This is a genomic window from Lentimonas sp. CC4 (genome assembly GCF_902728235.1).
Classification (GTDB): Bacteria; Verrucomicrobiota; Verrucomicrobiia; order Opitutales; family Coraliomargaritaceae; genus Lentimonas.
Window position 1 is genome coordinate 2,468,387 of record NZ_CACVBO010000001.1, and the last position, 56,914, is coordinate 2,525,300.

At 52.4% G+C, this 56,914-nt stretch carries 52 protein-coding genes (2 of these 52 cut by a window edge); 24 read left to right on the forward strand and 28 right to left on the reverse strand.

Annotated elements, in window-relative coordinates:
* The 3 genes from GZZ87_RS10565 to GZZ87_RS10575 form a co-directional block, all read right to left on the reverse strand.
* Positions 1–1,053, reverse strand: the 5' portion of a protein-coding gene (locus GZZ87_RS10565) for a hypothetical protein (RefSeq protein ID WP_162026697.1). It extends 1,086 nt beyond the left edge of the window; 1,053 of the gene's 2,139 nt are visible here — the first part of the coding sequence; the start codon lies at positions 1,051–1,053; the stop codon falls past the left edge of the window.
* 87 nt (positions 1,054–1,140) lie between these two features.
* Entirely contained in the window at positions 1,141–2,445 is a 1,305-nt protein-coding gene (locus GZZ87_RS10570; protein WP_162026698.1) for a type II toxin-antitoxin system HipA family toxin, read from the reverse strand.
* Positions 2,442–2,798 (reverse strand): helix-turn-helix transcriptional regulator, encoded by a 357-nt coding sequence (locus GZZ87_RS10575; RefSeq protein ID WP_162026699.1) that lies wholly within the window; start codon positions 2,796–2,798, stop codon positions 2,442–2,444. The genes GZZ87_RS10570 and GZZ87_RS10575 overlap by 4 nt, the downstream gene beginning before the upstream one ends.
* A 226-nt stretch (positions 2,799–3,024) precedes the next feature.
* On the opposite strand from GZZ87_RS10575, the gene GZZ87_RS10580 reads away from it, so the two are divergent.
* Positions 3,025–3,957, forward strand: coding sequence for a metalloregulator ArsR/SmtB family transcription factor (locus GZZ87_RS10580; RefSeq protein WP_162026700.1), 933 nt, complete (start codon positions 3,025–3,027; stop codon positions 3,955–3,957).
* A 95-nt stretch (positions 3,958–4,052) separates the two neighbouring features.
* Positions 4,053–5,417, forward strand: a complete 1,365-nt coding sequence (gene hemN / locus GZZ87_RS10585; protein ID WP_162026701.1) for an oxygen-independent coproporphyrinogen III oxidase — start codon at positions 4,053–4,055, stop codon at positions 5,415–5,417.
* 249 nt (positions 5,418–5,666) lie between these two features.
* Here hemN and GZZ87_RS10590 read toward each other — a convergent pair whose 3' ends face one another.
* Entirely contained in the window at positions 5,667–6,338 is a 672-nt protein-coding gene (locus GZZ87_RS10590) for an exopolysaccharide biosynthesis protein (protein WP_162026702.1), read from the reverse strand.
* A 73-nt stretch (positions 6,339–6,411) separates the two neighbouring features.
* Between GZZ87_RS10590 and nadD the strand changes: the two genes are divergently transcribed.
* The 4 genes from nadD (at position 6,412) to GZZ87_RS10610 (ending at position 10,197) form a co-directional block, all read left to right on the forward strand.
* Positions 6,412–7,029 (forward strand): nicotinate-nucleotide adenylyltransferase, encoded by a 618-nt coding sequence (nadD, locus tag GZZ87_RS10595; protein ID WP_162026703.1) that lies wholly within the window; start codon positions 6,412–6,414, stop codon positions 7,027–7,029.
* Positions 7,030–7,036: 7 nt separating this feature from the next.
* On the forward strand, positions 7,037–7,402 hold the full coding sequence (rsfS, locus tag GZZ87_RS10600; protein ID WP_162026704.1) for a ribosome silencing factor: 366 nt from the start codon (positions 7,037–7,039) through the stop codon (positions 7,400–7,402).
* 94 nt (positions 7,403–7,496) lie between these two features.
* On the forward strand, positions 7,497–8,345 hold the full coding sequence (locus GZZ87_RS10605; protein WP_162026705.1) for a PAS domain-containing protein: 849 nt from the start codon (positions 7,497–7,499) through the stop codon (positions 8,343–8,345).
* The gene (locus GZZ87_RS10610; RefSeq protein ID WP_162026706.1) at positions 8,338–10,197 is read left to right on the forward strand and encodes an ATP-binding protein; all 1,860 of its coding nucleotides are present in this window, start codon (positions 8,338–8,340) and stop codon (positions 10,195–10,197) included. Before GZZ87_RS10605 ends, GZZ87_RS10610 begins: the two co-directional genes overlap by 8 nt.
* 7 nt (positions 10,198–10,204) lie before the next feature.
* On the opposite strand, the gene GZZ87_RS10615 is transcribed toward GZZ87_RS10610, so the two are convergent.
* Positions 10,205–10,894, reverse strand: a complete 690-nt coding sequence (locus GZZ87_RS10615) for a pseudouridine synthase (protein WP_162026707.1) — start codon at positions 10,892–10,894, stop codon at positions 10,205–10,207.
* A 228-nt stretch (positions 10,895–11,122) separates the two neighbouring features.
* Here GZZ87_RS10615 and GZZ87_RS10620 point away from each other — a divergent pair, with 228 nt between their 5' ends.
* From GZZ87_RS10620 to pheT, 3 genes are all read left to right on the forward strand, one after another.
* Positions 11,123–12,217 (forward strand): response regulator, encoded by a 1,095-nt coding sequence (locus tag GZZ87_RS10620; RefSeq protein WP_162026708.1) that lies wholly within the window; start codon positions 11,123–11,125, stop codon positions 12,215–12,217.
* Positions 12,218–12,299: 82 nt separating this feature from the next.
* Complete coding sequence (gene pheS / locus GZZ87_RS10625) at positions 12,300–13,340, forward strand: phenylalanine--tRNA ligase subunit alpha (protein WP_162026709.1); 1,041 nt, start codon at positions 12,300–12,302, stop codon at positions 13,338–13,340.
* 26 nt (positions 13,341–13,366) lie between these two features.
* The gene (gene pheT, locus GZZ87_RS10630) at positions 13,367–15,826 is read left to right on the forward strand and encodes a phenylalanine--tRNA ligase subunit beta (RefSeq protein ID WP_162026710.1); all 2,460 of its coding nucleotides are present in this window, start codon (positions 13,367–13,369) and stop codon (positions 15,824–15,826) included.
* Between the two features lie 143 nt (positions 15,827–15,969).
* Here pheT and GZZ87_RS19900 read toward each other — a convergent pair whose 3' ends face one another.
* A complete protein-coding gene (locus tag GZZ87_RS19900) occupies positions 15,970–16,101 on the reverse strand; it encodes a hypothetical protein (RefSeq protein WP_280178258.1) in 132 nt (43 codons plus the stop codon).
* Between the two features lie 434 nt (positions 16,102–16,535).
* Positions 16,536–17,051 (reverse strand): hypothetical protein, encoded by a 516-nt coding sequence (locus tag GZZ87_RS10635; RefSeq protein ID WP_162026711.1) that lies wholly within the window; start codon positions 17,049–17,051, stop codon positions 16,536–16,538.
* Positions 17,052–17,843: 792 nt separating this feature from the next.
* Here GZZ87_RS10635 and GZZ87_RS10640 point away from each other — a divergent pair.
* Positions 17,844–18,608: a class I SAM-dependent methyltransferase gene (locus tag GZZ87_RS10640; RefSeq protein WP_162026712.1), complete on the forward strand. Its 765-nt coding sequence runs from the start codon at positions 17,844–17,846 to the stop codon at positions 18,606–18,608.
* Between the two features lie 17 nt (positions 18,609–18,625).
* Here GZZ87_RS10640 and GZZ87_RS10645 read toward each other — a convergent pair whose 3' ends face one another.
* Complete coding sequence (locus GZZ87_RS10645) at positions 18,626–18,985, reverse strand: cytochrome c (protein WP_162026713.1); 360 nt, start codon at positions 18,983–18,985, stop codon at positions 18,626–18,628.
* Positions 18,986–19,239: 254 nt separating this feature from the next.
* Here GZZ87_RS10645 and GZZ87_RS10650 point away from each other — a divergent pair, with 254 nt between their 5' ends.
* From GZZ87_RS10650 to GZZ87_RS10665, 4 genes are all read left to right on the forward strand, one after another.
* Positions 19,240–19,998 carry an FKBP-type peptidyl-prolyl cis-trans isomerase gene (locus GZZ87_RS10650; protein ID WP_162026714.1) on the forward strand — a complete coding sequence of 253 codons (759 nt, stop codon included), beginning with the start codon at positions 19,240–19,242 and terminating at the stop codon, positions 19,996–19,998.
* Positions 19,999–20,523: 525 nt separating this feature from the next.
* The gene (locus GZZ87_RS10655; RefSeq protein ID WP_162026806.1) at positions 20,524–21,012 is read left to right on the forward strand and encodes a peptidylprolyl isomerase; all 489 of its coding nucleotides are present in this window, start codon (positions 20,524–20,526) and stop codon (positions 21,010–21,012) included.
* Between the two features lie 322 nt (positions 21,013–21,334).
* The gene (locus GZZ87_RS10660; protein WP_162026715.1) at positions 21,335–21,736 is read left to right on the forward strand and encodes a group III truncated hemoglobin; all 402 of its coding nucleotides are present in this window, start codon (positions 21,335–21,337) and stop codon (positions 21,734–21,736) included.
* A gap of 66 nt (positions 21,737–21,802) precedes the next feature.
* The gene (locus tag GZZ87_RS10665) at positions 21,803–22,384 is read left to right on the forward strand and encodes a DUF4202 domain-containing protein (RefSeq protein WP_162026716.1); all 582 of its coding nucleotides are present in this window, start codon (positions 21,803–21,805) and stop codon (positions 22,382–22,384) included.
* Positions 22,385–22,779: 395 nt separating this feature from the next.
* On the opposite strand, the gene GZZ87_RS10670 is transcribed toward GZZ87_RS10665, so the two are convergent.
* The 4 genes from GZZ87_RS10670 to GZZ87_RS10685 are packed head-to-tail and all read right to left on the reverse strand — an operon-like array spanning position 22,780 to position 26,976.
* On the reverse strand, positions 22,780–23,646 hold the full coding sequence (locus GZZ87_RS10670) for a transglutaminase family protein (protein WP_162026717.1): 867 nt from the start codon (positions 23,644–23,646) through the stop codon (positions 22,780–22,782).
* An 18-nt stretch (positions 23,647–23,664) separates the two neighbouring features.
* Complete coding sequence (locus tag GZZ87_RS10675) at positions 23,665–24,666, reverse strand: alpha-E domain-containing protein (protein ID WP_162026718.1); 1,002 nt, start codon at positions 24,664–24,666, stop codon at positions 23,665–23,667.
* A 29-nt stretch (positions 24,667–24,695) separates the two neighbouring features.
* A complete protein-coding gene (locus GZZ87_RS10680) occupies positions 24,696–26,132 on the reverse strand; it encodes a circularly permuted type 2 ATP-grasp protein (RefSeq protein ID WP_162026719.1) in 1,437 nt (478 codons plus the stop codon).
* 43 nt (positions 26,133–26,175) lie between these two features.
* Positions 26,176–26,976 (reverse strand): transglutaminase family protein, encoded by an 801-nt coding sequence (locus GZZ87_RS10685; RefSeq protein ID WP_162026720.1) that lies wholly within the window; start codon positions 26,974–26,976, stop codon positions 26,176–26,178.
* Between the two features lie 470 nt (positions 26,977–27,446).
* On the opposite strand from GZZ87_RS10685, the gene GZZ87_RS10690 reads away from it, so the two are divergent.
* From GZZ87_RS10690 to GZZ87_RS10710, 5 genes are all read left to right on the forward strand, one after another.
* The gene (locus GZZ87_RS10690; protein ID WP_162026721.1) at positions 27,447–29,978 is read left to right on the forward strand and encodes a circularly permuted type 2 ATP-grasp protein; all 2,532 of its coding nucleotides are present in this window, start codon (positions 27,447–27,449) and stop codon (positions 29,976–29,978) included.
* A 141-nt stretch (positions 29,979–30,119) separates the two neighbouring features.
* A complete protein-coding gene (locus GZZ87_RS10695) occupies positions 30,120–30,998 on the forward strand; it encodes a transglutaminase family protein (protein WP_162026722.1) in 879 nt (292 codons plus the stop codon).
* Entirely contained in the window at positions 30,995–31,888 is an 894-nt protein-coding gene (locus GZZ87_RS10700) for a transglutaminase family protein (protein ID WP_162026723.1), read from the forward strand. Before GZZ87_RS10695 ends, GZZ87_RS10700 begins: the two co-directional genes overlap by 4 nt.
* The gene (locus tag GZZ87_RS10705; RefSeq protein ID WP_162026724.1) at positions 31,878–33,992 is read left to right on the forward strand and encodes a transglutaminase family protein; all 2,115 of its coding nucleotides are present in this window, start codon (positions 31,878–31,880) and stop codon (positions 33,990–33,992) included. The genes GZZ87_RS10700 and GZZ87_RS10705 overlap by 11 nt, the downstream gene beginning before the upstream one ends.
* A 248-nt stretch (positions 33,993–34,240) precedes the next feature.
* Positions 34,241–34,444, forward strand: a complete 204-nt coding sequence (locus GZZ87_RS10710; RefSeq protein ID WP_162026725.1) for a hypothetical protein — start codon at positions 34,241–34,243, stop codon at positions 34,442–34,444.
* A 23-nt stretch (positions 34,445–34,467) separates the two neighbouring features.
* On the opposite strand, the gene GZZ87_RS10715 is transcribed toward GZZ87_RS10710, so the two are convergent.
* Positions 34,468–35,109 carry a site-2 protease family protein gene (locus GZZ87_RS10715; protein WP_162026726.1) on the reverse strand — a complete coding sequence of 214 codons (642 nt, stop codon included), beginning with the start codon at positions 35,107–35,109 and terminating at the stop codon, positions 34,468–34,470.
* Positions 35,110–35,159: 50 nt separating this feature from the next.
* The gene (locus tag GZZ87_RS10720; RefSeq protein ID WP_244654000.1) at positions 35,160–36,044 is read right to left on the reverse strand and encodes a S1-like domain-containing RNA-binding protein; all 885 of its coding nucleotides are present in this window, start codon (positions 36,042–36,044) and stop codon (positions 35,160–35,162) included.
* A gap of 15 nt (positions 36,045–36,059) precedes the next feature.
* On the opposite strand from GZZ87_RS10720, the gene GZZ87_RS10725 reads away from it, so the two are divergent.
* Positions 36,060–36,500, forward strand: coding sequence for a hypothetical protein (locus GZZ87_RS10725; protein WP_162026727.1), 441 nt, complete (start codon positions 36,060–36,062; stop codon positions 36,498–36,500).
* Positions 36,501–36,581: 81 nt separating this feature from the next.
* Here the strand turns inward: GZZ87_RS10725 and GZZ87_RS10730 are convergent, their stop codons facing one another.
* The 5 genes from GZZ87_RS10730 to GZZ87_RS10750 form a co-directional block, all read right to left on the reverse strand.
* A complete protein-coding gene (locus tag GZZ87_RS10730) occupies positions 36,582–36,932 on the reverse strand; it encodes a hypothetical protein (protein ID WP_162026728.1) in 351 nt (116 codons plus the stop codon).
* A 121-nt stretch (positions 36,933–37,053) separates the two neighbouring features.
* Complete coding sequence (gene typA, locus GZZ87_RS10735) at positions 37,054–38,889, reverse strand: translational GTPase TypA (protein WP_162026729.1); 1,836 nt, start codon at positions 38,887–38,889, stop codon at positions 37,054–37,056.
* 101 nt (positions 38,890–38,990) lie between these two features.
* The gene (locus GZZ87_RS10740) at positions 38,991–39,386 is read right to left on the reverse strand and encodes a hypothetical protein (RefSeq protein WP_162026730.1); all 396 of its coding nucleotides are present in this window, start codon (positions 39,384–39,386) and stop codon (positions 38,991–38,993) included.
* A 141-nt stretch (positions 39,387–39,527) separates the two neighbouring features.
* A complete protein-coding gene (locus GZZ87_RS10745; protein ID WP_162026731.1) occupies positions 39,528–40,886 on the reverse strand; it encodes an MBL fold metallo-hydrolase in 1,359 nt (452 codons plus the stop codon).
* A gap of 5 nt (positions 40,887–40,891) precedes the next feature.
* Complete coding sequence (locus tag GZZ87_RS10750; protein ID WP_162026732.1) at positions 40,892–41,311, reverse strand: ApaG domain-containing protein; 420 nt, start codon at positions 41,309–41,311, stop codon at positions 40,892–40,894.
* Between the two features lie 339 nt (positions 41,312–41,650).
* Here GZZ87_RS10750 and GZZ87_RS10755 point away from each other — a divergent pair, with 339 nt between their 5' ends.
* From GZZ87_RS10755 to GZZ87_RS10770, 4 genes are all read left to right on the forward strand, one after another.
* Positions 41,651–42,589, forward strand: a complete 939-nt coding sequence (locus GZZ87_RS10755) for a cation diffusion facilitator family transporter (protein WP_162051236.1) — start codon at positions 41,651–41,653, stop codon at positions 42,587–42,589.
* Between the two features lie 110 nt (positions 42,590–42,699).
* A complete protein-coding gene (locus tag GZZ87_RS10760; RefSeq protein ID WP_162026734.1) occupies positions 42,700–44,613 on the forward strand; it encodes an amidophosphoribosyltransferase in 1,914 nt (637 codons plus the stop codon).
* A 425-nt stretch (positions 44,614–45,038) separates the two neighbouring features.
* On the forward strand, positions 45,039–45,449 hold the full coding sequence (locus tag GZZ87_RS10765) for a transposase (RefSeq protein ID WP_162026735.1): 411 nt from the start codon (positions 45,039–45,041) through the stop codon (positions 45,447–45,449).
* 18 nt (positions 45,450–45,467) lie between these two features.
* Positions 45,468–46,508, forward strand: a complete 1,041-nt coding sequence (locus tag GZZ87_RS10770) for a transposase (protein ID WP_244652045.1) — start codon at positions 45,468–45,470, stop codon at positions 46,506–46,508.
* A 280-nt stretch (positions 46,509–46,788) separates the two neighbouring features.
* On the opposite strand, the gene GZZ87_RS10775 is transcribed toward GZZ87_RS10770, so the two are convergent.
* From GZZ87_RS10775 to GZZ87_RS10815, 9 genes are all read right to left on the reverse strand, one after another.
* Complete coding sequence (locus tag GZZ87_RS10775) at positions 46,789–47,499, reverse strand: discoidin domain-containing protein (protein WP_162026737.1); 711 nt, start codon at positions 47,497–47,499, stop codon at positions 46,789–46,791.
* Positions 47,500–47,591: 92 nt separating this feature from the next.
* Positions 47,592–48,971 carry a Gfo/Idh/MocA family oxidoreductase gene (locus GZZ87_RS10780; RefSeq protein WP_162026738.1) on the reverse strand — a complete coding sequence of 460 codons (1,380 nt, stop codon included), beginning with the start codon at positions 48,969–48,971 and terminating at the stop codon, positions 47,592–47,594.
* Between the two features lie 19 nt (positions 48,972–48,990).
* Positions 48,991–49,509, reverse strand: a complete 519-nt coding sequence (locus GZZ87_RS10785; protein ID WP_162026739.1) for a hypothetical protein — start codon at positions 49,507–49,509, stop codon at positions 48,991–48,993.
* Between the two features lie 269 nt (positions 49,510–49,778).
* A complete protein-coding gene (locus tag GZZ87_RS10790) occupies positions 49,779–50,654 on the reverse strand; it encodes a sugar phosphate isomerase/epimerase family protein (RefSeq protein WP_162026740.1) in 876 nt (291 codons plus the stop codon).
* Positions 50,655–50,755: 101 nt separating this feature from the next.
* Positions 50,756–51,802, reverse strand: a complete 1,047-nt coding sequence (locus tag GZZ87_RS10795) for a Gfo/Idh/MocA family oxidoreductase (RefSeq protein ID WP_162026741.1) — start codon at positions 51,800–51,802, stop codon at positions 50,756–50,758.
* Positions 51,803–51,806: 4 nt separating this feature from the next.
* Positions 51,807–53,432, reverse strand: a complete 1,626-nt coding sequence (locus GZZ87_RS10800) for a divalent metal cation transporter (protein WP_162026742.1) — start codon at positions 53,430–53,432, stop codon at positions 51,807–51,809.
* Between the two features lie 24 nt (positions 53,433–53,456).
* Complete coding sequence (locus tag GZZ87_RS10805; RefSeq protein ID WP_162026743.1) at positions 53,457–54,977, reverse strand: alkaline phosphatase D family protein; 1,521 nt, start codon at positions 54,975–54,977, stop codon at positions 53,457–53,459.
* A gap of 14 nt (positions 54,978–54,991) precedes the next feature.
* Positions 54,992–56,569, reverse strand: coding sequence for an arylsulfatase (locus tag GZZ87_RS10810; RefSeq protein ID WP_162026744.1), 1,578 nt, complete (start codon positions 56,567–56,569; stop codon positions 54,992–54,994).
* A 5-nt stretch (positions 56,570–56,574) separates the two neighbouring features.
* Positions 56,575–56,914, reverse strand: the 3' end of a protein-coding gene (locus GZZ87_RS10815; protein ID WP_162026745.1) for a DUF1080 domain-containing protein. 899 nt of this gene lie beyond the right edge of the window; 340 of the gene's 1,239 nt are visible here — the last part of the coding sequence; its start codon lies beyond the right edge, outside the window — the gene reads right to left on this strand; it ends in the stop codon at positions 56,575–56,577.

Genomic DNA, 56,914 nt, shown 5'->3' on the forward strand with positions numbered 1-56,914 from the left:
CTGTCGCCATTTGCGATAGGCTTTGAAGTGGCTTTTGATTTGTTGCCACTCTTCGATCTCGAGCGAGTCGCCTGTGCCAATGTTGAGTGGGCGCACGACTTGCTCGCAGAGCGTTTGCATGCGTTGCTTCCACTCGGGGTTGATGCCTTCGAATAGTGGCACAGTCGAAGTGCCTGATACTTTGGCAAGTGGGAGTCGCTCGATATCCTTACGGCTGCTCGAGAAGTCTTCTTCTGCGATGGCTTTATACAGCGATATATCGTGATTGAGTGGTGCTTCGGCACGTGCGTCGAAGGCCGCCAGCTGGCAACGAGCAAAGAAGTCGTCGATTTTCTTTTCAACGGCAAGTAAGTGAGTGAATGCTGTTGGAGTGTCGTCGCCCAGAGGGAAGATGACTTCGCCTTTCGCAGAGTCTAGTTCGCCTTGCGCCCACCACACTTCGTAGGCTTTTAGCTCTGCTAGGAAGGCATCGAGCTTCTTTTGTGTGATGCCAGGCTCACCGCTGCGGTCGGTGTTGGCTCCGAGGCAATCCATGATTTCGGCGATCAGCTGCTGTAGTTCGGGAACGTCGGTGGCGTCTTTTGCTATGACGCCATCACCATTGAGGCGCGACTGGCCGTAGATCTTTGAGGTGTTGGCGGCCTGCTCGACAGAGATGCTGGTGGCGTCGGATGCGCCCATGTTGGCGAGGATTTGCTTCGCGGAGGCGAGTAGCTTTTCGCCTTCGGGGTCTGAGGTGTTGATGGCGTCGAGTGGTAAGTCGCCTCCGCTAAAGAGCGAGTCTGGCTTGGCGAGGCGCTTCAATGTCCATGCCACCGCATTGCGCATCTCTTCGATTCGCACGCGACCGTCGGCATCGTAATCGATGAGTGAGAGGGTGCGGGGGTCAATCTCTAGATCATTGACGGGGCAACTCAGTGCGACCCATAGCTTCGGGTCGAGTGTGGCGAGTGCTTCCAGATCTTTGACGGTGTTTAACTGCACCTGAAAGATGCCGCCCATGTGTTTGATCGTCCAAGGGTAAGTTGACTTCAGGTTGTCTAGAATTTTCATATCTTAAAACTGCTAACGCGTGGCGGTAGAATTGTAACCACGAATGGACACGAATAGGAATTAATAAATACTTCATTCCTAATCTGATTAGTCTTTGGAGAATTGTAGGCGGTGCTGTGCTTGTATCTGTTGAACCCACGTGGCTTTTACTTTGGCTGCGTCTGCGTGTTCGGGCCACTGTTTGACGGCGTCGATGACTTCTTTGACGATTTCCTGGGCGCGGCCGCGTTTCATTTGGGCGCTCTTTGCGCAGGCCTTGAAATCAGCCATGGTGAAGCCGTCGCGTTTGCCGTTCATCGTCATTTGGTGCGTGGCTGTCCATGCGCCGTCGGGATTGTAGCTATACGTGATGTCGAACGCAGGCGAGAGCGACCAACGGCCATTCTTATCCATGAGGAAGGCGATATTCTTGACGTGATCGTCTTGGTTGCGTGCGACGATGTTAAACACCATGCGACGGAATTGCTGCTCGGTGGCATCCATATCAAGGTGCAGTTGGTTCATGACTAAGAACGCCTGTTCGTAGGCGTAGGCACCGGCTGCGTTAAAATCGTAATGAGCCATTGCGCAGAGCGATTGCATGTGGAGCTTCTCGCCACCAGGCAGGCGGTCGAAGCGGCGCGTCATGAAGTGGCGGCGGTCGTGCTCTTCGAGTAGGCGGCATTCGCTCATTTGAATACCAGCGGCTTGAGCCATTAAGTAGTAGGCATATTCGACCGCGCCGTAACCCTTCGGGTCGTCCATCTCTTTGTCTTTGTTGCCGTTGACGCCGTCAAATTTGAGTAGCCAATATTCGAAGCCAGTGTCGGCGGCAATTTGACCGGAGCGCACCTCGTGGGTCTGTCGATTCCATGCGATGACAGCCTTTGCGCGCGCGCCGCCCGCAGAAGTGCCCACTCGTAGAATGTCTTTGAGCGCCTTTGCGCGAGTGGAGTCTTTGAAGTTGCCTTGAAGTGTGTTGCGATGGGTGAGCACGTCGGACGCGAGGTCAATCAGGGCATCGATCTCGATTCGCGTTGCTTTGCGTGGGCGCGGGCCGATTACGGGCAGAAACTCTAGTGCGCCCATGCCGCGCCGGCCGGTGTAGCAGAGTCGCTCGACGGGAGTGAATTGCTCACTCTTGCGGCCTTGGCTCGCGAGCCAGGTGTTGATCAGGGCGTTGCCGAATTTATCGGGCAGGGCATCTGCGAGTAGCCCGGGGAGCCCCATAGACGTATTTCTAGGCAGTGCCGGGAAGCGATAGACGCGCTCGCTCAGCGGCATCATGAGCGGTGCGATTTCAAACCCGCTTTGCAGGAAGGCACGGTCATACTCAAACGCGGCGATGTCTTGGCTTGCGCTCCAGGTCACGGCACCGATGGTGCGCCCCCATAATTGTATTTCGGCGATCATGTGCCGTCCGCCCATGTCCATTTGCCGGGATCTTCGCCGACTGCCATGCTTTGGCCGCTGGCGCGCTGACGTAGTTTGCCGCGCATTTTGAGTTGCTGCATCGGGCTGGGGATGGGCTCAGGGACGAGTAGGTTGAAATGGTCGACGATGCCCAATGCGCGGCAGATCCGGATAAACATGGTGAGCTGTGGCGCAGCGGTGCCAGTTTCTAGGCGTTGGACAGTGCGCACGCCGACGCCAGCTTCGTGTGCCAATTGTGCTTGAGTGAGGTTTTTGTCAAGCCGCAGGCGAGCCAGCCGTTGTCCTAATTCGTGGACGATGATGTCGTCAGTCATGTGTTCTTGTATGTCCATTACTCGTCTAATGTGGCATTTATCTCTCATTTTTCAACTATAAACGTCTAATGTGACGTAAAGTAGTAATTTAATAATAAGCCTAATCTGACGGTTATTTGCTGATTTGTCCTATTATAGGTCAAATCTGGCGTTTAATGGAATTTTAAATAATTAAGTGTTTATACGCGTTGAAAAATATCAACTCGCAATCTCAGTGAACTCCCTAATTCTAACTCCTTTATATATGGCTGACTCTTGGGAAATTTTGAAACTATTAGCGGACTCGACACGGGTGCGGATTCTCTCGTTGCTGACGAAGGAGGAACTTTCGGTGGCAGAGCTTCAGGAAGTGCTAAATATGGGGCAGTCGCGCATTTCCTCGCATCTGGGCCTATTGAGGCAGGGCGAGTTGGTGCATGACCGTCGCGAGGGTAAGAAAACTTTTTATGCTTTGAATGGCGGCTTTGATGCTCAAGGCGCTGCGCTGATGCAGGCAGCGTGCGCGGCCGTAGAATCCACGACTCAGATCGGCGAGGACAATGCTAACTTGAAGCGAATTCTGGAGAAACGTAAGCAGCAGTCGGAGCAATATTTCAACTCCGTAGCGGGGCGTTTGGGGAAGAACTATTGCCCTGGTCGTAGTTGGGAAGCGATTGGGCATTTTCTGCTACACCTCACGCCGAAGATTAAGATCGCAGATCTCGGGGCGGGCGAAGGCCTGCTCTCTCAATTGCTAGCGCGTCGCGCGGAAATGGTGGTCTGTGTCGACAATTCGCCGAAGATGGTCGAGTTCGGCAGCGACCTTGCTAAGAAAAATGGCTTTACCAATCTCAGCTACAAACTGGGTGATATTGAGGATGTGCCGCTCAAGGCGAATGGCTTTGATCTCGCGCTACTGAGCCAGGCGCTACACCACGCGCAACGACCGCAAAAAGCGATCACGGAAGCTGCACGTATTTTAAAGCCCGGTGGGCAGTTGATCATCATCGATCTCTTGGAGCACCAATTTGAAAAGGCGCACGATCTCTACGCCGACGTGTGGCTCGGATTCTCGGAAAACAAGCTCTATCAGTTGTTGAAAGATGCGGGTTTTCGTCAAATTGAGGTCAACGTCGTCGCTCGCGAAGCGGAAGAGCCGAACTTTCAGACCGTCCTTGCGAGTGGCGTGAAGGGGTAGCGCTTAGGAAAGATGCTGCGCGGGTCCTCTTACGTCTTGGCAAAGGAGGGGGGGAGTGATTGTCTCTTTGTTCTTTAAAAATAGGACACCTACCGATGCGCATTTCAGCCGAAGATCTTCAACTTATTGATAAGTATAACCGCCCAGGGCCTCGCTATACGAGCTATCCGCCGGCGAATCATTTTCGTGAATACGAAGATTCTACACCTTTGCTAAAGTCTGTTCAAGAGGGCGATGCGCCGCTGTCGTTGTATTTTCACCTGCCGTTTTGTGAGACTTTATGCTGGTTCTGCGGTTGTCACACGATCACGACCTTGAACCATGATAAGGCCGATCACTATTTGGATCTGCTGGAGCAGGAATTGGAGATTTTCTGCAAACACTTGAGCCCGAACCGCAAGGCGGTGCAGTTGCACTTTGGTGGTGGCACACCGAACTTCTTTCGTCCTGAGCAGATTGATCGCTTGGCGGCGATGATTGATCGGCACTTCACTTTTACTGAGGATGCGGAGAAATCCGTCGAGCTGGATCCACGTCGCTTGACGCTCGAGCACATTCAAGCCTTTGCTCGCATGGGTGTGACGCGCGCGTCGTATGGCGTGCAAGATTGTGATCCCGATGTGCAAAAGGCGATCCACCGTGTTCAGCCGCACGAGATGAATGTGGAGACGATGCAAAACCTCCGCGACTGTGGCTTTGATTCGGTCAATATGGACTTGATCTATGGCCTACCGCTGCAAACTCCGGAAAGCTTCTCGCGCACGCTAGATTTGGTGCTCGAATTGAAGCCGGCCCGCTTTGCGATTTTCAATTACGCCCATGTGCCTTGGATGCGCCCTGCGCAAAAATTGCTGGAGCGTCACGGTTTGCCATCGGCTGAGACAAAGCTGGAGCTGTTGCAACTCTGTATCGAGCGACTGACTGAAGCCGGCTATGTCTATATTGGCATGGATCACTTTGCGTTGCCGACCGATGAACTAGTGACGGCGCAGCGCGAGCAATCGCTACAGCGCAACTTCCAGGGCTACAGCACACGTGCTGGGGTTGAGATCTGCGGGTTCGGTATCTCCAGTATTTCTCAGGGAGCTCACGGGTTCCGCCAGAACAACAAAGATATTCTTTCCTATGAGGCTTCGCTCAAGGCTGGCAAGTTGCCGATCACCAAGGGCTACGAGCAGACCGACGAGGACAAAATGCGCTCGGATATTATCATGCGCTTGATGTGTGACTTGTTTCTCGATTTCGGGGCGATGTCTGAAAAGTGGGACATCGATTTTCGCGCACATTTCGCCGACGCGATTGAGCAATTGGAAGAGCCGCTCAGTGACGGCTTGATCGTCTGGACGGATAAGGGCTTTGCAGTGACAGAGCGTGGGCGCTTGTTTGTGCGCAACTTAGCGATGTGCTTTGATGCGTATCTAGATCCGACCGCAACCGGGCGCTATTCGAAGACGGTGTAGCGCTAGGCGAATTGTGGCTTCCAGCCTAGTCGCCTGTAACATTCAAAACTTCCCAAATCCTATGGTTTGGCTACGAACATCGAACTTTTAACATCGAACGTCCAATGCGCATTGGAATGAAGCGCGAATTTCTATTCAAAATTGGACGTTTCACGTTCGACGTTCATGCCGACCAAACTCCAAAATACCTCAACTCTTCGAAGTCTTTCGAGAAACAGATAAATACGAAACAACGCGAGAGATCGGGCACTAGTGGCTTGTTGGCTCCATCCCGAGCTGCGCTTTGATCCATTCCTTCGCGCCGTCGGCTGCTTCGGGGCCTTGTGTGCAGAATAGATACAAGACGACTCCGGATATCGTTGCGGCTAGAATTGCGCATGCGATGGCACCGATGGCGATGAAGCCGTCTTCTTCTGACATGCTCACTCCAATGATGAAGATCGACATGGCTGGCATCGTATTGGTGCCAGGTATTGGGATCATCATGAATACGGCCATGATAAATATAATAACAGCTAAAGCGGAATGCCCTGCTTTGGAATGCATCCAGCGTAGTCTTGGTTTGATCAGTGTTTCGACGCGCCTGAGGAATCCTGCGCCGCTGCGGAGCATTTTAGAGGCTAGCTTCGGGTGCACGCGAAAGGCCATGATCCGCTTCGGGAGCCAGATAGTTTGTCGACCGATAAAGATTTGAGCGGCGATGATGGCCATGGCGATGCCAAATGGGATACTGTAGCCAGGTGCGGGTATGGGTAGAGCGCTCGGAAGTGCCAATAGCATGAGCAGCACCCCGAAGCCTTTGTCGCCGACAGCATCGGCAAGCTCACCGATGGAAGGGCCGCCATTGTCTGCCTCGATATGTATGTTTTCGAGTGTGTCGGCGAGTGAATTGTGAGTGTCGTCTGTAGGGGTGGTTTGCATATTGCGCTTCTTGGTTTATGCACAAAGGCTATCGAACAGTATCCCTTGAAGGTCAAAACAATCTAGTGAAAGTATGAAAGATCCTGTGAATGAAAATCGGCCTGCGCGCCTTGCGCTGTATGGCGGGGCGTTTGATCCGGTGCACTCTGCGCATTTGCGGGTGGCTCGTTATGCGTTGGAGCAGGCGCATCTGGATCGAGTGATTTTGATACCTGCGGCACAGTCGCCTCTGAAGGCCCACGCGGCGCTGTCGAGTGATGCTGCACGCTTGCAAATGCTTCGCTTGGCGATCGAGGGGGAGGCAGCGTTTGAGGTGGACGCGTATGAAATTGAGCTCGGTGGGGTGAGTTACACTATTAATACGGTGCGCCATTTTCGTGAACGCTTCGACCAAGCTGAGTTATTTTGGATTATCGGGGGTGATCAGTTTGAGCAATTACACCATTGGCGCAATATTGATGAGTTGGCAAAGCTCGTGACCTTTTTAGTGTTGGAGCGGCCTGGAGCGGATTTGAGGCGTTCGGAGTCAGTGGCTGGGTTGCGCTATCAGGTGGTCGAGGCACCGATGATGGGGGAGAGTTCAAGCGAGATTCGGGCCCGTTGCGGAGCCGGGCTTCCGTTAGATGGTTTGGTGCCAAGTGCAGTTCAGGCTTTCATTTCGGAGCAAGAGCTTTATACGAACTTGCAGTAGAATCACTATGGCCAATTCAAAACAGACTCAGAATAATACCACGCTCGATGAAATTCGCTGCGCTGTATCCGCAATCGAAGATAAAAAGGGCGCTGCAATCCGTGTGCTCGATGTGCGTGAAACATCGTCAATTACAGATTATATGATATTGGCGACCGGCACTTCGAATCCCCATGTGAAGGCGATTAAGGCCGCTTTGGATAAGGCGCTGAGTGAAGCAGGCGTGAAGCTGTTGGGGCAGGATCGCGAGGTCGGTAGCGGTTGGGTCGTTGTCGATGCATTTGATTTTATGATTCATCTACAAACCGAGGAGATGCGCGATCTGTATCGCTTGGATTATCTCTGGCGTGATTCGGATGAGGTAGAGCTGTAGTCTCTCTTCGCTGATCGTGATGATGGTATATTTTCGTTGCCTGATTGTTGGCGGGCATCATGACTTATTATGCATATAATCGCTGTCGCCTTTGATGTTGACGCGTCTGCACTCAATGATGCCTGCGGATTTTCAGTCTGATACTTCTTCTGTATCTTCTTCCTCTCCTTCTTACTATTATTTGGTCGGTGTGGTGGTTGCTATTTTCACCTTTGCCGCACTCTGTCTCGTTTTCTCGCGGATCGGGGTGCCACCGATGGAGACTATTATTTTTGCTTCGCTAAGTGCTTTGGCAGTGGGGGGCTTTATTTGTCGGGAACGGGCGCTGGTGTTGGAGCTGGCTCAGGAAGAGCGCAAGCATGCTGCGCGGTTGGGGCTGGAGATTGATCGGATTGACGAGCTGTATGCGAATTCAGTCGCCTGTCTGGTGACTTTCGATGCAGGAACTCTGATCATTGATCGTGTGAGTGCTGGTTTTTTTGACTTATTGGGTATTTCAGCAAAGCAGGACTTAGTTGGCGCCCCCTTAGAGGAGGTGTTGGGGGTCGATTCCACGCATTTGACGAGTGTGGTATATCAAATCAAGGTGGGAACGATCAGTGTGCGTGAAGAGCTCATTTGTAAGCGTGCAGACGGAAAACCAGCGGTGTTATTGATTACTGGTCGCTACATGGCTCATCTACATTTGGTCGAAGCTGCCTTTTATCGCTTGCCGCGTCAGGCTGCGGAGTTGGGGGAATATGAGCGAGTCATGGATGATTTAGAGCGCTTTAAGAAAGGCATCGTGCGCCGAGAGGGGCGTGTGCTGGAGTTAAAGGGTGAGGTGAACCAATTGCTAAAAGAGGCAGGTAAGCCTGTTCGTTATAGGGTCGACTCGACGACGGATGATTCTCGTTTTGTTCAGCAACTGATTAAAACAAACAAGGCAGTCGAGCATGAGTAAGCGTTCAAATTCGATTGCGAGGGCATTCATCGTATTTGCAGGACTACCAATGGTTTTATTGCTGTTATTGGTGGTGTGTTTGTTGTTTTCGATTCGATTGACGTATTATCTTGAGAATAGTCATGCGCTTGAGGTGCAGATGGATGAGTTGATGGTGCAGGAATTTCCCAGTGGGTGGGTTTATGAGGTCGAGGCTATACGTGGAGAACGCCAGAGGGAGTTGAATCAGGGGATATTACTTGATGTGGCGTTTGCATTGGCGGTTTTGGCGGCGGGCATTGCGATTCCTGTGCTGGTCGCTAGGCACCTGTCTTCGGTGGTGGAACAAAATTTGGCTTTATTGGGGGATCGATTGTCTAGTGGTGGCGCTGAGGGGTCCGCGTTGATGCATCAGGTCTTTGATTTTTCGGAGTTTAAGTCTATCACGAATCTGATGCGCCAAGTTGTGCGTGAGCGAGGGGAGACTGAGCAGCGTTGGAAACGTGCCGAGAAGGAGTTGGTCGGTATGAATAGTGATTTGGTGAATCAAGCCCAGGAGTTGAGTCAGGGGCGTAAAGTCGCATTCAGTATGATGGAGGATGCTGAGTTGGCTCAACGCAAGTTGGAGGAGGTGAACCAGCGTCTGAATTTAGTGATCTCTGAGGCGCAAGCTTCTGCGCAAGAAGCAGATTTTGCCAATCGGGCAAAGAGTGATTTCTTAGCAACGATGAGCCATGAAATTCGCACCCCATTGAACGGTGTGATTGGCTTTATTGATATGCTTGCGGAGACTGACTTGAGTGAGGAGCAAATGGACTATGTAAATACCGTTCGCTCTAGCGGTCAGACATTGATGGCGTTGATTAATGACGTGCTAGATTTTTCTAAGATTGAGTCTGGTTATATGAACCTAGAGGTCCGCACGTTTAATTTGGTGACGATGCTGCGTGAGCTTGTTGGTTTATTTTTTAATGAAGCAACACAGCGAGGCATTGTTCTGAATGTTGAGATTAGCGATGACGTTTCGCGTAAGATCGATGGGGATGAAACGCGTATTCGTCAGATTTTGACGAATCTATTGGCAAATGCGGTTAAATTTACCGAACAGGGTGAGGTCAGCTTGATCGTAACGCGGGACTCGATCCCTGATGCGAATGGCGCTTGTGCGCTTGAGTTTGAGGTGCGCGATACCGGGATCGGAATGAACTCTCAGCAATTGAATAAATTGTTCCGGCCCTTCTCGCAGGGCGACTCATCGACGACAAGGAAATATGGAGGCACAGGGTTAGGCTTAGTGATTTGTAAGCGCCTCGCAGAGGCCATGGGAGGGAAGGTCTGGGCCACGAGTCGTATTGGCAAAGGGTCTAGTTTCTATACGCGCATTCAAATCAAGGAGGCCGATGGGGGAGGGAGTGTGACGCCTCCACATATTCCATTTAAAATAAAAAAGGAAACTGCGGCCGAGGATCGACCGCCGAAGCTAGGAGAGCGATTACCGCTGAAGATCGCAGTGGCTGAAGATAATCTAGCGAATCAGCGCGTGCTGCAGATGATGTTACGCCGCTTAGGTTGGGAGGCTGACTTTAAGGAAAACGGAAAAGAGCTCATTGAGCATTTGAAGCACGAACAGTGTGATCTCGTCTTTATGGATTTACAAATGCCTGTCATGGATGGACTGGAGGCGACGAGTTTGATCCGTTCGGGTGCCGTGGGTGACGCTGTTCAGGGGGTCAAAATCATCGCGTTGACTGCTAATGCATTGTCCAGCGATGAGGGGCGTTGCATCGATGCTGGTATGGATGCTTACCTCAGCAAGCCACTGAAGTATGACCTACTCGAACAGAGGATTGTCGAGTTGTTTGCGTCGGACTAGTCAGGTGTTATGGCAGTTTGAGGGCTGCGATGAGTTGGTTGAACTCACATGCCCGAGGGGCTTCTAACTGTAAGCGAGTCGCGTGGTTCGGGGCTTCGATTTCTAGTCTGGTAGCTCGGAGTAATAGTCGTTGCACGCCGAAGTGCTCTCGGAGAAAGCGGTTTTGTGTGCTGTCTCCGTGGCAAGTGTCGCCTAGTATGGGGTGGCGAATGTGGGCCATGTGTCGACGTAGCTGGTGCTTGCGGCCTGTGAGTGGGATTAACTTCAATAGCGAGAAACGGGCAGTTGGGTAGCGCCCGACTGGTAGTTCTAACTGGCAGCGACTGACGCGGGTGTAGCGCGTCTGTGCGCTTTTTGATTTGGTTGGGTTGTCTTCGGAGCGTAGGTCATAATCGATCTCGCCGCTGGCGGGAGTCCAGCCGCGAACCACTGCGTGGTATTCTTTATGTGTCGTTTTCTCTGCGAATTGATTTTGAGCGAAACGCAGGGCGTCGTGGTTGAGTGCAAAGAGTAGGATGCCGCTGGTCGGTCGGTCGAGTCGATGGCACGGGAAGACCTCTTGGCCGATTTGATCGCGCAGGATTTGTAGCGCGAATTGAGTCGCATAAGCATCTAGTTGCGTGCGGTGCACCAGTAGGCCTGGTGGTTTGTCGATCGCGACGTAGTCTTCGTCCTGATAGATGATCGGTAAGTGCATTGTAGCATACAGGGCGAACTCTCGACTGAATTGGAAGCCTATTGTTTAAATATCAAAATAGCGGGAGGGTATGGCGTGAGCTTATCTAGTGGTTTATTATTTGTAATATAATAGTTGCAATGCATGTTTGATTGCATCTCGTAATGTGTTGCAAAAAATACCCATATTAGATAAGGTATTCACCTTATTTTTTCGACTAGCCTCCTTACCCCTGTCTAACTTAAACTTATGAGTTCCAGCGATTCACCTACTATTTTATTTGTTGATGATAGTAAAATGGATCGTGAAGTCGTTTCTGCATTATGTGCAGGGCTAAATTATAGTATAGATCTGGCTGGCTCCGGCGCAGATGCGCTTACCTTGTTTAAGCAGAAGCATTATGACCTCGTCATGACCGACTATAAAATGGAGCCAATGGATGGCTTTGAGTTCGTTGAGAAGGTTCTTGAAATTAAGCCATCGGCGGTGTGCGTGTTGATGACTGGCTACTTGGATTTACGCGCACGATCGGCGGTCGAGGGTTCTGGTTTTTTTGATGTATTATCAAAGCCGGTCAATATACGTGCATTGAGCGAAGTGTTACGGGTTGCTTTGGGGCGAGAGCGTGGTGCGACAGGCATCATGAGTCCGATTGCCTTGAGTAACCGTATGGATCAGTGTCTCGGATTGTTGGGGGATAGCAAAGAAATTGGCATTGTGCGTCGAGAGTTGAAGGAAAAGATCAACTTGAAGGAGCCTATCCTTATTTCAGGGCCGATCGGCACTGGTAAATCGTATATTGCTCGGTTTATTCATGAGCATGGACCCTTTGCAAAGAGTCACTTCGTGGAGTGCCACTGTAATGAGTTGGATGAAGAGGCCTTGATGACGCAGTTGCTGAGTCGTGAGGGAGAGTGGGGGACACTACTCAATGAGGCGCGGGGAGGCACGTTAGTGCTACACTATGTCGAGGCATTACCGATGGAATTTCAGCGCCTATTGGCAAATGCCTTTCAGGAGATCGCAGAAAGTATGCACGTGATTTGCCTCGCTTATACTTGCCTCGACGAAGAATTGAGTAAGGGCACGATTGATGATAACCTATATTTTGAGATTTCACTGTGCCAGTTGATTGTTCCTAGCTTGGAGGAGCGACCACAGGATGTTGAGGCGATGGCGCGGCACATTATCTCCAAACCTAAGCAATATGGGATTTCGTATGAATATGGGCGCGAGGAAGCGGATCTGCTAGTCGTTGAATTACGCAGAATGGAGCTGACTCGAAATATCGAAGGACTGCTTGAGCACATTCGGACGGTTGCTGCGACGCATGCGGGTGGCTAATTTGATGAATTTAGACGAAATCCGTCTCGACAAAACTCCGTAGGCTGAAACCCTCTGCGATTCACTTTAACGAGTAGGAATCATGCAAGAAGAGTTAACAGCCATCGTCGCAACCGTGCGGGAAAACGCACCAAATATTCAAACGCGCGCAGAATTTGAAGCCTATAAGGCTACAGTCTCCGGTCCTAAAGGCTCTCTCACAGATGTGATGAAGAGCATGGGCAAGGTCCCTAAAGAGGATAAGCCTGCGATGGGGAAGCTCATCAATGAGGCCAAAACCGCAGTGACTGCCGCTTTTGATGAAGTCATCGAGCGCCTCGAAGCTGCCGAGCTTGCTGCTAAACTCGGCCCTGCGATCGACCCGACGCTGCCGTGTCCCGATTTGGATCGCGGCACGCTGCACCCGATCTCCCAAGTGCGCGAAGAAATGGTTGAGCTCTTCCGCCGCATCGGCTTCTCAGTCGCCGAGGCGACTGAAGTCGATACTGAGCATTACTGCTTCGATGCACTCAATATCCCAAGTAATCACCCCGCCCGTGATATGCAGGACTCGTATTACCTGCCGGACGACCTGAAGGTGAACAACGTGAGCAAGCATGCTGACGAGAAATATCTCCTCCGGACGCATACCTCGACGGTGCAGATTCGCACCATGCTCAAGGAAAAGCCTCCGATCCGTATCGTTGCGCCTGGTCGTTGCTTCCGCCGTGATACACCAGATGCCACTCACAGCGCGAACTTCCATCAAATCGAAGGTCTCTACGTCGATAAGAACGTCACGCTACTCGACCTAAAGGCGACGCTCGATCATTTCGTGAAGACCATTTTCGGGCCTAAAGCGAAGACGCGTCTGCGCCCGAGCTTCTTCCCATTCACTGAGCCAAGCTATGAGATGGACTTCTTCTCGCCAGATCTTGGTAAGTTGAGCAACAAGTGGCTCGAAATTATGGGCTGCGGCATGGTGGATCCTGAGGTCTTCAAGGCCGTCGGTATCGACCCCGAAGTCTACACCGGTTTCGCTTTCGGCATGGGAATTGAGCGTATTGCAATGATTCTGCAAGGCGTCGACGATATCCGCTACTACTACCAAAACGACGTCCGCTTCCTGAAGCAGTTCGCATAAAGGCATCCATTTAAGTATTTCCTGAAATGAAAATTTCCTACAATTGGCTCAAAAATTACATCGATCTCGACGAGGTCGCACATTCACCCGAAGTGCTCGCTGAGGCGCTGCCGCTACTTGGTTTCGATATCGAAGAATACGAAAAGCTCGGCCCGCCGCAGTTTAACAACGTCGTCGTCGGTCAAGTCCTCGAATATGGTCAACACCCTGACGCAGATCGCCTGCGTTGCTGTAAGGTGAGCACCGGAAACGAAGGCGAAGTCCACGATATCGTTTGTGGTGCTAAGAACTTCGAGCAAGGCGACAAAGTGATGGTTGCACTGCCGGGTGCCGTGCTTCCTGGTAACTTTAAAATCAAGGCCAGCAAGCTGCGTGGTCAGCCATCCGCTGGCATGATGTGTTCCGCAAAGGAGCTGCAAATCGGTCAAGACCACGATGGTATCATGATTCTGGATGGCGACGTCGCGCTCGGCACCGCCGTCAACGATCTCTACACAGATGGTGACACTGTCTTCAATCTTGAGATTACACCCAACCGTGTCGACGTGCTCAGTCACATCGGTGTCGCTCGCGAGCTTTCCGCTCGTTTCGGCCTCGCGGTGAAATACCCTGAAGTCAAAGCGAGCACAGCGAGTGACAGCTCTGGGGAACCGCTCATCTCTGGCGTCGAAGTCAGCGCACCAGAAGTCTGCCCGCACTACACCGCGACTTGCATTAAAGGCGTGAAAGTCGGCCCTAGTCCGAAGTGGCTGAAAGAAGCCATTGAGGCGACCGGTCAACGCTCGATCAATAACGTGGTCGATGTAACGAATTACGTGCTGCACGAAACTTGCCAACCGCTGCACGCATTCGACGCTGCCAAGATCAAAGGCGACAAACTCGTCGTTCGCATGGCCGCTGAAGGTGAAAAGCTCACCACGCTCGACGAAAAGGAACGCACATTGACAGCTGACATGGCGGTCATCGCCGATGCGGAACGCGCGCTAGTCGTTGCCGGTGTTATGGGATCGCTCGATGCCGAGGTGGAAGACTCCACGACGGATATCGTGCTCGAAGCCGCCTATTTCGATCCGTCTTCCGTCCGTGCGACTGCGCGTCAGTTGACGCTTTCCACCGATAGCTCGTATCGCTTTGAGCGTGGCGTCGACCCGCAAGGCGTCGAGTATGCCGCGCTCCGTGCGATTGACCTGATTCTCGAAGTCGCAGGTGGCACGGTCGATGGGCCTATGATCGTCGAAGGTCAGTTTGTTGAGACTATCAGCGAAGTGCAAATCAAGCCTGACAATATCCGTAAGTTCATCGGTTTTGATATCAGCGATGAGGAAATTCAAGCGGCCCTCGAATCTCTAGAAATGAGCGTCTCTGTGCACGACGAATCTGACGGTTCTAAGCGCTGGGAAGTTTCGATCCCATCCTTCCGTGGAGATCTTCAACGCGATGTTGATTTGATCGAGGAAGTCGTGCGCATCTACGGCACCGATAAGATTCCAGAATCGTCTGTGGTTGCACGTGGTATTAGCACGACAGATCATCGTATCTACACGGTGAATGACGCTGTCGCGGATTATCTGACCGGTGAAAATTTCGACGAAGCTTACCTGTATTCGCTACGTGATCCTGACGAAACAAAGTTCTTCTTCGGTGAAGAGGGCTTCAAAGTGCTCGCATTGGACAACCCATTGCAGAGTGACCAAAGTCACCTCCGCCCATCGCTGATTCCAGGCTTGGTGGATGTGCTGAAGCTCAACAACGCGCGCGGCACGGGTGCCACTCGTTTCTTCGAGCGTGGTCATGTTTATCGCGAGGTGAAGGGTGAGATGGTTGAGTTGATTTCCGTCGGTTTTGTGATTCTTGCCGATCAAGTGAGTCGCGAATGGCGTCAGCGTGAAGTCGCAGATTTCTACACTGCACGCACACTTGCTGGCAACGTGCTCGATATCGCTGGCACTGCCGCGAGCAAGCTGAACTTCAAGCCAATTGATGACTGCAAACTCTGGCAGGGCGGACAATCCGCTTACGCAGGGGAGTTTGCTAAGATGGGCTTCGAATGCACCGCCGGTCTACTCAATGTTGCCACGTTGAAAGAACGTTGGGGCATCGATCAACCTGTCATTGCAGGTTCAATCTTGATGACTCCGAAATTCTTCGAGCGTAAAGCGAAGCGTGGTCGTCACACCGGTATCAGCAATCAGCCAGCATCTGCTAAGGATCTCGCGCTCATCGTTGACCAGTCAGTGCTTGCTGGCACAGTCGAAAACGATGTCGCTAAATTCGCCAAGAAAGCCACTCAAGGATTCGCTTGCGAAAGCGTCCGCGTCTTTGATGTCTATGAAGGTGAAGGTCTCCCTGAAGGTAAGAAGAGCCTCGCGGTGAGCATGAGCTTCCGCGCTGCTGATCGCACTTTGAAGGATAAGGAAGTGAACACCGCGTTCGAAGGTATCCAGAAGCTGATCAGCGATAAGACTGACTACCAAATCCGTAAGTAGCACTAGATTTTGAACTCACAACCCCGTCAGTAATGGCGGGGTTGTTTTTTGTAAGAAACTATCGATGGGGGTTGCGTGTGTTCCGCGCGTCTCGTTTGTCGACTGCCATCAGTATGAGTTATTTTTCAGGTCGTTGGATTCGCTTACTGTTCGATTCCGAGGTATTCAGGAAGCCGAGCATTAAAGGCATCGATTTGATCCTTAGTCATACAGGGGATTACGTTTTCTGGTATCCAGATCGTCTGGCCTTCAACCAAGTCAATGTCAGGTGTCATCTTTTTTCGGATAGATGACAAACATTCGAAGCAAGCAGAGGATGATCAATACGATTAAAAGTCCTGTAACATACAGCCAGTATAGGGCTGATTTTTGATACACCTCCAGGTATCCCTGTTCGAGGGGTGTCGCGGTTAGCCAACCATAGTAAAGAGTGCAATATACGCTCCAAAATAGTCCAAGCAGAAAGAAGCAAATCGCTATGAAATATTTAGTCATTCTTCTTTCTGTAGCTCGTCTGCTAGGTTTTGTAGTAGTGGTTTCTTTTTAACTACGAAATATGCCAAATGCACGAAAGCTCAAAGTCCTGCACCTTTTCTGTTTTAGCGTGTTTCGGTTTTTTTCGTAGTTATCAAAATTCATTTACTACAGGTTGAAGTGTGGCACGAAGGGAATGGAGCAGCGCGACTGGATCTGCGCTTCATTGTGGAGATTAGGGGATGAATGCAGATCGCGGGAAGCGGAAAACCATACAGTCGGATCGAAGTAACTCATCCACGAATTCTGAAACACTGTCTACTGATAATGCTCCAAGGTCTCGTTCTGGTATATTCGTCTCACCCTTAGCCACGACCAAGATGACCTCATCAACTCCGTTATCTCCTTCAATAAAAAATAGACTTGATGCTCCGAAACCTCGAACGCCACTGGTCGGGCTGCTCTTACGTTTTGAGACAAAAAGATCTCCTTCCTTGGTTTCGCTTAGTTTGAACGTCACCATTCTTGGAATTGCTGCTGACCGTGCGTATGAACCAAAGATTTGAATGTCGAAATTAAGAGTTATCTCGGAAGTGTCTTTTGTGCTACCTTTTGATTCCAAACGACCATCAACTTTGACGTCATCCCCGTAGAATTGGAAGAAGGTATTTGATCCAAGTATCGTGCCCGTCGGCAGGAGTAGGGACAGTAGGCAAAGCAGAGTAAATGAGGATGTTTTCTTGCAGGTCATTTTTTTATTTTCTCTGTAGATCGTCGGGAGCTCACGAAGTGAGGCACGAATGGAATGGAGCAGCTCGACTGGATGTAGTTCTAGTCTGGTCAAATGGTGTCAGTTGGTCGAGTGCCTTTTCTTCCATGTGTATGGTTCTTTTTTAACTACGAAATATGCCAAATGCACGAAAGCTCAAAGTCCTGCACCTTTTCAGTTTCAGCGTATTTCGAGTTTTTCGTAGTTATCCTGTTTTCTATTAGTGGTTTGTGGCTTTTGGTATACTCACGCGCATCAAGTCTTGTGATTTTTGAAATCGAAGCATCTGGCGTAGGGGTGCTGCTTGCCGTTTCGACAGGCTCAAGGCCCTGAGCTTGTCAAAGGGCGGCACCCGCGAAGGCAGCTAAAGTTTTACAACTTCCGATGCGTGTGGCCTTTGCGTGGTCTTCGCCAATTCGACAGAGCTCATGGTCGGGGACAAGCAAAGCCCCTACAGCAAGATCGCCGAATAGCATGAATGCGCTTTTCACAAATCATGATGCGCGCGAGTATAGTATATTTTTTTCTCGGTGTTCGAATGATTTGTGTCAAAATATCTCCGAACACGCGCGCGCGGTTCTGGTCACCTTAGGCTCCTAGGTCGGCTGAGACGCTCGATGAATCTTCGGGCTACGGCTTTGGTTCGGTGGACAGACAAAATGTCTGTATCACTTTCCTTAAAATCAGCGTTTATCTGCGTGCTTCCTTCTGGAAAGAATCCCGCGATGGCCTCGAAAGGCTTGAAGTCTCGGGTGAGATCGGCAGAAAGCAGGGATGGCCATCGTCTGGAGTCAAACTATCGAAACGAATCACTATGAAGTGCGCTCTGCTGGAGCGACGCTTCGCCTCTATCGGAATGGTGTGAACCATTCTCAATGGAATCCGAATCGGCCGCTCTCTGGTTGTATCTGGGATCTGATTGCATTGCCTGCACTCTACCGTCCCAAGGGCAGTATTGAGAGCGTGTTGATGCTCGGGTTTGGAGCGGGCACGGTGGCGCGTAAGCTACGCGAGCTTGTAGCGCCTGAGCGCATTGTTGGTATTGATATTGATCCAGTTCATTTGAGCATTGCTGACGGCTTTTTTGACTGCACGGAGGGGTGTGAGTTGGTCGCGGCTGACGCAGTCGAATGGGTGCGCGAGGAATCCTCAGAGCCTGATGCGGCCACGTTTGATATGATTATTGACGACCTCTATGCGGAGGAAGAAGAGATGGCGGTGCGTTGTGCGCCGCTCGATTTGGAGTGGTGTCAGTATTTAGCGAAGCTGGTAAAGCCCGGTGGGCTACTTGTGTTTAATATGATCGAGCCACGCAAGGTGCCGCATCTGCCGCCGTTGACTGATGCGTCCCTGCAACAGCAGTTCCCTTACACAAAAGTGTTCAGTATGGAGGGCTACGAAAATCGAATCGTGGCATGCAGTGGCAGTCCCCTTGATGAGGACGTGTTTCAGGAGCAACTCAGCGAAATCTACAAACGCTACCCACGCTGCCGCGGCGTGCAGAAACGCTACATTTCGTCGAAGCCGAGTGCGAAGTAAGAGTTTTCAGGAATCGCTCAACGATAAGGGTAGGGGTAGCCCATCGTGTGCGGGTCGTATTCCGGAACCACTATGTCGTAGTGCTCTTGTAGGAATGTGACGAGGTCCGTCATTTGCTGCACTGTCATCATCTGCTTGTAGTCTGGCATCAGGGTGTTGCCATCGGGATCGACATACTGCGGGTCGTTTTGCAGGATACCCGCGTTTGGGTGAATGATGGCCGTTACAAGTTGCCCGTAGGTCTTCGCCTTTGGCTGTGCGCCGCCTAGTTGGATGATTCGCTCAGGTTGCATAATCCCAGTTGCAGTGAACGACACGCCATCGACTTGATGGCAACTAATGCATCCGAGCGCAGCGAATGTGGTTTGTCCTGCCATGGCGTCTCCAGGTGGCAATATGAATCCGGCTGGTGAGTTTTCCTTTGGTGGGGTGCATGATGCAATCAGTAGGCCACAGAATAGTGTGATTCCACTGATGAGGGCTGTTATTCCTAATTGTGATGGATGTGTGTGTGTCATTGTCTACCTCCTTGTGTTTAATGTGTGAGGTTTGGCAGGAAACGCAACTTGAGTGGAAATCTTGATCGGATTTATCATTGACCCGAAACGGTGCTTTGTCCGATACATGGCGCATGGATATTGAAACACCTGCCGACGTAAATGCCATCCCTGCGGATGCTCAAGTAACAGCAACAGGCCTCGCCTCGAAAGTGCTCCAAGCGGGCACGGGCGCTGAGTCACCTGCGGCTGCCGATACCGTGACGGTTCACTACAGTGGTTGGACGACTGACGGTAAGCTCTTCGACAGCTCTGTGAAGCGCGATCAGACTGCAAGTTTTCCGCTGAATCGCGTGATCAAGGGATGGACTGAAGGCCTCCAACTCATGGTAGTGGGCGAGAAGCGCCGCTTCTGGATTCCTGCAGAGCTTGCCTATGGTGAGAATGCCGGTGGCGGTCGCCCAAGTGGTTTATTGGTATTCGAAGTGGAGCTTTTTGATATTAAAAAAGCCCCTGAGCCACCGAAGACTCCAGAAGATGTCGCAGGTGTTCCAGACAATGCTGAGGTGAGCGAGAGTGGCCTCGCTTCGCGTGTATTGAGCGCTGGCACTGGCACTGAGCATCCGACGAAGCAGAGCATGGTCACTGTGCATTACAGTGGTTGGACGCTCGATGGTCAGCTGTTCGATAGCTCGGTGGAACGCGGTGAGCCAGCAACGTTTGGTTTGTTTCAGGTGATTGCAGGTTGGACCGAAGGGGTGCAGTTGATGGTGGCAGGCGAGAAGCGTCGTTTCTGGATTCCCGGCAAACTCGCTTATGGTGACAATCCACAAAATGGCGCGCCCGGCGGTATGTTGGTGTTTGACGTCGAGTTGCTGAAAGTCGGTCAGTAGGGGATTGACTTCGCACAGCTTTTTCAAAACTACAGCCTCCGGAAACGGAGGCTTTTTTTGGATCTCTGTCGCAGGATCGGTTGTAGCGATGCGACGCCAGTCGCGTCTGTTTTTGACGAGCGATGTAGCAGTGGTTCGACCGTCCCATTTTCTTTGACGATGAACCGTTTTTTTTATGTGAAGAACGCTTGAGTTTGATGATAGGATCCTGAGACTGCGTGTATGATTAAACGAAGCCTTAAATTGTCTCTAATTGCCCTGTCACTCATTTCTCTGGCTGCATGTAGCAGTAGCAAGAAATCGATCCCTGAAGCAGCTCAAGCTGATAGCAGCGCGGCAGCTGCCCTTGGCGGTGCGGAGCGGACCATTCCGGTGGCGGATGCGAAGGACGCGCCGAACGCAATCCCAGCTACGGGGATGCCAGCAAAGTCTGCTCAGATAACTCAGGAAGCCATTGTCGATGCGATTCCCGCAACAGTAGTGCCAGACCAAGAGCCGTTGCGCGTGAGAGACATTGATATCGTAATGCACACCTCAGAGGGAGATATCGAAGCGACTTTGTTTGCGACCAAAACCCCGGTGACTGTCGCCAACTTTCTGAACCTTACAAAGCGTGGTTATTACGACGGGCTGACCTTTCACCGTGTGATTCCAAATTTCATGATTCAAGGCGGCGATCCAACTGGAACGGGGCGTGGTGGTCCAGGGTATCAGTTTGAGGACGAGATTCACCCAGCGCTGCGTCATACCCGTGCGGGCCTTTTTTCGATGGCAAACGCAGGGCCACGCACCAATGGCAGCCAGTTCTTTGTGACGCATAATGCGACGCCTTGGCTGGACGGAAAGCACACGGTATTCGGTAAAGTCAACAAGGGGCAAAAAGTCGTCGATGCGATCCAGAAGGGGGCAACGATCAACAGTATCGATGTGTTAGACTCTACCGACGCGCTCTTTATCGAACAGAAGCAACGCATCGACCAATGGAATGCTGCGTTGACTGCGCAGGGACTGTAGGCCTGTGCGACCAACGTAGGGGCTTTGCTTGTCCTAGACCATGAGCTTGTCGAATTGGCGAAGCCCGCGCAAAGGCCATGTGCACTAAAGTTGTAGAGCCTCAACTGCCTTCGCGGGTGCCGCCCTTCGACCAGCTCTGGGCCTTGGCCTGTCGAAACGGCAAGCAGCACCCCTACGGAAGCTTCTTCGATTTAACAAATCACAATTTGTCAGACACGGCAGAAGATCGTATGTGAACCTCGGTTCAGTGCTATCCTTACCTTCACTATACGACTTTCTCAGCGCATTGGCTAACTCCTAGCTCCTGACTACTTCTTCTAGCATGATGACCTTTACTCAGCCTTTGTATGAACGTATTGGCGGGCGCCCCGCGCTGCTCAAGTTACTGCGGCACTTCTATGCCGATGTGCGGCAACATGAAGCGATCGCGCCGATTTTTGCGGCAAAGGTTGAGGATTGGCCTGCACATTTAGAGAAGATCGCCGACTTTTGGTCGGGCTTGATCGGAGGGCCTGCGTTATACCGCGGTGGCATGCCGTGGAAGCATGTGCCGCTTAAATTGGAAGAACGGCATTTTCAGGCGTGGCTAGGGCTGTGGGCGCGTAATTGTGAGGCGCAGCTTGAGCCGACTGAAGCGGCGGAGATGGTCGCCGTGGCCGAGAAGATTGGGCAGCGCTTGCGGGCGATCATTGCGAACCATTCGGCTCCAGGCCTGATGCCGTAGTGGTGACTCACGAATGTTGTGATGCTACGTTGACGCGCGCCTCAGGTGTGAAGTAATTTTTCCGACATGGAATTAAGCACGAAATACGCAGCCGTTGTTAAACTGATCGATCAGGCGAATGCCGGAGACCCGACTTTGATTGATTATAAAGGCGAGCGTCAGCCTAAAGAGCTGCTCTATGCATCGCGTCATCTGGCGTGGGTCTTGAATTTGCAGCCTGATGCTTCGGAGCTATTATGCATTGCGGCGCAGACGCAGCATATTTGCCGCTGGGAGAGCCCGCGTTCGGATTATCCGATGAACCGTGCGGGATATTTGAAGTGGCGTGAAGATCTGAAGCGTTTCCATGCGCAGCGTGCGGGTGAGTTGATGGCAGAGGTCGGCTACAGTGCGGATGCGATCGAGCGCGTGCAGTCGCTCAATCTAAAGAAGCAGTTGAAGGCTGATCCCGAGTGCCAAACGCTGGAAGATGCACTGTGCCTGGCTTTCCTAGAACTCGGATTCGATGATTTGATTGCCAAGTATGAGGACGAGAAAATCCTGAGTATCGTGCAAAAGACCGCAGCTAAAATGAGTGAAGCGGGTCGTGCGCAGATCAGCACGATCCCATTCTCAGAGGCAGGGCAACGTATCTTGGCGATGCTTTAAAAGAGAAGTTAGGAGTTAGGAGTTAGGAGTTAGGGTTCGTCTTTGGTCGTGACGTGCTTAGAGCTTCGTCTGTTGCCGCCTACCGAGCGCAGCGACACTTTATTATACCCTTGGGTGAAACCGAAGGATCTGGCGTAGGGGTGCTGCTTGCCGTTTCGACAGGCTCAAGGCCCAGAGCTTGTCGAAGGGCGGCACCCGCGAAGGCAGCTAAAGTTTTACAACTCCCTATGCGTGTGGGCTTTGCGCGGTCTTCGCAAGCAAAGCCCCTACAGCAAGATCGCCGAATAGCATGAATGCGCTTTTCACAAATCATGATGCGTGTGAGTATAGGCAAAGACGTCATCAAACACTGATGTTCAGCTCCTAACTTCTAACTTCTGTCTTCTAACTCCTCTTTAAGCGTCTAGATGTGAGTCGATACGTTCGACCTGCACGCTCACTGCGAGTCCGCTGCGATCCCCGCCGAAGTAGCCACCGATGACGGGTGCGACTGCATGGTAATCGCGACCGACGGCAAGTTTGATATAGGTTTCGTCGACGATCTTATTGTTCGTAGGATCTAGGCCAATCCACCCTACGGGTGGAATGTAAACTTCGACCCATGCGTGCGAGGCGGCTGCCCCGCGTAGGCTGTGGTCGTGTGTGGCATCGAAAAAATAGCCGCTCACATAACGAGTCGGGATGTGTATGGAGCGACACAATGCAGCCATCGCATGCGCAAAGTCCTGACAGACCCCAGTCTGATTTTCTATGATCTCATTTGTGTGCGTGTGCACCGTGGTCGCGTTGGGATCGTAATCGTAGTGCTCGAAAATGTGCGCCATCATGGCGTAGCAAGTTTGAAAGACGTCGGTCGAGTCGTCCTGTATGTCGAGTGCCTGTTTCCAGATCGTTGGTGTGATTTCTACGAAATCGCTGTTTTGCAGGAATGGGTGACAGGCTTCAAGCGCAGTGCAGTGCTTGAGCTCTTTATGATGAAAGCCATAGGGCAGATTGTTTAGATCGACCAGTGACTTTGTTTTTACGGTGGAGCGGCTATCGATCGTTAATCGGTTGTGCGGTCGCGGAATCTCGAAGTGATGGACGCGATTGGTGTTCAGATCTAAGTAGTTTCTGAGTCGAGTCGCAGGGAGCACACTGATGTAGCTGTTGATACATGTTTGTGACTCGGTGTTAGGTGGCGTTAGTCTTAGTTCGTTGCAATTGTGAGAGACTGCTCTGGTATAGAGGTATTCGGTCCGATGGTGGACTTTGAGCTGCATTATCCGGTCTATTTACTACTACTGCTGCTGTTGTTGCTGCTGAATCTGCCATTGAGGACTGTTATAGGTCGGCAGGCTACTGATCTCTTGTGGCAGTAAAATATAGGTTTCGAATACTTGTCGTCCGATGCGGTTAAACTGTGTTTGTAGTTGGTCGATGTATGTGTGGTAGCCTGCGTCTAAGACGTCTTGGATGCTGGAGAAGTTGAGTTGGGCGAGTGCGCTGCCGTTGATGCGTTCGGCTTCGTTGGAGAAACTGCCACTCTGTGTGCCAGAGATAGCGTGCAACTGTGTGTCGATTTGGCGTAAGCAGAAGCGCACCGAGCGTGGGAAGGATGGCGAAAAGAGCAGGAATGACATAACATTCTCTAAGGTGACTTCGCCCGGGTTTTCCGCGCGGAAGGCCGAGAATGCAGAGCAGGAGCGCAGTGCGGATGCGAGTTTGCCACGGTCGGGTGCGTTTTCAAAGGCCAGCATGTCGAGCACGCGGGTGGTCTTGTCGGCGCGTTCTAGGTAGCGGCCTGTTTCCATGAAGTGCCAACCTTCGTCGTGTAGAATGGTCGCATTGATGAGTCCAGAAAAGAGCATGCAGGCCTTAATTGTTCTGCGGTAGAACGATTCGGGGCGTTCTTCCCATAGTCGCTCAGCTTCTGCGGACTGCATGAAGAGGTGGAAGCTGTTGAGCTCTAGCCACATTTCTTCCGAGATCTGATCACGCACCATGCGAGCATTCTCGCGGGCGTGGGCGATGCATTGGCGGATAGAGTCCTGCGGGCCAGTGGAGAAGGTGATAAACCAACTCACGTCGATATCGTCCTCCTCTTCGGCTTTTGCAGTTTCGTATGCTTCTTGTGAGCAGGTCGCATAGAGCAGAGGACGCCAAGTCGAGTCGTCGTCTTTCGCGCTGGAGATCGTATCCAATGCATCATAGCGATTGACGTCGACTAGGCGGGTTAAGTTTTCGGCTCGTTCTAGATAACGACTGAGCCAGTAAAGACTGTTGGCAACGCGTGAAAGCATGATGTGTGAGTGACTGTTAAACTGTGGGGTTATTTATAGAGCACCCATGTGTCTTTACTACCGCCACCTTGGGAGGAGTTAACGACGAGGGAGCCTTTGTTGAGCGCAACGCGAGTGAGCCCACCTGGGATGATTTCGATTTTGTCGCCATATAAGATGAAGGGGCGCAGGTCGATGTGTCGGCCTTCGATCGTGTTTTCATTGCAAATGGTCGGATGGCGCGAGAGCGATACCACAGGTTGCGCGATATAATTGCGCGGGTTTTCTTTGATCTTGGTCGTAAACTCGGCGCGCTCTTTGGCGGTCGATGTTGGCCCCATTAGCATCCCATAACCACCAGATTCGTTGGCGGCTTTGACGACGAGTTTTTCTAAGTTATCCAGAATGTATTTTCGATCGTCGTCGCGCCAAGCCAAGTAGGTCGGCACGCTTTCGAGAATCGGATCTTGATCGAGATAATATTTGATCATGTCCGGCACGTAGGCGTAGGTCACTTTGTCATCTGCGACTCCGGTTCCCACCGCATTGGCTAATGCGACATTGCCGCGTAAATAGGCTTCCATTAGGCCGGGCACGCCGAGCATCGAGTCTTCGCGGAAAACACGTGGGTCGAGGAAGTCGTCGTCTAAGCGGCGATAAATGACATCGACCTGAACAAGTCCCTTCGTGGTGCGCATAAAGACGTAGCCGTTGAGGACGATCAAGTCGCGGCCTTCGACGATTTCAATGCCCATCTTACGAGCGAGGAAGGTGTGTTCAAAATAAGCGCTGTTATAGACTCCTGGCGTCAGAAGCACACAGACTGGCTTGTGGCCTTCGCGCGGTGATAGGTATTCTAAAGTCTTGAGTAGCGTCTCTGGGTAGTTGTCGACCGGGCGCACTCCACATTCGCGGTAGAGGCTCGGGAAGGCGCGTTTCATCGCCTCGCGGTTTTCGAGTAGATACGACACACCTGAAGGGCAGCGTCCGTTGTCTTCCAGCACGAGGTATTTGCCCTGGTCGTCACGGATTAGATCGGTGCCGCAAATTTGTAGGTAGATGTCTTTGGGCACATCCACATTGCACATCTCGGGGCGGTAGTGTGAGGCACCTTTAACGACGGACTCTGGGATGATGCCGTCTTTAACGATTTGAGCATCGTGATAGATGTCGTGCAGGAACAGATTGAGCGCGATGATGCGCTGTGTGAGACCTTGTTCGATCGTCTGCCATTCTGTATTCGGGATGATGCGTGGAATCAGGTCGAAGGGAAAGATACGCTCGGTTCCCTTGTCATCACCATACACGGTAAAGGTGATCCCTTGCTCTAGGAATCCATCATTCACTAAGCGCTGCTTCTCATTCATCTCTTCGTCGCTGATGCGTGAGTAGCGTTCGTGGAGTGCGGCGTAATGCGGGAAATGGCCATCCTTGCCGTTTCCGAACATTTCGTCAAAAAACGATTCTTTTTGGTAACTAGTAAACATTATATTTAATTTAGCACACGCTATGCCAATCGCGTGTGAGGGCTCAGATTTTGGGAGAGTCGGTCATACGCGTGACGGTGACTTCCATGCTTAGGAGCTCGGCTGGTGCGCCGAATTGGGTATAAATGGCGACATCTGCAGCATCGCGGCCATAGGCGATGGCAATGCGACCGCCGGATGCGTCGTTTTGAGTTGGATCAAAGGTATACCAGCGTCCCCCTACGTAGGCTTCAAACCAAGCATGGAGATCCATCGGTTCGAGTGATTCGAGATAACCGACCACCATGCGTGCGGGGATGGAAAGTGCTCGGCAGCAAGCGATGCCGATGTGTGCCATGTCGCGGCATACGGCGTGCGAGCGTTGGTTGGCTTCTGCTGCGCTGATGATGTCATTGCCCAGGCCTGGCGCATAGATCGTGGTGTTACGGATGTAGTCGACAATCGCGGAGCATTGATCGTAGCCGGGCGTTGCATCGGCGGTTATTTCATAGACGAGTTGTGTGAAACGGTCGGACTCGCAGTAGCGGCTCGGGAGTAGGAAGGGGAGTGTGTCGTTGGGTAGATTTTGGACTTCGATAAAGTCGGCACCGGGTGCGGTGTCGGAGCCGTCAGCGACTTCGACATCGACGGCTGTCTGAATTTTAAAGTGACCTGCTGGAGTTACGATGCGTTGGCACAGGTTGCCATAGGGGTCCGTGAATTCCACGACGGGCACGCTCGGGGTGAGCACATATTGCTCGCGTCCGATCCATTGCTGTAAACCACTGCGAGGACGCAGCATTAGCAGAAAGGGTGTCTCTTCTGGGATGTATAATTCTAGCTGACTAGTTGCGTGTAGCCACATATGGGAGGTTGTCGGTCAAAGGAATTGAGAGAGGAGTATTAGTTGCCTGCGACGACCGAGAGCTAATCTGATGCCAATGAGAAGGCGAGCACGGATTTTAATCTGTGTAGTCACGCGTATCATGATTTGTGAAAAGTGACGCGGCACATGCGGATCTGCTGAATGTGGGTTGCTTGGGGAGGGACGGCCTCCGCGCTTGCCGCGTGCTACGCTGCCTTCAGCAGATCCTCAGCGCAGAACCAGCTCACCTGCACACAGCAAGACGAGGCGGAGTTCGTCTCTCCCAAGGTTTGAGTTGAAAAATCACAATTCTTAATGCGCGGTTATCTCTATCAGGCAAGGAACTCGACTACGCTTTTCACAAATCATGCTCTGCGTCGGTTTTTGAGTTTGTTGCAAAATTGTTTTGAATGCGCAGCAGAGACTGCCATTGATCGCTGGTTATGGAGCGACCTTCCAATGAGACAGTAGTGAACCATTTCCCAGACTACACTGGGGGAGTGGGCGAAGCTGTGTTTCATCCGGATGGTTCGCCGCGCTCGCACTATGCGCCAGTGGTGGATGTGTTGAATGCGTGCCCGCGTAGTAACCTCAGCTTGCGGCAGAAGCGTCTCAATCATGTGGTGGATGAGTTGGGGCTACAGTTTTCGGATATCGCGAAAGGAAACAAGCCGACCAATCCATGGCGCTTAGATCTGTTTCCTCTGGTGATTCCTGCGGATGAGTGGAAGCGTATTTCGGCTGGTATTGTGCAGCGTGCTCTGGCGTTTAATGCCTATGCCGCCGATATGTATGGTGAGCAGAAGATTTTGCGCCAGCGAGTGATTCCGCATGAATTAGCGCTGCGTGACCCTGCGTTGTTGCGCCAATTGAGTGGGATCGAAGTGCCTGGTGGCGAGTATTCTCAGTTTGGTGCGTTTGATTTAGTCGATGCGGGTGGGGGCAATTGGCAGGTCAGCGAGCATCACATGGGCACGCCGTTCGGTATTTCGCATGTGCTGCAGAATCGCCGTGTCCTCTCGGAGGTCTTTCCTGAGCTGTATGAGCCTGTGGATGTGGCTCCGGTTGCCGGCTTTAGCACTTATTTATTGGAAATGCTGCGTGCGCAATCGCATCTGAAGAATCCGCATGTGTTGCTATTAACCAGCGGACAATCAGGGCAGGCCTATTTTGAAGAGGCGTTTATCGCACGTCACATGGGTATCTCGATTGCGCAGCCGCGCGATTTGCTGGTGCGGGAGAGTCGTGTCTTTTTGAAGACCATTCGTGGCTTGGAGCCAGTGGATGTGATTTATCGTCGAGTCGAGAGCTCTTCACTGGATCCGATTGCGGTGCCAAATGGTTTTGGGCTCGGTGTGCCTGGCTTGATCAATGTGATGCGCAAGGGAAATGTGGCGATTGTCAATGCGCCTGGCGCGGGGGTTACGGATAATCGTGCCTTGTTGCGTTATTCGGATCGCATCATTCAGCACTACTTGCGGGAGGAGCCGATCCTGAAATCCGTTGAGACTTATCATATGGATGATGTCGATCAGCGTGATCACGTTTTGGATCATACCAACGATATTGTTATCAAACCGGTGCAGGATCACGATGTCTTGTGGCAACGTTGTGGCGGGAGTCGGCCTTCCGAGAGTGCGGCTTCCATTGCTCGTATTGCCCGTAAGTATCCAGAGTATTTTGTGGGGCAGGTCTTGCCTGATTCGGCTGCGGTTCCAAGCTTTAAAGACGGACGGTTTTCGCCGCGCGGTATCCAACTGCGCGCCTTCTTTATTTTAGGAACGGAACCGATCGTGCTGCCTGGGGGGATGGCGCGGCAGACTGGGGCGATGCACCGCACGCGGCGTTTGTCGATTATCACCAATGGCTTAAAGGACGTGTGGGTGGCGGATGATTTGGTGGAAGAATCGGCGCCGAAACGTCGACCGATGGCGAGTGGCGCGCGTTCTTCGATTAGTAGTCGTGTGGCAGAGTCGCTCTATTGGGTCGGGCGTTACATCGAGCGTGCGGAGAATACGGCGCGTCAATTTAACACTTTGGAGCAATTGCGTTGGGATCAAATGGCGCATGCCGAGAAGCGGACGTATTGGCCTTTATTGCAAGCAGTGGCAGCTGCTACTGGGCAAACTGAAGTGGCGAAGCTGAAGCGGCCGCCGCGCGATACGTTCGACCTGTCGCGTAGTCTGCTCTTGGATGAGAGTAAAGGGGCCTCTGTTCGTGCATGCATCGGTTACGCGCGTAATGGATTGGAGAATGTGCGTGAAACGATCAGTCCCGAGTGTTGGGAAGTGATCGAAGAGATGGTGCTTTATTTGCGCCAGCACTCCAAAGGTCCCGCGACGCGCTCGGTGTTGCGTGAGTTGAGCGAGAAGATCGTCAGTGAAGTGGCGCGCTTTAATGGCACGGCTGAGCGGACGCTGTCGCATGATGATGCGTGGCAGTTTTACCGGATTGGAGGCTTTTTTGAGCGCACCATCGGCACGCTTTCCTTGTTGGAAGTCGCGTTGCCGCGGATCGTTAAGACGTATTGTGCCAAGGATCAAGAGAGTGCTGATCTGACTGCATTACTACGTTTGTTGGGTTCGCTAGATGCGTATCGCCGTGAGTTTCGCTCGCGTGCGTATGTGGATCGTGTCGCTCGTTTGATCATTCTTGGTAAGAGTAATCCTAGCTCGGTGACATTCTGCCTCAATAATTTGCACTATGCGATCGGCACGCTTTCGATCAGTGGTGAGCGGAAAATGGGGCTTAGTATAAAAGTGGCAATTTCCAGTTTGATTGAGACACTGGATGATTTCTCGATCACGCAGAGCGAGGACTTGCACGAGGATCTTTGGGAGGAAGTCAGTGGGGTGAATTCTGTGCCACTGATTGCGCCGGAAACGATCGAACAAGAGCTGAGTGATATGACTCAGCAAGTTGAGGCGTTGCATAAAAAAATAGAAGATGTCTTCTTTAGTCACCAGAATGTGTTCGCGAAGGAGCTGACCTTGTTTGATTGAGCTCAACTGGCTGAACTATCTGTTTTTTTACTTTAAAATGTATGTTGGCCTCATAGTTGCTATTCTGTTGATGCACCCCGTTCATTTACGTTTACAGACTCATTCCTTGTGACAGAGGGTGTTCTTTTTTGTTACTCCGCTATGCGCTTTCGCGTTTCCCATACCACGCAGTATAAATACTCACAACCGGCTTCCGAGTCGTTTGCGGAATTGCGTGTCTGGCCGCAGTCAAATGCGTCTCAACAGGTATTGAAGCGCGAGCTGATCGTAAAGCCAGATACCGTGATCGATCACTATGTCGATTATTTTGGCAATAATGTAGAGTTCTTTTCGATTCCCTATCGCCATGGTGAATTAACTGTGACCTCGGTCGCTGAAGTCGAAACCTGTGTCGTCAATCCACCGGCCGTTGTGCTGGAGACTCAAGTCGGGGAGGCTAGGCAGATTTTTAATAGTGCGCAGTATCAGCATTATGAGTTTTTACAGCCCAGTAGCCTAGTGCCGCTGAACCAGCATCAATCGATCCGGAAGCGTTTTTTTAAGCAGGCGGATGAAATCGGGAAGGCCTTGTTGGAACTAAATAGCTGGATCTTTAAAAGTTTCGAGTATGAGTCGGGCGTGACGGATATTAGCACGCCGATTTCGCAGGTAGTGAAAGAGCGACGCGGCGTGTGTCAGGATTTTGCCCATTTGATGTTGGCGATCTTACGCAGCAATGGCATCCCCGCACGGTATGTGAGTGGCTATATCGAAGCATTTGACCCAGATCTTGTCGACCCCGAGATGATCGGAGCCGCAGCGAGTCATGCGTGGGTCGAGGTCTATTTGCCCGGTGGCACTTGGTGGGGCTTAGACCCAACGAATAATCAAACTGCGGGCGAGCGCCACGTCGTCGTAGCGGTGGGGCGTGATTATAATGATGTCGCTCCGATGCGCGGCACCTACAAGGGCGCGAATGACCAAAAATTGAATGTGATGGTCGAGCTGAAGCGTAAGCCATCGGAGACTGTAAGTGTATGAAAGTAGCGATCAAGCATCTGACTCGGCATCGCTATGACGGCGCGGTTAATTTCGGCCCGCATGCATTATATTTGCGTCCTTTAGATAGTCATCGTCGACATGTGGGGAGCTTTGAAGTGCAGACGGTTCCCGAGTCGACTCAACGTTGGGTGCGTGACGTGTATGGCAATGTCCTGTTGGTTTGTAATTTTGGTCTGACCGAGTCGACTGTGTTGGAGTTTGTCACGCGTATGGAAGTGACGCTGACGGACGATAATCCGTTTGATTTTATATTAGAATCGTATGCGACGGGGTATCCCTTCGCTTACAATGAGTCGGATGCGCGCGCCTTATCTCCCTTTATGGGTAGCAGTGGCCGCACGCGTGGAGCCGTGGGTGTGATTGATTGGATCGCTTCGGGTGCGAAGCTGCCCGATGCGCATACGGATGTTGTGCAGTTTCTGTCGGATTTGAATTGTGCGGTGAGGCGTGATATCAGCTATGTGCGCCGCGACGAAGAAGGTATTCAAACTCCGGATACAACTTTGGAACTGCGGACTGGATCGTGCCGCGATATGGCGGTGTTATTTATATCGGCGGTGCGGAAACTTGGTTTTGCAGCGCGCTTTGTGAGCGGTTATTTATTTGATCCAGAAGTCGGAGAGGGCGAACACGCCTTTAATCGAGCAGTGGGATCAATGCATGCCTGGGCGGAAGTCTATTTGCCCGGTGCTGGGTGGAAGGGCTTTGATCCGACCAATGGTATCTTAGCCAATAGTTATTTCATCCCTTCGGCTGTATCGCATGAGCCCGCTACAATTGATCCGATTCAAGGGAAATATTTTTCAGACCTGCCAATTACATCGACCATGGAGGTCGAACTAGAGATCGAGGAAATCAATGATGCCTAATAACCGCGAAGCGATTGTAAACTGTGCCGAAAGTGTCGAAGCCTATTTGGATTCGAAAGAGATAGCTTTAACTATGGGGGGCGAACCGACCTTTATCGTCGCACAGCCAGATACGCCAGAGTGGAGTGTGGCAGCGATGGGGCCGGAGAAGTTGGGCTATGCACGTCGTATGACGGCGAACCTGATCGAGAAGGTTTATCCAGGTGCCTTGGCGATGCAGATATTCGGCAAATGGTATCCGGGTGAGCCTTTGCCGCGCTGGAATTTCATGACGTTGTATGATGCCAAGGAACCGTTGTGGCTGGAGACCGAGCGCTTGTTGTTTGATGATGTGGCTGGTTCGAATGTTGCTGAAAATGGTAATGCATTGATGCAAGCCTTGGCTGCCAAGCTAGAGTTGCAGCAGTTTGTTTTGCCCGCAGTCGAAGAGCATGAGGGGACGGTCGGTTGGGTTTTACCGCTCAATTTTGTAGAAGGAGTATGGGCTGCCGCCACATGGCCATTCTGCGCTGAAGATCCAGTCGAATTATTTGCAGGCGATAGTCCGGTGGGTTTACGATTGCCGTTGGATGAATTGCCAGAGGATGTCTCGCGTAGTGCGTTGACGATCGAAGTCCGTGACGGGGCGATTGAAATTTTCATTCCACCTTTGGAGTGGCCTGGTTTTCGTGAATTGATCGGCTTACTGCGTGGTATCGTGGTGGATTTGGATTTGAAGGACATCGTCATTTGCGGATATGGCCCGAGTGAGACCGAGGGTGCGTTGACGACTTTGGGCTTGGCGGCGGATCCTGGAGTGTTGGAGGTGAATTTGCCACCGACGGCGACGTGGGTGGAGTATGATCAAGTGCTGCAGCAATGCGCGACCGCGGCTGCTAAGGTGAAGTTGCAGCTGACGAAATTTCAGTTGAATGGCGCTATTTATGGCACTGGCGGCGGATCGCATCTCGCCTTTGGTGGTCCGGATGAAGCGCGTAATCCATTTTTAGTCGATCCGAAGCGTATCGCTTCGCTGCTGCGTTATTGGCAGCATCACCCTGCGCTATCTTACTTTTTCACGGGGCAGCATGTAGGACCAGGCAGTCAGGCGCCACGAGTCGATGAGGGGCCGCGCCATGGACTCTACGAGTTGGAGGTCGCCTGTGAGGGGCTGGAAAATATGCAGGGCTTGGTGGATGGGCCGCTGATTGATCAGTTCTTTAAGAATTTGTTGACCGACTCTTCTGGTAATACGCACCGTGCCGAGTTGTGCTTTGATAAATTCCACAATTTGGCGGCTCCCAATGGTTGTTTGGGGATTGTTGAGTTTCGTGCGTTTGAGACGTATGCAAGCGCAGATACCATGTCGGTGGTGGCACTCTTTGTGCGCACGATTTTGACGCGTTTGTTTAAGGCGCCTTTTAAGGAAGAGTTGATACGCTTTGGTCCGCAGTTACATGATCGCTATTTCTTGCCTGCCTTTTTGTGGGAAGATGTGCAGGCGATTTGTGCGGATTTGCAATCGCATGGGTTCCCGTTCGATGCCGAGTGGTTGCGACCTGTATTTGAATTTCGTTGCCCGACGGTTGGCACTTTAGAAGTCGCAGGCGGAAGCGTGGATGTGCGTCAGGCGTTTGAGTCGTGGCCCTTGATGGCTGAAGAGGCGCAAGGGAGCTCGACAGTGCGTGTGGTGGATAACTCCAGTGACCGTTTACAGTTAACCTTGTCTGACGGGAAGCTGCTGGAAAAAGGCATGCTGCTCGTCAATGGCGTGGAAGTGCCGTTTGAGGAAGTCGACGGTCGTATGATTTGTGGTCTGCGTTACAAGAGCGCGAGTGCGTATCCTGCGCTACATCCGCACGTGCCGATTCAGTCGCCCTTGTGGATCGAGTGGGTGGATCGTCAGAGTGGACAGACGACGCATGCGGCGCGGTATCACTATTGGAATCCCAACTCGCTGGTTTACGATGGTCGCCCGCAGACGGTGCGTGCCGCAGAGGAGCGTCGCGAAGAGCGTTGGTTACCAGCGGATGATTTAATTGGAAATCAACCGGATGCGCTCAAAGCGAAGTTGGCACCTGAGTATAAGTATACGCTCGATCTCCGCCGTCAGTTGCGAGTGTAACGGGAGGCGATAGGAGACGTTGTCGTCATCCGTTCTTAATCTTACTCCTAATCTTTACGTTCGATCAGGACTCGTCCCAGGAGGATTAAGATTATGAGTAAGATTACGATTATGACGTAGCAGTTCGTGTAGGGGCTCTGCTTGTCGGAGCCCGCGAATGTTTTTCGGGATTTGGAAAGTTCGAACGGCGTTCGTGGTATCACGGTTCGCGCGAGGAGACTGTCTCACAAATAGAAATCCTATTGCATATGTTGGTTACTCGGGGAGGGACGGCCTCCGCGCCGTCCGCCGAGCACCAGCACCGAACCAAAGCACTCAAGCACAGCACCAGCACACCGCAAGACGAGGCGGAGCTCATCCCTCCCCAATGGGTTGAGCTAGAAATTACAATTCTTGATGCGCGCCAGTATGACAGCCACGCCAGCAATTTACTAGGCCTGTGGCATTTGTGAGACAGTCTCCTTGCGCGCGCCCCCTACGGGTTGCTGGTCCGCGCCTGGTAGGATTGCCAATTTTGCCAAGCGAACAAGGCCATGAAGATCGGCAGTAGGAACGTATTCAGATAAAGGTAGGATGCGATGCCGATGGTTACGGCGACCACGGCGCTGATCAGGTGCACGAAGTGTGAGCGTTTCGGGCCAAGCACTGCGGCCATCATTTGACCGCCGTCCATTGGGTAGACGGGTAGGCAATTGAGCACTGCCCAGATGATGCTGATGCTGACGAGGTCGAAGAGGAGCGCTTTGAGTAGTGAGGCATCTGGAATCGGCACCATTTGGTAGACGATAAAGAGGATGATGCCTAATGCGAATTGCAATGCTGGCCCGGCTGCGGTGACGAGGAAGGACTGCTTCCTGTTGAGTTGCCCCGCAGGGAAGGAGGCATAGCCTCCGAATGCTTGCAGTGTGATCGCAGTGGGCAGCCCGAACTTACGCACTGTCAGTGCGTGGCCGAGTTCGTGCACCAGAATGGAGATGAGCCCGGCGAGGATAAACACGAGCACCAGTAGGATACTGAGTGAATCATTCGCGCCTAAACCACCGCCGATGAGTGCCATGGTGATCCAGAACCACGGTAAGATACGAACGGGGATGCCAAATAGATTGAAGGAGATCATTTTTTGTGGAAAAGCTGAAAGCTGAGATTTTGAAACGCTGAAACTGGTGGCTATTTGTTATCTGCCTGCGCGATTTCAATGCCTTCTTCGGTGATGAGGATTTTGCGCTGTTTGTAGAGGACGCCGATGCCTTGCTTGAAGGCCTTTTTACTCGTGTCGAAAGTCTCGCGGATCGACTCGGGTGTGCTCTTGTCGTTGAAGGGCATCTTGCCGCCAGCGGCTTCGAGTTTCTGCATGATTTGCTCGCTGACGGTTTCTGCGCGCTTAAAGCCGGACGGGTCGCGGCGCAGGTCAATGTTGCCATTGGCATGCACCTTTTTGATGTAGCCGGTAAACTGGTCGCCTGCTTCTAGCTTGTCGGAGGTCTCTGCGTAGTAGAGTAATGCGCGATATCGCTTATCGACGATGGCTTTGAAGCCTAGAGGCGACTCGCCGTAGATCAATACGTGCACGGGTGCGCCAGGTTCGTAGTCGGCCTTTTCTTCGGGCATGTGACGGTGCAGGCGGGTGGATGCGACGATGCGGTTCGTATATTCGTCCACATAGACGGCGACGATGGCGCCATCACCGACGGTAAAGGAGATGTCGCCTTGTTCGCGAAAGGGTAGAAAGAGGTCTTTGCTGAGTCCCCAGTCGAGGAAGGCACCGACGCGTTCGTTGACGCTGATTACTTCGAGGTAGGCAAACTCGCCGGCTTGGGCGAGCGGTGTCTCAGTCGTGGCGACGAGTCGGTCTTCGGAGTCGTTGTAGATGAAGACTTCGACATCATCGCCGATCTTCATGTCGGGTGTGACATAGCGATTGGGTAGGAGGATGCTGTCGTGTTCGCCGCCGTCGAGATAGAGCCCGTGGTCGGAGGGTTCGACGATGCGAAGGGTGTTAAATTTGCCGATGTGTGCCATATGTGTTTGCGGATCGTTAACTTCAAATATCATCTAGTCGATGCTGATATGACTGTTAAATCTCCAAAGTTTGCGTTGTGTGTGTGTCAGATGTTCGCGATGTGCCTCCTTCTGGGTGGGTGTGGGCCCCGTTATGGCATTAAAAATCATCGAGCTTACGGTTCGGCAGATACTTGGGATGCATTTGAGTATCCGTCTTTGAGAATGGAGCAGGGTGAGTTGATTCGTGGAGTGACTCCTGCTAAAGGACCACTTTTTGGTGGCTATTGGTTGGGGATTTATGTGGAGAATCCTGAGGTTGCCCGTCATTTGCCCAGAGAGGGTGACTTTTTGAATGGCACCGATATTGAGGCAGTGGCCGAGGGGCGAACCAAGGCTTACTATCTGAATGCCGTTCATCTAATCGGTGAAGGGCCTTTGGATGCTTTTTATACTGACGATGCCGATTGGTTTTGGATCGAGGTGGTAAAGCCAAGTCTTGAGCCTTGAGCCGACGGTTGCGCTGTTATTGCTGCAGTCGAAGCGATTTCCCCTCGCTGGCTTGTGGTGAAACGCGACAAGATGCCGCTGCTACTTAAATGAGTAGGGTTGTTCGGGTGAATCTTCGTTAATTGCGAGGCGATCTTTAGTAATCGGTCGTGTAATGAGAATCGATGTTTTGTCGTCGGCCTTGCCAAAATAGGTGACTTGCCCGAGCCATGGGCTCTTCTTTAGTCTAAAACTGTAGCCTTTGCCTTCAAGGTCTTTGCCTAAGGCGTTCATCTTTCGGATGTCACCACCGTCATCAAATTTGAGAATCAAGTAGCCGTGCTCACCTTTGTCTTCGTCGAGGATGCAGTCGACATTGGGTGTGTGCTTCTGGATTAAGACCAATGCTTTGGCGGCTTTCTCGAGATGGTGACGTAGGATCCTAGGTTTCATATCATGGGAAGTATGCGTGTAATGAATCGTTAATCAAGAGCCGCATTTTGAAAGTGACATATGAAAAAGCCCTCGGGACGATGTGTCTCCGAGGGCTTTGAAAGTTGAATTTTAGCAGCGCTTATTTCTTCGCAGCCTTTGCCATCTTACGGCGCACGTTCTCGTCGAGGATACGCTTGCGGAGGCGGAGGAACTGTGGAGTGGCTTCAACGAGTTCGTCGGGGGCGATGTATTCGATCGCACGCTCTAGAGAGAACTTGATTGGCGGCGAGAGCTGGATGCTCTTGTCTGTGCCGGAGGAGCGCATGTTGTCGAGTTGCTTGGCCTTAGCAGGGTTGACGGGCATGTCTTCCGTGCGAGGGTTTTCGCCAACGATCATACCTGCGTAGGTTTCTTCACCTGGGCCGACGAAGAGCTTACCGCGAGTCTGGATCATATCCAAAGCGTATGGCATTGTCTTGCCTTGCTCCATGCTGACGAGTGTTCCAGTGAGGCGAGTGACGATATCGCCACAGTGTGGGCGATACTCGAGGAACGAGTGGCTCATGACACCGTGACCACTGGTCATGGTCACAAGATCACTTTCGAAGCCGATGAGGCCACGAGTGGAGATCTCAGCTTCGACAGTGACGCCGGAGTTGTGGTGCTCCATGTTGGTGACCTTACCTTTACGTTTGCTGAGGTTCTCCATGACGCCACCGAGGTGCTCTTCAGGAACTTCAACCCAGACTTGTTCGAAGGGTTCGTTGCGCTTGCCGTCGATTTCCTTATAAAGCACGGTTGGGCGAGAGACGAGAAGCTCGAACCCTTCGCGGCGCATTGTTTCGACGAGGACGGCGATCTGCATCGATCCACGTGCGTTGACGAGGAAGCGTGTGCCATCGTCAGTGTCTTCGACGCTGATGGAAATGTTGGACTGTGTCTCGCGGATCAAGCGCTCACGGATCTGGCGGGAAGTGACTTTTTTGCCGTCTTTACCTGCGAGTGGGCCGTTGTTGACGGAGAATTCCATCTGGACGGTCGCTGGATCGATCTCAACGAATGGCAGTGGTTCGGCGTCTTTAGAGGCTGCAAGTGTGTCGCCGATGTCGACGTCGTCGAAACCAGCAAGGCCGACGATATCACCTGCGACGGCTTCGGTCACGTCGTCTGTATTACCAGCGCCGGAGAAGCTCTTCATCTTGGTGACTTTGACGCGGTCTTTACTGCCGTCCTTGCGGTGTGCGAAAATGGTTTGTCCGACTTTGATTTCACCTGAAAGCACACGGCCGATCGCCATACGGCCGACGTAGTCGTCCCAGTCGATGTTACTGGCGAGCATGCGGAATTCACCTTCTTCAATGATCGGTGCAGGGATACGGTCGACGATGGTCTCGAACAGATCGAGCATGTTTTCGCGGGGGCCATCGACTTCGCGGTCTGCGAAGCCCATTTTAGCGGATGCATACAGGAAGGGTGCGTTGAACTGGTCTTCATCGGCTTCGAGGTCGAGGAAGAGTTCGAGCACTTTATCGTGCACCCAGTCTGGGCGAGAGGTGTCGCGGTCAACTTTGTTGATCACACAAATGGTTGAGAGGCCTTGATCGAGGGCCTTGCGGAGCACCCAACGAGTCTGTGCCTGTGGGCCACCAACGGCGTCGGTGAGGAGTAGGACGCCGTCTACCATCTTCATGACACGTTCCACTTCGGCGCCAAAGTCGGCGTGGCCTGGAGTATCAACGATATTAATGGTGTATTCTTCGCCGTCTTTTGGATTGATCCATTTAACAGCGAGATTCTTGGCCTTAATCGTAATGCCTTTCTCACGCTCGAGGTCCATCGAGTCCATTGCACGCTCTTGCACGCGTTCATTTTCACGGTAAGTGCCACTCTGAGCGAGCAGGCAGTCAACGAGTGTAGTCTTGCCATGGTCAACGTGTGCGATGATGGCGATATTGCGGATGTTTTTAGCGTTCATGAGAAAAAATGAAAAACCCGCCGTGCTGAGATGCGGCGGGGTGTATTTCAGCGCGCGATAACGCGCAGACGATTCTGGGAAGTCAATTGAAATCCGCAGGACTATTCGTCCTGTAAGTAATCGTGCAGTTGTGGGCGGCCAACGAATTCGGCTGCGGCTTTGATGGTGCAGAAGATTCCGAGCGTGGTTTGATCGGGAATGCGCTGCTGAAAGATGTGGCTGAGGGCGACGACAATGGGGTCCTCTGCGACGATTGCCCATTTGGATTTTTCAAACATCTCGGTTTGGCTAATGAGGCTGGCAAATCCATAGAGCTCAACTTTCGACATTCGTGATATGGCGCATCGCATGTCGATTACGCCGTTGTAGGTCGGCAGGTAGAGTGGGTCGGAAAATACAGTCTGCGTTTTATGCGCGAGTTCTTCGACGGTCACTTCGCCTGTGATTATTTCAATGACGAGTTCGTGCTCTGGGATGATCTGAAAGGTGTATTCCATGTCTGTTTATAGACGTTTTATTTAAATCGATCTTGGTAGTGTGTGCAAGCGCAACAAAGGGTATGTCTCTAAAATGAGGCAATTCACCTAGGAGTTGGTATTAAATAAGGGGGCCAGGAGTCGTTCGCGCTGAATCTTCGGTTACACCGTATATTCCACCAGTGGTTCTGGGTCGAGCACGGTGCTGTCGGGCATGCGCTCGCTGAGTGACTCTTCAAACCATGCGCGGGCATCAGGGTCACCGTGAGTGAGCACGATGGAGCGTGCCTTGCTTTGGATGGCGTAGTCGGCGAGTTCGTCGCGGTCGGCATGGCCGCTGAGATCGAATTGCTCGATGGAGGCGCGGATCGGAGCGAGGTAGTCGAGCGTCTCAAAGAAGAAGCTGCCTTCCTCCTGTTCGGCGATCAGTTTGCCGCCGGGGGTGTCGATGTCGCAGTAGCCCACGAAGCAGAGGCCGTTGCTGGCATGCGGGAGCAGGGAGGCGGCGATCTTATAAGACGGCGTGTGCTCGACCATCATGCCGCTGCTGACGATGTAGATGCCTTTGCGCGGCAGGTCACGTCCGGGGCGCATATTCGGGTCGAGCGCGCGCACGTTGAGCTTCTCCATCATCTTGAAGCTGAAGTCGATGAGCTTGGTGCGTTCGTGGATTTTATGGAAGTAGTTACAGATATCCATCCCGAGCCCAGCAGCGTAGATCGGCGTCTTCGGGATGCGGCCATTGTTGCGCGCTTCGTAAATGATTTTGAACAGCTCCTGCATGCGGCCGAGCGCGAATACGGGGATCAGGCAACTGCCGCCACGCTGAAGGATGGTGTCGACCTGCTCTAGCAGACGGTCGACTTCGCTCTTGCGCGAGAGGCCGACCACGCGTGCTTTGGCACCGCGAGTGGTTTCTAGAATGAGTGTATCAATGTCGCCTTCGGGGAGTTTCGCGCCGGGGAGGGTGCGTTGATGGTCGAATAGCACGTCTCCGGAAAAAACGATGCGGCGGCCTTCGTGGAGGATTTCGACACAAGCGGCACCTGCGACGTGGCCGGAAGTGTGTAAGATGATCTCGATCTTGTCGTCGCCCTTTGTATAGATCTCGCCGCGTCCATAGCGCTGGGCGACGAGTCGCTTGCTGAGTTCTACGACGTCGCGGTGCAGGAAGAGTGGATAGTCACTGATGCCGTGCTCTTCGCGTTGGCGTTTCATGACATTGATCGAGTTGCGCAACATGCGGGGCGCGAGCTCGATGTTCGGCACGGACGTAATGACCGGGGCGTCCGGATTGTGTGCAGATACGACCGGTAACGAGCCGAGGTGATCGAGGTGACAGTGCGTGAGAATGATGAAATCCATCTCCACGTCTTCGATCGGGGAGAAGTCGGGCATCGCGTCGTAGCCGAGCTCTTTGGGGTTGAGCCCTGCATCGATGAGGATGTTAAAGCTGCCGATTTGGACGTAGGTGGAGTTGGCTCCGATGCCGCCGAGACGATTCAGGTCGATAAGTTTCATGTGTGCTATTTAAGGTCGAGCTCAGTCTGGCCGTCGTTCGGTTCAGGTGGAACCGTCATTTCAAAAGAAGGGATACGGACATGTATGGGTTCGTCGCCACTGTCAATGCCATGAAAGGAGCCTTCAGCGGTGCAATTGCCCGTTGTGGTATGGTGGCTGTTGTAGGAGAAAGACTCGCCTGGGGCGAGCGTGGGGAATTTACCTACAATTCCTTGCCCCTCGAAGACATTTTGATGTCCATCTGCCCCTTTGATTACCCAGCGCCGCCCGTTGAGCGTGACTGTGCTGCTGGATAGATTGGCGATGGTGATGAAGTAGATGAACGCATGTGGCGCATCGGAGTCCCGTGTCTCGGGGTCGCGAAAATACACGAGGCGATCTAACGTGGCTCGCAGGCCGTAGAGTTCTTTGCTTGGGGTAGACACGGATTAAAACACTTTCTTCTGATGACTTCTTTGGTTTCTGGCAAACAGAATAGAGACGTTTTATTGATCAAGCTAGATTGTTTCACCATCTCCGCTAGGCTCCGTCGGCAGTGGGCATCGGTTCTGTTTCTTAAACCGTTCATGGATATTGATTAATGTGAATCTGATTCACTGTCAAAATGGTGAATGAGCGTCTAGTTAGAGGTGTTGCTTAACTATTTAAACAACATGTATTTGCTGTCTTTCATTAACGTGCATTAACGTTTCAACTCCTCTTTTTAGGATCAAGCATCGGAATAGTCGCGACATTATGAGGGTGCTTTGGTAGCGATGGGTGCGATGCAAGATACTGGAGATGGCACACGAATTACATGGATTGGCCTATGGGTGAATCTACTGCTCGGCGTGGTTAAGACGCTGGCGGGGTGGTTGTTCGGTTCGAAGGCGCTGATTGCCGACGGGATGCATAGTATGTTGGATCTGTTGAGTGATATTGCCGTGCTCCTCGGGCTGTCGATGGCGCGTCGACCGGAAGATGCGAACCACCTATATGGGCATCACAAGTTCGTGAGTCTGGCTAAGTTCTTCATCGGCGGTGTCTTGATGGTGTTTTCAGTCTTATTGGTGGTGTCCTCTGTTCTGGATTTTCGCTCCGGAGAGAGTGTGGCGCCCGTTGCCGGAAGTGCGGCGTGTTTTGCAGTGTTCTCCATTGCGGTGAAGGAGGCGATGTTTTGGTGGACGCGTGGCGTGGCCAAGCGCTTGCACTCGGATCTGCTGATGGCGAATGCGTGGCACCACCGCATGGATAGTATCTCTTCGATTGGTGTGGCGGTGGCGCTGGTGGCTGTGTGGCTTGGCGGGCCAGATTGGGCGTTTTTAGATGGTGCGGTGACGCTGGTGCTCGGTTGTTACCTCGTTTTTGAGGCGACGAAGATCTTTCTGCGGGCGTGCTCGGACCTACTGGATGCCGCGCCAGAACGCGAGGTGATCGAGGATTTGCGCGAGCATGTGCTACAAACGCCTGGAGCACTGGCATATCATGATTTTCGCGTGCGGCGCATCGGCGATGTCTACGAGATCGACCTGCACCTGCAGGTCGATCCACAGATTACGGTCGAGAAGGGCCATGAAATAGCGAGGCAAGTGAAGGTGCTCCTGCTGGAGCAGCACCCCGAAGTCTCAAAAGTGCTCGTGCATATTGAGCCCGCGAATGAGGATCATGTCATGAATCGCGGTATTTCGGACGATGGGACGGTGCAGTCTCAGTTCGATATATGACGCGCGAAGTGCCTTGATCAGTGGGCTGCGTCGGGAAGTGCAACAATTTTTCAACTTATCATCGCCACGGCCTAAAAAAGCCTTTTCCCTTCGCATCTCTTCTTCCACATATGAGCGACTTTCTTAAGCACGAATGCGGCATCGCAATGATCCGCCTCTTGAAACCCTTGGCTTACTACCAAGAAAAATACGGCACTCCACTGTATGGTTTTAACCAGTTGTTTCTCCTTATGGAGAAGCAGCATAATCGCGGCCAAGATGGCGCAGGAATCGGTTGCGTGAAGCTGAATGTCGATCCGGGGCAGCCGTATATGGCACGTGATCGCAGTATTAAGACTAATCCGCTGTCGCGGATTTTCCAAGGGCAGCTCAAGGATTATCAGAAGAAAATCGATAGCGGGGTGATTCATCCGGAATTCCCTGATACGGTGAAAAAGCACTTCGGCTACGGCGGGGAAGTGCTGATGGGGCATCTGCGCTACGGCACCTCCGGCGTCTATTCGTCGAATAATTGCCATCCTTTCGTTCGCCAATCGAATTGGCCGACCAAAAACCTGATGCTCGCGGGTAATTTCACCATTACCAATGAGAAGGACATCAACAACGACCTGATCAACCGCGGCCAACACCCGATCTTTGGCACTGATACGCAGGCAGTCCTCGAAGAAGTCGGCTTTCATCTCGATGAAGCCCACGACGCGATTTACCACCAGATGCGCGACCAGAATGTCGAAGGCATCCGCATTCCGAAAATTATCAGCCAAGACCTCGACCCGATCCGTATCCTGAAAAAGGCAGCGGCTAATTGGGACGGCGGTTATACGATCGCTGGTTTGATCGGCAATGGTGATTCGTTTGTCATGCGCGATCCGCAGGGCATCCGTCCTTGCTTCTACTTTCAGAACGACGAGGTCGTGGCATACGCCTCTGAGCGCGTTGCTTTGATGACGATTTTTAATCAACCGATTGAGAATGTCTGTGAACTGGAGCCGGGCACCGCAATGGTGATCAAGGCTGATGGTAAGATTTATTCTGACCGATTCACTCCAGAGCGTCCGGTCACACCTTGCTCGTTTGAGCGCATCTATTTCTCTCGTGGAAATGACGAGGACATCTACCAAGAGCGTAAGGCGCTGGGGGGCGCCTTGTTAGAGCAAGTGGTTAAATGTATCGGCAATGATTTTGCGAACAGTGTCTTCAGCTTCGTGCCGAACACTGCCGAGACGGCCTATTACGGCCTGCTCGATGCATTGCGCTTACATCGCCGCACCGAAGTGAAGGAGGCACTGCTTGATGCGAACGCCAATGGCACGCTCAATGAGGAATTGATCGATAAACTGATCATGGGTAACTGGCCACGCGGCGAGAAAATCGCGCACAAAGATATCAAGTTGCGCACATTCATTTCGCAGGAGAAGGGGCGCGCGAAGCTAGTCTCACACGTTTACGACATCACCTATGGCATCGTGAAGCCTAAAGATAGTCTTGTCTGTATCGACGATTCCATCGTTCGTGGCACCACGCTCAAAGAGTCGATCCTGAAAATCCTTAGCCGCACCAATCCGCGTAAGATCGTAGTGGCATCCACTGCACCGCAGATTCGCTATCCCGATTGCTATGGCATTGATATGTCGGAGCTCGGTAAGTTTATCGCGTTTAAGGCAACGGTAGCACTCATCAAAGAGGAAGGCCAAAGCGATCTACTGAAGGACGTGTATCGTGATTGTTTGGAACAAGTCGATCGTCCAGCGGCTGAGCAAGTTAATCACGTCCGTCGCCTGTATGATCGCTATACCGACGAGCAGATTTCCAAGAAGATCGGTGAGTTGGTCTATCCGAAAGACATCCCCTGGAAGGGCGATCTAGACATCGTGTTCTTGCCCGTTGAAAAAATGCGCGCCGCGCTGCCAAGCAACAATGGTGACTGGTATTTCACTGGAAACTATCCAACACCGGGTGGTTACGCCGCGCTTAACAAGGCCTACATCAACTTCTTTGAGGACAAAGACGGGCGCGCTTACTAAGCTGACTCACGGTCCATTCATTTACAAAAACGCGTTCCAGTAATGGAGCGCGTTTTTTTGCTCGTTAAATTCCGTAGCGTGCCGCTTATAGTAACTCCAGTCCCTTTTTCACAGTCAGGATCCGAAGCGGAGCCCCTTGGGGTGTAGCTCGGCGAGGATCCTGTTACCAGTGGTTACTGGGAGCATTTTTGGCGCGGTTTCAACGTTTCACTTGGCGGGCAAATTGTTACGCTCGTAAGTGGAGCGGCTTCACGGTCTACGACTTTAGCGTGTGTTACTCTCGAAGTATAGCTGAAGAGTGTCGAGACCGTGAAGACATCGCCCATCAGATGAATACTCAGGATGAATGGCCACGAACCATTTCTATAAGCAGTTCAGCGTATGTGCGATTCCGTTCCTCAACTGAACCTCAACCATAGGACACCATGAAAAAACCAACAAGTATAAAACCCGACCGCGATTCGGTCTTGATCGGACTGGATTGGGCAAAAGAGAAGCACGACTACTGCCTGCAAGCTCCCGAAGGAGATTACGAGTTCGGGCAAATCGAGCAGGATGACATCAAGCTCCATGACTGGCTGGACTACCTGAGTGAACGCTTCGAAGGCCGTCGTTTAACCATCTGCATGGAAGCCGGTCGCGATCCATTGCTCTGGCGTTTAGAGACTCATGAGCAAGTCGATTTGTTTGTAGTCAACACAACCACCGCAGCGCGTTATCGTAAAACCTTCACTCCTAGTGGAGACAAGAACGATCAACGTGAAAGATTTTTAAGGGACAGGCACATATCAGTAGGTGAATTAGACATAAGAGCAATTGTGTGCTTTATTGTCTAAATCATGAGGATGCGACGAATGAAGGTGAGTGGTCGAGATGCGGTGTATCACTGCATGACACGCACGGTGAATGGTGAGTTCTTGTTTGAAGATCGTGAGAAGGAAATTCTGCGTAAGATGATGCGCCAAGTCGCGGATTTCTGCGGGGTTGATATTTTGACCTATTGTATCATGTCGAATCATTTCCATGTGTTGGTGCGGGTGCCGGATGGGCCTGCGGTCTCGGATCGTGAGTTGATGCGGCGTTATAAAGTGCTGTATCCGAAACCTACCAAATATCAGGAGGCTTCGATTGCTTTGATGAGCGCTGAACTGCGGGCTGGGGGTGATGAAGCGGATGCGATTCGTCGGCGTTTGTTGGTGCGCATGTCGGATGTGTCGGAGTTTATGAAGACGCTGAAACAGCGCTTCTCGACTTGGTTTAATAAATCGCATCAGCGCTATGGCACTTTGTGGGCGGATCGTTTCAAGTCGGTGCTGGTTGAGGGGCAGGGGAATCCACTGCAGACGATGGCGGCTTATATTGATCTCAATCCTGTGCGTGCGGGAATTGTCGAAGATCCGAAGGATTACCGTTTCTGTGGCTATGCCGAGGCGGTGGGAAACGTCGAACGTTCAACATCGAACGTTGAACGTCGAATTTTGGGAGGAGATGCTGATGGTCGAATTGCTGGTTCGCGGGCTGGATTACTATTTGTTTGGTCTGACCTGGTTGGAGCGGATTCAGACGCGAAACGGATCGATTCAGCTTTGCGGGCGCATCGCTCGTTGATTTTTGGCAAGCGTGCGTCTGACTGTGGCTTGCCAGAAATGACGCGTCAGCAGGCTTTGAAGGTGCTAGGTGCGGACGGGCAGCTTTCGACAGCGGCTATGCTGCGCTGCCGTGTGCGCTATTTTACCGATGGGGTGATTCTGGGCTCTGCTGAGTTTGTGCGTGGCTTTGCGGGTGCGTGGCAAATGGAGCGTGGGCGAAAGCACCCTGCGAAGGTGAATGCGATGCGTGGTGACTGGGGTGGTCTCTCTGTCATTCAGGGTCTGCGGAGGCAGGTCTTTGGTTGAGCCGATCTATCTGTCGGTGGTCCGTTGAGCATTTACTAAGACTGACAAACGGGTAATGACACGCCCCTATTTCTGGCGTGATACAAGTATTCTTGTCTGTTGTGTATTATAAGTGGTCGAGCAGGCGGGGCAGACAAGAATGTCTGTATCACGTTAAGGAAGACGCGTGGGGGACTTTCGTGCTGAGGCGCTGAACACTCGCTAAAGCTTCATGCTACCAAACACAAAAAAGCCCGCATCGTTCGATGCGGGCCTTTGACGTTAAAATCTGAATACGTGGCTACTTGCCGTAGACTTCGACTTCGATGTAGTGGTTCATGTCGTTGGCGGTGTTGCCGTTGCTGTAGAGTCGAACGTATTGTGCCTTGGTGTTCTTGGCGTCGATCAACTTGCCGAAGCGTGTTTCGACGTATGGCTTGGCGCTGCCTTTACCTTGCTCAGCAGAGTTGTCGTAGTCGTTGTTGAACAGTTCTGTGACGCCCGTTGCAAATTCAGGATCGTTGGAGACCTGCACGACGACATCGTGGTAAGCGCGGGCTTGTGAGTGGTAGTGCCACACCCAGATCGCTGCGAGGTCCGCTGGGGCTTCGAGGTCGATCTGCACCCACTGCGGGCCGTCCATCAGCTCGACGAAGTAACCTTCGCCAGCTTCTTTGTCGCCGTCGGTGATGTATTCGAGCTCGCCGATGATTGGGAAGTCGTCGCTACCTGTGACAGGCTTGCCTGCGGAGAGTAGCACGGTGCCTTCTGGAACCATGAGCGTTGGTGCGCTAGAGGGTGCTTTTTCGAGATTTTTGACTTTGATCGGCTGTGGTGTGCCTTCAATCAGTTCTGGTGGGATCTCAGTTGTGAGTGCGATGCTGCCTCCGGAGGCTGCGGGTGCCGATGCGCCGTCAGTTGCTGGAGCAGCGGAATCGGATGCGCCTTTGTCGCCGCAACCGGAAAAGATGAGTGCGCTGCCAGCGAGAGTAAGAAGTGCTATGTTTTTCATGATAATAAGAAGTGTGACGTAGAGTGTCGGTTTGTTTGAGGAGCCGTTAGGGGCTCTCAAGTCTCAGGTTTCAAGCCTCAGACCTCAAGCCTTTAGGTGTGAAGATGTTCGTCTGTGAAGTGAATGATTTCTTGAGTGTTGGCTGCTTCGTTTACCCAGTAGATCGGTGCTTCGGATTCGAGTGCGTGACGAGCGTCGCAGGTGAGCGTTGCATTGCCACGGATCGTTTCCAAGAAATTTTCAATGTGTGGTTGGTGCGGTGCTTTGCTTAGACCGCCTGGGAGGGCATATTCGTCTGGTGGTGCGGATTCGTAAGCGGCGATGGCAGATGCGCCTCCGGCTGCTTTGCCGGCTGCTTGTTTTTTGAGTAGACCACGGCGCACGAGGTTGTCCCACTTGGCGTTGTCTGCACCGGATTCTTTGAAGATCTTGGTGTAGGCTTCGCGTTCGGAGATGTCGATCGTGCCTTCGGTGCCCATGAAGGACTCGTAGTAACCGCCGCCGGAGCTGGTGGTGGTTAAGACTTGATAGAAGGCGCGTGCATTACCCTGTGGCGTATCGTAATCGAAGATGCACATGACGTTGTCGTAGTGCTCACGATCCTTGAAGTAACTGCGTCCGCCGGATGCCATGACGGACTTCGGTGTGGCGCCGAGATACCAATTGAAAATATCGATCTGGTGTGCACCGAGGTCGGAGATCGGCCCGCCGGAGAGAGAGGTGTAGAAACGCCAGTTCAAGAAACGGTGACGTAGTTCATCGAGTGTGAGCTCGTGGTCCGCTCCTAGATTAAACTCGTATTTGCGCAGGATCTCGGCATCGGGGAGGATCGATGGTTTGGAGACGATGTCCTGTGAGGAGCTGAGTGCGCGATTCCACTGGCCGTTTACATTAATGATCTGACCGCAAATCTTCTCTTTGTTGATGAGTTCGTTTAGTGTGTAAAGGTAGCGTGGGTTGCTTCGGCGTTGGTGCCCAATCTGGCAAAGCTTACCGGTGCGATCCATGGCCGCGACCATCGAGCGGGCGCCTTCGAGGGTGTTGGACATCATCTTCTCGCAATACACATCGCAACCGGCTTCGAGCGCCATGATGGTGTGCGGCGCGTGCCAAAAGTCGGGAGTGGCTACGAAGACTGCGTCGAGTTCTTCCTTTTCTAGCATTTCTGCTGCATCGAGATAGCGATTCGGCATATAGTCGAAGCGTGACTTGATTGCGGATGCTGTGCGTCCGACGCGTGCTTTCATAATATCGCAAGCAGCGACATAGCGAATGCCCGGGATGTTGACCATCGCGTTAAATAGCACTTCGTGTTGCTTGCCGCAGCCGATGAAGCCGACGCGTATATCGTCTGTTGGCGCACCAGCTTCTTTAGCGCGCAGGATCGATGGAGCCGCGAGGACGAGGCCAGCGCCGATGGTGGACTTCGCGAGGAAGTCGCGTCGCGAGAGAGTTGGGAGTTTCAATTTCATGGTAGTGCGGTGCTGGGGGTTACCACTTTTTGGTGATGCTGATACGGTCGTATTTCGTAAGTCCCAGCGCGATGACTATCATGATAATGTGAACACCGAGCCATGCAATACCAGCGTCTTGTTTGATCAGAATCAGTCCGAATGTCAGGCTGGTGTAGAGCAAGCCCATGGCGAAGAGCGAGATGCGTGTGGCGATGCCGAATAGCACGGTCAGGCCTAGGATGATGAGCGCGGGTCCGAGGACGGCGTCGTAGAGGCCAAGCCCCCAGCTGGGGATGAGTGGCTCTGTGCTGAACTTGTCGTAGAGTGGTCCTGGGACGCCGTGGTAATTGTCCAAGGCGTAAACTTTACCAGTGACGGTATTGGTCAATCCGTATGCGTTTGGAGCGCCGTCGATGAGGACATCTTTGGAACTGTCGTATGTGCCAGCGAATTTTTCAATGCCGGTTTGGATCGCACGCATGCCGAGCCAAATACGGAGCAGCAAGCTGCCGAGAGTGAGACCGAGGTCGTTGGCGGAGTTCTTCTTTGAAGTCATAATGTTTACTGACGGGGTTATAGAAATGGGAGCGCAGAGCGGCGCTGTAAGTGTATTTATGCAAAAAACTATCTTTTCATCAATGAAATATTTCAGAAAAGTTTCTGCCTGTGTTGATGGTAAATGACAAGTTTACAGGTAGGATGGGTCTGTAAGTTGTTGATTAATAGGGGTGTGATTGTTGTTTAATGAGCGGTAATGTGGTGGTAAATGAATACTTATTAAAATTATATTTTAGTAGATATTGTCAAATATCGTCAAATTGTAGCCTATTGTTGTGTCGCCTGTATGATTTTTTCGAACTCTCTGCCATAATCGACATAGCTATTGTAGCATTGTTCCTGATCAATGGCAGTGTCGTCTTCTGTGTGAAAGACTGTCGCGACATGAGGCTCGATGGCGTAGGCGCCTGTGTAGCCGTCGGTCTGCAGAGCTGTGAGGATTTCTGGTAGGCGTGCTCGGCCTTGCCCTGGGCTTGTATAGCGCTCTGGCTCTGTGTGACCTTCGAGTGGATTGAGGCAGTCTTTGATGTGAACGTGTGCGACGTGTGCTTTGACTGTCTGATAGAATCCTAAGGCGTCTTGCCAAGGGTAGGGCTCTGCCTTGGAGCGGTCACGCTGGAAGATTGGGTTACCTGTGTCGAAGACCAGTTTAAGCCCGGGCACTTCATCGATGAGGCGTAGGCTATGCTGCGCAGAGAAGCCGCCCCAGTTCATACAGTTCTCATGCAATGCTTGTAAGCCAGCGTCGCTGAAGCGTGCAACGATTTCGCGTAGGCGGCGGAATCGTTCGGCATCGTGTTGATCGTCGCCCCAAGGGTTTTGGGCGTAGGACATGATGCGCACGATCTTTGTGCCGAGGCGCTGCATACGTGGGATTGCGCGCTCGATTTCGCCGAGAGTCAGGTTGAAGTCGGAATCGATCGATTTGGACCAGCTGCCGATCAGTGAACCGAATTCGATGACCTGAATGCCGGCCTCGTCGAGACGGTCGGCTGCGTTGTTAAAATCCGCTTCGGATAAATCGTGAATGTTTTGACCGTCAATACTGCGTGCTGAGATGTGCTTCCAGCCCAATGCTTGGGTGGCTTTGATCTGAGTTTCGAGGGCTTGTCCGGCTTCGTCTGTAAATCCTGTTAGGAGCATGGCTTAGGAACGTCGAACATTGAACGCTGAACATTCAATTATGAATGTTGTGTCCTGTGCTCGATTCAATGTTCGTTGTTGGGAGTTCAATGTTTGATGTTCTAGCGAAGCGTAATTTTCGTGCCGTCGTTTTGGGCGGATTGGTAGATCGCTTGGATCAGTTCGACGCTTTTACGGGCTTCGGCTGCGCCGGTGCTGGGCTCGCGTCCTGCTTGGATCGCGTTGACAACTTCTTCGAAGTTGCGCTGGTGCTGATAGAAACTAATTGCAGTGGGATCGTTGGCTCCGAGTCCGGCATCGGCACCTTGCATGAACTGTGCGCGAATGGATTCGTCTGCCTCGGTCTCGTGCATGAAGTCCCAGATTTCAAAGGCTTCATCGGCGAGGAAGACGGAGCCTTCGGTGCCTGCTAGTTGCACGCGTGCTGGGTGGCCATCTTTCGACCATGTGCAGGTGCTGCCTTCGATGATGCCGCGTGCGCCGCTTTCGAATTCGAGAATGGCGACTGCGATGTCCTCGACTTCGATATCAACGTGCGCGAGGCATGCGGTGTTGGCCTGCACGGATTTTACGGGGCCAGCGAGATAGAGGAGGGCATCAATGGTGTGGATCGATTGGTTCATCAGAGCACCACCGCCGTCGAGCGCCCATGTGCCACGCCAACCAGCGGAGTCGTAGTAGGCTTGGTCGCGATACCACTTCACATAGGCGGAGGCGTTGGTGAGTTTGCCGAAACGACCTGCATCGGCTGCCTTTTTGAAAGCGTCCATGCCAGGGTGAAAACGGCGGTTGAGCACGGCTGCGAGGGTCACGCCTTTGGCTTTGGCGGCGGCTATCATTTGATCAATCCGCTCGGTGGTGACTTCGAGTGGCTTTTCGATGATGACGTGCTTGCCTGCTTCGATAGCGGCCATGGCCGGATCAAAGTGAGCGCCCGAGGGCGTGCCGATGGTGACGACTTCGATCTCAGGGTCGGCCAGCATCGCATCGACGGAGTCGTAGGCTTTGGTGCTATATTGCACGGCAAATGCGGTGGCGCGCTCGGAGGCACGGTCGGCAACGCCGCCGAGTGTGCCGCCTTGCATGGCGGCGATTGCTTGAGCGTGAAAACCGCCGATCATGCCGGCTCCGATAATTCCAAATTTCATAGGGTTAACTGTGTGCGTTTTGATTTTTGATAAAGCCTCTGATGCCAAGTGCTGCGAGTAGGATGAGTCCGCCGATGCCGATCATGCCTGGTGTGCCCTTATTGCAGAGCGCCCAGACTGAGGCGAAGGTGGCGACCCCTGCGGAGATGATCATGAGTGTGTTGATGAGTCCGCGATGCTTCGGTAATTCATCACCTAATGCGGATCTAGAGTTCATGAGTAAAAGGAATCCAAGATAAGCGATTGGCAGGAGTGTAGTCGCGATGACGGACGCTGGGATCGCCATGGCAGCTTTTGCACCACCACTCCAGAGGTAGGGAGAGAAGAGTCCGGCGATGGCTGGCATCGCTGCTCCGAGTATGAAGTATTTTGCGCTGCCGACTTTATTGAAGGCTTCGCTGATGGCGTAGCCGTTCATCATCATGTGGACGAGTAGCGTCGAGATCGCCATGGCCAGCACGCCGACGCCGAAAATCGTCTGTGCGTGTTTGCCAAGGAAGGGCTCTAGGGATTGCGCTAGATTGACGGAGTCGCGATTCGAGAGCATGGCGGCGAGTTGCTTCTCCGCGATTGGGGCGCCGGCACGCACGTCGCCTTTCGCTTCATCATCTAACGCTGCAAATCCCTCGTTATGATACGCGAGGCCTTTATCTAGCACTTTGTAGTAGGCGCGTTCCATCTGAGGGAAAGGGGTGCCGTCCTCGGAAAGGACGTCTGCATACTTAGCGTGAAACGAGGCTGCAGAAGCGATGACGAGTGCGGACGCTCCTAAGATGAACGGCACAAAAAGTCCGAGGACGAGATCGAAACGAGAGAGTTCGCGGTGTGGTTTGCCCCAACCCTTTTTCTTGAGGCTGTAGGGGAGTAGGAATGTCATGTTAATGCCTACGGCTGTGCCAAAAGCGGCAATGATTTTACCCCTTTGCTCAGAGGTGACATACTCGGTCCAGTAGGCTGCGCTTTCGCCGGTTGAAGCGATGGCGGTTGCAATTTGATCGGTCGGTCTGAAGAGCGCTGAAAAGTCTGGAATGAGGCCGGAAAACAGGCTGCCCCACGACACGGCACCATTTTTAATAAGGGTGACTACCACGCCCATGAAGGCGATGACGATGATCGCCACGAGGCCTTTGAGTATATTGTCGATCAGGCGTGAGGCGCGTTCGTTCTTCTGCGAGAGGGCAATCAGGGAGAGTGCCATCACAAACAGTGATCCAGTGATTACATAGGGCCCTGGGGTGAACCCCAGATTGTCTTCGATGGCACCGCGACCAAGCGAGAACTGGGCGGCACAAAAAACGGTGTCGGCAATCACGGTGGCAATCAGCCAGCCCCAGGCGAGTGTTGAGGAAACCTTTTTTTGCATCACTCGGAACGGGCGTTCTTCGCATGAGAGCGTGACGTAAGAAATGGCTCCTAGCATAACGATGCCGCAGAGCATTGCCAAAGGTTGTAGCCAAAGGAACTCGTAGCCACCGATGATGCCGAGGTAGAGTGCGCCGACGAGAGAGCCACCACCTAGGGTGACCGCAGCTTGCACCCAGCCCGGGCCAGTCATATTTCCGTAACCAGCTAGCTTACCTAGGAAGCCGCGCTGGCGGATGGATTCGATTTGTTTAATAGTGTCGCTCATATTGTGAGGTTATGGGGAAAGGCTCTATCGAGGGGTGAGTTCGCTGCGTGTTAAAGTTTTGGAATACAAGGTCTCTCCATCTTGTTGCACCAGACGGAAGGTGATTTCTGGGTCACTGGGAGCTGGATCTACAGTGAATTCCCCAAAGGCATACACGCCATCAAAACCAAACAGTTGTGTGTCCCAGTTCGATTGCGTTGCTGGCGGGCCGCATCGTTCGCCGAGGCTGGCGGCTTCAAACTCATAAAACTGGAATCCGGACTCGCGTGGAATTGTAAAGCCTCGTGCGCCATGTCGATCGCCAGAAACGAACACCACGCCGCCTATTTTGTGCTTTTCAATTAGACTGAAAATACGCTCACGCCCTTGTGGATCCCATTTGCCCCAAGAGTCTTTGCCGGCAGATACGTAGTCGCTCCACATGGATCCGCTAGAGACGATGATGAAGGGACCTTTGCAGTCGAGCAGTTGCGCTTCCAGCCACTGCATTTGTTGTTCGCCTAAGAATGAGCCTTGCTTGCCCTCTCGGAAGTATCGGTTGTCCACCATGATTACATCGCAGGCACCCACTCGGGTTCTCAGGAACAGTCCCTTTCCGTCTTCGCCTAGGCCATAGGATGGGTTATTCCAAGAGTAGCGAAATACATCCCACACGCCTTCTTTATCGGAGAGTGTGTAGCCTTTGGGGATGCCGGCTTTATCGTTGTCAAAATAGTCGTGGTCATCCCATGTCGCATACACGGGGATATTTGCAGCGAGGCGATTCCATGCGGGGGCAAAATCTCTGAGGAGGTAATCCGTTCGATGGAGACCGAAGTGGTTATTTCTGTCTTGAACCGCGATGTCTCCTAGGAAGAGTGCCGCATTGGGATTTCTGCTAAGCATGGTTGCAGACTGTTGTGGATTTCCAATTCCCCAACGATGGAAGCAAGAGCCGAAGATGATGCGGGTGGTATCGTCTGAATCAATTGCGGGGGCAGTGGTGATCGTTGGTTGTGTTGCAGATTCAACCGGGGTGCCGTCGACCAACACTTCGTATGGATAGCTGGTATTTGGTTGGAGCCCGGTGATTGGAACAATTGCGCTTAGGTCTGTGGCTTCGGAGCTGTTGACTGGGCCGAAGGTTTTTGGCTGCCCATCGACGGACAGTTGAATCGTCACTTGGGATGGGCGCACTGTGCGAACCCACACTGAAATACGATCGGAAGCGACTTGGCCAAGCATTGGCCCGCCGAGGAGCAATCGATTATTATCGTTGGCACATAGTTCGCTAAAACCAGGAGACTTCTGTAGATCAACATAGGTGGCATGTGGATCTGCTTCAAAGAAAGTAAATGCGTGCTGATAGAGATCTTGTTTTGTTTGAGTCTCCGTTTGCCACAGGTTGAGCAGCTGCATACTGGTTTTCTCACTACCTCTGGTTAGACGGGAATTCCTCTGCATCAGTGCGAGCTGTTCGGGTGTTCGCTCGTGTGAGTGTAGCCCTTCGGAGAGGACGAGTGTCGAGGGTAGTATCGCTGCTACGGCGAGTATGAAATGGTGCATTTTCATGGAGTGCTTTAGAGTGCAGGCGCAGGAGTGGAGTCATACCAATTGAACCATTGCTGCTGCATGGCAGCGAGTCGTTCGGGGTATTGTTTGGATAGATCGGTGGTTTCGTTGCGATCGGTCGACATGTCGAACAACTCCCAGTTCGACTTCTCGGCGACGGCTTTCCAATCGCCTTGGCGAATGGCACGGCCATTCGCGAATTCCCAATAAAGTGTGCGGGTGCGCGGGGATGTGAGGTCGCCTTTGAGCTGCGCGGCGAAACTTTTGCCAGCCATTGGCGGGACTGCCTGTCCTTGATGTGCGGTCGGATATTCGGCGCCTGCTAATTCGACGAGTGTCGGCATGACATCGATGAAATGGGCGACGAAGGCGTGATTGATTGAGCCAGGGTTCTGTATGCCGTCAGGCCAGTGGGCGATGAAGGGCGTGCAGGTGCCGCCTTCGTAACTACTCGCTTTATTTTCGCGGAATGGGGTGTTGGACACGTTTGCCCAGTCACCTCCGAGGGATGCCCAATAGTCGATGTTGCCTAGCTTTTCGATGGATAACCCGTCGCCAGCGCGTTGACCTTCCGGATGTATGCGGGACTCCGCCATTTCAGCCGATGATCCATTGTCGGCGGCGAAGAGAATCAAGGTGTTTTCGAATTTACCGAGCGCTTCGAGTTTTGAGATGAGCTTGCCGATGTTTTGGTCCACTCGATCAATCATCGCAGCATAGACGGCCATCTTGCGTGCTTCGACCGCTTGTTGGTTTTCGCTTAAGCGATCCCAGTCTTGGTGGGCGGGGGCCGATATGCGTGCGTCCTTCGCCACGATGCCGAGTTGTTTTAACTTCTCGATGCGCGCGTTGCGGACGGTTTCATAGCCGACTTGGTAAGTGCCTTTGTATTTCGCAATATCTTCAGGCCATGCTTGAAGTGGGTCGTGTGGCGCGGTGTAAGCTAGGTAGAGGAAGAAGGGGGCTTCCTCGTCTTTGTATGTTTCCAAGTAGTCGATCGCCTTTTGTGTGTAATGGTCGGTCGAGTAGAAGTCTTTCTCGGGTGGGGTGTAAGGTTGTAGCACTTGTTCGTCGATTGCCCAATGACGTCTGCCGGGAGACTTCTGTGCGGGCTTAGGTTCACCCTCGCGTGGCAATCCAGGGTTGAAGTGATTGTTCGCGCCATCGAGTAGACCGAAGTATCGGTCAAAGCCACGCTCATAGAGTGATTCTCTTGAATGATGCTTGCCGGATGCGAGGGTGCGATACCCCGCTGTTTTTAAAACTTCGCCGAGTGTGACGCCTTGGGTGAATCGATCAAGGCGTTTGGACATGCCGCAATCTTGTGCATAGAGACCAGTGAGTAGTGTGGCTCGTGAGGGGAAGCACTTCGCGGTGTTGTGCATCTGCGTGAAGCGTAGGCCATTTTCAGCGAGCCGGTCGAGGGCTGGCGTTTTGATTTCTCCCCCGTAACAGCCTATGTCGCTATAGCCCATATCATCGACGAGGATGAAGATGATGTTCGGCTTTTCCGCGTAGGCGTATGCAGTTAAGCATTCGGCAACGCATGCGATGCCGATCGAAAGTATCCAATGCTTGATGGACATCGCAATTACAGCTCTTTGATGCGGAGGTTACGGTAAGCGACTGGGTCGCTGTGATCTTGAAGATAGATCGGGCCAGTCCATGTGCCGAAGCCTTCGTGCTTCTTATATTTACTGTTGTTGAAGCGCTCGATCCAATCGTCGCTACCGATTTCGACTTCGGCGACTTTGACGCCGTTGATCCAGTGCTCGACATGGTCGCCTTGCGCGATAATGCGACCAGAGTTCCATTGTCCTGCGGGGTTGAATGGCTTGTCATCGATTGCGGGCACGAGTGCGTAGATGCCTGCGGAAAGATTTTTGTCTTTGTGAACGCCATCGTCGAGCACTTGGTATTCGAGGCCGAGG

Excerpts from the sequence above, each read along its gene's own strand:
- GZZ87_RS10570 (WP_162026698.1), bottom strand. The coding sequence starts at position 2,445 with ATGATCGCCGAAATACAATTATGGGGGCGCACCATCGGTGCCGTGACC.
- GZZ87_RS10575 (WP_162026699.1), bottom strand. The coding sequence starts at position 2,798 with ATGGACATACAAGAACACATGACTGACGACATCATCGTCCACGAATTA.
- GZZ87_RS10580 (WP_162026700.1), top strand. The coding sequence starts at position 3,025 with ATGGCTGACTCTTGGGAAATTTTGAAACTATTAGCGGACTCGACACGG.
- hemN (WP_162026701.1), top strand. The coding sequence starts at position 4,053 with ATGCGCATTTCAGCCGAAGATCTTCAACTTATTGATAAGTATAACCGC.
- GZZ87_RS10590 (WP_162026702.1), bottom strand. The coding sequence starts at position 6,338 with ATGCAAACCACCCCTACAGACGACACTCACAATTCACTCGCCGACACA.
- nadD (WP_162026703.1), top strand. The coding sequence starts at position 6,412 with ATGAAAGATCCTGTGAATGAAAATCGGCCTGCGCGCCTTGCGCTGTAT.
- rsfS (WP_162026704.1), top strand. The coding sequence starts at position 7,037 with ATGGCCAATTCAAAACAGACTCAGAATAATACCACGCTCGATGAAATT.
- GZZ87_RS10605 (WP_162026705.1), top strand. The coding sequence starts at position 7,497 with ATGTTGACGCGTCTGCACTCAATGATGCCTGCGGATTTTCAGTCTGAT.
- GZZ87_RS10610 (WP_162026706.1), top strand. The coding sequence starts at position 8,338 with ATGAGTAAGCGTTCAAATTCGATTGCGAGGGCATTCATCGTATTTGCA.
- GZZ87_RS10615 (WP_162026707.1), bottom strand. The coding sequence starts at position 10,894 with ATGCACTTACCGATCATCTATCAGGACGAAGACTACGTCGCGATCGAC.
- GZZ87_RS10620 (WP_162026708.1), top strand. The coding sequence starts at position 11,123 with ATGAGTTCCAGCGATTCACCTACTATTTTATTTGTTGATGATAGTAAA.
- pheS (WP_162026709.1), top strand. The coding sequence starts at position 12,300 with ATGCAAGAAGAGTTAACAGCCATCGTCGCAACCGTGCGGGAAAACGCA.
- pheT (WP_162026710.1), top strand. The coding sequence starts at position 13,367 with ATGAAAATTTCCTACAATTGGCTCAAAAATTACATCGATCTCGACGAG.
- GZZ87_RS19900 (WP_280178258.1), bottom strand. The coding sequence starts at position 16,101 with ATGACACCTGACATTGACTTGGTTGAAGGCCAGACGATCTGGATACCA.
- GZZ87_RS10635 (WP_162026711.1), bottom strand. The coding sequence starts at position 17,051 with ATGACCTGCAAGAAAACATCCTCATTTACTCTGCTTTGCCTACTGTCC.
- GZZ87_RS10640 (WP_162026712.1), top strand. The coding sequence starts at position 17,844 with ATGGCCATCGTCTGGAGTCAAACTATCGAAACGAATCACTATGAAGTG.
- GZZ87_RS10645 (WP_162026713.1), bottom strand. The coding sequence starts at position 18,985 with ATGGCAGGACAAACCACATTCGCTGCGCTCGGATGCATTAGTTGCCAT.
- GZZ87_RS10650 (WP_162026714.1), top strand. The coding sequence starts at position 19,240 with ATGGATATTGAAACACCTGCCGACGTAAATGCCATCCCTGCGGATGCT.
- GZZ87_RS10655 (WP_162026806.1), top strand. The coding sequence starts at position 20,524 with ATGCACACCTCAGAGGGAGATATCGAAGCGACTTTGTTTGCGACCAAA.
- GZZ87_RS10660 (WP_162026715.1), top strand. The coding sequence starts at position 21,335 with ATGATGACCTTTACTCAGCCTTTGTATGAACGTATTGGCGGGCGCCCC.
- GZZ87_RS10665 (WP_162026716.1), top strand. The coding sequence starts at position 21,803 with ATGGAATTAAGCACGAAATACGCAGCCGTTGTTAAACTGATCGATCAG.
- GZZ87_RS10670 (WP_162026717.1), bottom strand. The coding sequence starts at position 23,646 with ATGCAGCTCAAAGTCCACCATCGGACCGAATACCTCTATACCAGAGCA.
- GZZ87_RS10675 (WP_162026718.1), bottom strand. The coding sequence starts at position 24,666 with ATGCTTTCACGCGTTGCCAACAGTCTTTACTGGCTCAGTCGTTATCTA.
- GZZ87_RS10680 (WP_162026719.1), bottom strand. The coding sequence starts at position 26,132 with ATGTTTACTAGTTACCAAAAAGAATCGTTTTTTGACGAAATGTTCGGA.
- GZZ87_RS10685 (WP_162026720.1), bottom strand. The coding sequence starts at position 26,976 with ATGTGGCTACACGCAACTAGTCAGCTAGAATTATACATCCCAGAAGAG.
- GZZ87_RS10695 (WP_162026722.1), top strand. The coding sequence starts at position 30,120 with ATGCGCTTTCGCGTTTCCCATACCACGCAGTATAAATACTCACAACCG.
- GZZ87_RS10700 (WP_162026723.1), top strand. The coding sequence starts at position 30,995 with ATGAAAGTAGCGATCAAGCATCTGACTCGGCATCGCTATGACGGCGCG.
- GZZ87_RS10705 (WP_162026724.1), top strand. The coding sequence starts at position 31,878 with ATGATGCCTAATAACCGCGAAGCGATTGTAAACTGTGCCGAAAGTGTC.
- GZZ87_RS10710 (WP_162026725.1), top strand. The coding sequence starts at position 34,241 with ATGTTGGTTACTCGGGGAGGGACGGCCTCCGCGCCGTCCGCCGAGCAC.
- GZZ87_RS10715 (WP_162026726.1), bottom strand. The coding sequence starts at position 35,109 with ATGATCTCCTTCAATCTATTTGGCATCCCCGTTCGTATCTTACCGTGG.
- GZZ87_RS10720 (WP_244654000.1), bottom strand. The coding sequence starts at position 36,044 with ATGATATTTGAAGTTAACGATCCGCAAACACATATGGCACACATCGGC.
- GZZ87_RS10725 (WP_162026727.1), top strand. The coding sequence starts at position 36,060 with ATGACTGTTAAATCTCCAAAGTTTGCGTTGTGTGTGTGTCAGATGTTC.
- GZZ87_RS10730 (WP_162026728.1), bottom strand. The coding sequence starts at position 36,932 with ATGAAACCTAGGATCCTACGTCACCATCTCGAGAAAGCCGCCAAAGCA.
- typA (WP_162026729.1), bottom strand. The coding sequence starts at position 38,889 with ATGAACGCTAAAAACATCCGCAATATCGCCATCATCGCACACGTTGAC.
- GZZ87_RS10740 (WP_162026730.1), bottom strand. The coding sequence starts at position 39,386 with ATGGAATACACCTTTCAGATCATCCCAGAGCACGAACTCGTCATTGAA.
- GZZ87_RS10745 (WP_162026731.1), bottom strand. The coding sequence starts at position 40,886 with ATGAAACTTATCGACCTGAATCGTCTCGGCGGCATCGGAGCCAACTCC.
- GZZ87_RS10755 (WP_162051236.1), top strand. The coding sequence starts at position 41,651 with ATGCAAGATACTGGAGATGGCACACGAATTACATGGATTGGCCTATGG.
- GZZ87_RS10760 (WP_162026734.1), top strand. The coding sequence starts at position 42,700 with ATGAGCGACTTTCTTAAGCACGAATGCGGCATCGCAATGATCCGCCTC.
- GZZ87_RS10765 (WP_162026735.1), top strand. The coding sequence starts at position 45,039 with ATGAAAAAACCAACAAGTATAAAACCCGACCGCGATTCGGTCTTGATC.
- GZZ87_RS10770 (WP_244652045.1), top strand. The coding sequence starts at position 45,468 with ATGAAGGTGAGTGGTCGAGATGCGGTGTATCACTGCATGACACGCACG.
- GZZ87_RS10775 (WP_162026737.1), bottom strand. The coding sequence starts at position 47,499 with ATGAAAAACATAGCACTTCTTACTCTCGCTGGCAGCGCACTCATCTTT.
- GZZ87_RS10780 (WP_162026738.1), bottom strand. The coding sequence starts at position 48,971 with ATGAAATTGAAACTCCCAACTCTCTCGCGACGCGACTTCCTCGCGAAG.
- GZZ87_RS10785 (WP_162026739.1), bottom strand. The coding sequence starts at position 49,509 with ATGACTTCAAAGAAGAACTCCGCCAACGACCTCGGTCTCACTCTCGGC.
- GZZ87_RS10790 (WP_162026740.1), bottom strand. The coding sequence starts at position 50,654 with ATGCTCCTAACAGGATTTACAGACGAAGCCGGACAAGCCCTCGAAACT.
- GZZ87_RS10795 (WP_162026741.1), bottom strand. The coding sequence starts at position 51,802 with ATGAAATTTGGAATTATCGGAGCCGGCATGATCGGCGGTTTTCACGCT.
- GZZ87_RS10800 (WP_162026742.1), bottom strand. The coding sequence starts at position 53,432 with ATGAGCGACACTATTAAACAAATCGAATCCATCCGCCAGCGCGGCTTC.
- GZZ87_RS10805 (WP_162026743.1), bottom strand. The coding sequence starts at position 54,977 with ATGCACCATTTCATACTCGCCGTAGCAGCGATACTACCCTCGACACTC.
- GZZ87_RS10810 (WP_162026744.1), bottom strand. The coding sequence starts at position 56,569 with ATGTCCATCAAGCATTGGATACTTTCGATCGGCATCGCATGCGTTGCC.